The organism is Arthrobacter sp. Y3221157, assembly GCF_059089865.1.
Window position 1 is genome coordinate 1 of the sequence record NZ_JBNHFD010000022.1, and the last position, 47,019, is coordinate 47,019.

Genomic DNA, 47,019 nt, shown 5'->3' on the forward strand with positions numbered 1-47,019 from the left:
GGGTTCCCCGCGGGGCGCTGGAGCAGGACGGCCAGGACGACGGCGACGAGCACCAAGGCGGCCGCGATCCCGATGGCGGCCGCCCGCCGTCGTCCAGTGCTTGGCTGCGGACCTGCCGGCGGTCCGCCGATATCCGGCCCGCTCATTCGGTTTCTCCCTCAGTGCCCGCCCTGGTCTGCCTCAGGCGTGTGGACCACCAGCACCGGGCAATGGGCATGGGACACGAGGGCCGAACTGACGGATCCGAGCAGCATGCCCCCGAAACCTCCATGGCCCCGCCGTCCGACCACCACCATGTCCGCGTCCCTGCTTGCTTCGATCATAGACTCACGGGGGTGCCCCCGGACCAGGCTCACAACGACGTTGGACGGCGTCTCCGGGCCGAAGGCCGTTGTAACCGCCTCGTCAAGGATCTGCCCGGCGCGTTCTTGGAAGCCTTCGATGCCCATCATGACGTAGCTGGCGTACACCTGGGGATAGTCCCAGTAGGCAGTGGCGAGGACCTTGGCGCCCAGGGGCAGCGCCAGGCGCTGGGCCTGCCGGAGCGCCTCGACGGACGGCTCTGACCCGTCGACGCCCACGAGTATCCGGGCAAATGGTGTTTCCGCTGTGCTCATTTCAGCTCCTCAGGTGGCGGCGGTGGTCCCTCGTATCTTGTCTCGGCGGTTGCCGGAGGGGTAGGGCCGAAGGTCCGCCTGGTTTCCCCGGGTCCCGGGTCGAGCCGGAAGGGAGGGTATTCATCACGCATCAGGGCCGTGTAGGCCATGGCGCGGTAGATCCAGCGGTTGATGCCGAGAATCAGGTCGAACAGCGGGCGCTGGTAGCGGCCGGTGAAGAGCAAGGCCACCACTGCCACCAGGACCAGGATTCCCAGCAGGGACAAGCCGGTACCCCGTTCATAGGTGGTTCCGAGGTCTTCGCTTTCTGCCTGCCAGGTCCAGGTGGTGCCGGCGAGGGCGGCAACGATCAGCAGGTGCGGAATGGACCGGAGCCACCACTTAGCGAGCACGAGGACGCGGGAGAGCCTTTCGGGGTAGTCCACCTCGAAGTCCGCCGGGTAGGCGGTGCGTGCCAGGGTAAAGGGCGGGTAGAGGTCGGTGCCTGCTGCGGCGTAGGCGTAGAACGCCACCCTCCAGTTCCAGCGCATGACCCCGACGTTGAAGTCGAACAGGGCCCGCGGGTAGCGGACAGTGAACAGGATGGCGAACCCTGCCACGATGGTTAAGTGCGGAATGGCCAGGAACCACTTCACCAGCCACATGGCCCCCGCCTGCACGCGGGCATCGATGCCCGGGCCGGCGTCGGCATTCATGATGACTATCGCCCAGCTCCCGGCAGCCAAGTTCCAGGTCAGCTCCTGTTCGCCGGCACCCGTAACGGACGCGTTCCAGAACTGTTGCCCTGCCGGAGGTGCCGGCGTGCCCGTGCCGGGAATGTCCCGGTACTCAACCCGGAAAGGCCTGCTGTCCACCTCGAGCAGCTCCGAGTGGTGCACGCCTGACAGGTAGCGCTCTACATCTGCCTGGGGAGCAATCCCAATGAAGATCTCCTTGCCTGGATCAACGGATGTTGCGCGCAGCCTAAGCGTGCCGACGTCGAAAGGCAGCCTGGGCGAGGTGAGGGCATGGGAACCGACGGAGAGCCGTGCGGTGCCGGACGTCAAGTATCCGTCGCCTTGGACGGACCCCACCACCGAGGCCACTGCTCCTGCGGCCAAATGGTGGCGCCGACGATCGAGACAAGTATGCCGAAACGAGAAGGACGACTGCGCCGGTCTTCTTCATGGTTCTGTCCCCGCCACGGCAACCGGAACTTTTGCAGTAGCCGCAACCTGGAGTGCCCTGTCGGCCAGGACGCAACGAAGGTGTGTACTTCCCGATCCCGTAACCATCATGGATGCCTTGCCCGAATACTTGGCGAGCGCGGCCGCCGGGCGGTCCTCAACGACGGGGAGGACCGCCAGCGGGACATCCGCCGCTTGGGCACGTCGGGCTGCCCACAGGACGGCTGCCTGGCTTGCACCGAGTCGTTGGTGCCGACGGCGATTGATTTGTGGATTGTCATGGCCGTGCTTCCTCGTTTTTTGCCGCGCTGGATACGGTCAACCCTCCCGCCCGGTGGCGGCGTTTTATAGGGCCAAAGGTCACAGGGGGCAGAGGCTGCCAGTCGGGGGCATGGAAGGGACCCGGTGGGTACTTCCACCCCGGGAGGCCGCCGGGTACTCTGGGATGACCGTTAGGAAGTATGCGGCCCGGATGCATTGGGTGAATTACCCCAGCCCCTCGGAGGGATGCCTGGCAGGCGCTCGAACCCGCACCACCTCTCGGATCCACATTCACGCTTAGGGCGCTGTAAGTGCCCGGGACCGGCAGTTCCGGCCCCAGGAATCAAGGTGCACCCTTCCCGTCCGGCGTCTCCCCGTCCCAACGGCTCGCGCCTCCCTCAATTTTTCGACAACCCAAGAGGAGTCCCCATGGACCCTGGGGCAGTTATGGCGCTTGTGGGCGGCTATATCGCTGCCGCAATCGGCGTATTCCTGCTGTACTCGCCGGTCCTCGTCCTGGTGGTAGGCCTGCTGTTGGTCGCAGGGCTGCTGCAGCTGCTGGCGTGGCCTTTCCTTGTCCTGTTCCGCAAATTGCGCAGAAAGCCGGAACCGCCCTCGGACGGATCCTGGCTGCTGCACTGATCCAGCAGAAGGAGCATCATGACGGCCGCCCATCCGGAAGTTGAAGCTTTCTTCGACCGGTATGCCGCGTCACTGGTGGCCCGTGACGAAACCGCGATGTCCCGGCTTTACGCCGTTCCCTCGCTCATCGTCTTCCCCGGCCAGCTGCTCGCCGTTACCGACGCGCGCCAGACTGAGCAGTTCTTCGCCTCTGCCTGGCCGCAGTACGAAGGCGTCAACCACATCGAGAAGCATGTGGCAGTGCTGGCCCAGGCGCCAGGGAGTGTCTGGGCCGATGTCACATGGTTCTCCGGCGGCAGGGCCCGCGAGCGGTTCTGCTACCAGCTCGTGGAGGGGGCCGGCGGCTACCAAGTGGCTGTGCTGACGCCCATGGCGGTGGACGACGGCGAGGCGGAACCTGCAGCTCCGAAAGCATAGGCCGGCAGCACAAGTGGCGGGAGCGGGCAGTGCGTGGTTCACATCCCGGCCTTTTCATCAGTATGCTTACTATTGTTCGCCGGAGTTCAAGAGAAAGGCATCACCATGACTGAACAGAACCTCCCCGATGACAACCTTGAGGTGGTCGAGGAGAACGATGTGCTCCTTGATGAGACTCCCGGCGCCGGCGCGTCCCTCGAACTGGATCCCGTCAAGGGTCCGGACAGCTACCCTGGTGCGGCGGAGGACAACCCGGACCGCTGGCAGGAGGATCCGCTTCTCCAGGGAGAGGCTGTTTCGGGTGAAGAGGAGGATTTCCTGAGTGATCAGACGCTGCGCGACGAGACGGCGGAAGCCAGGTACAACGCGGGCGATGAGCAGGTGCCGCCGGATGCGCCCACCCTCGGTGAAGCCGTGGCGGACGTGGACTTCGGTGAGAACCCGACGGGGCTCGAAGCTGAAGCAAGTGACGACACCGAGAACTTCGGCGGGTCGCCGCTCAGCGAATTCGACCCCGAGGACCTGGAGCGCTGACATCAAGGATGGGGCATTGCACCCTAGCCGAAAACGGGATCACGACTAGACTAATAAGTAGGCTGATGAATATCAGTTGGTAGATCAGGACTAAGGGAGTTTCACATGAACTTGGGAAGCATGATCAGGAATGCCGCTGGACGATTCTCAGGCAGGACCGGAACCAGCGGAACAGTCCGCGGTACCGGGATGAATGCCGCCAGGCGGACGCCCCATGCAACGGGCGGCAGGACCGGCGGCATGGCCCAGAAGATTATGGGAATGCTCAGGCGGCACTAAAACCACCAAACCAGGAAGCAGGTCCCGGATACGTCCGGAACCTGCTTTTTGGTCCTTTCAGACATGCGTGAACTCGTCATCCTCGGCACCGCATCCCAGGTCCCCACCCGCACCAGGAACCACAATGGATACCTGCTGCGCTGGGACGGCGAGGGACTGCTCTTCGATCCGGGCGAAGGAACGCAGCGGCAAATGATCCACGCGGGTGTCCCGGCTACCCAGATCACCAGGATCTGCCTCACTCACGTCCATGGCGACCACTGCTACGGTCTTCCCGGCGTACTGTCCAGGATGGCCCTCGACGGCCTGGGGCATCCCGTTCACCTTCACTATCCGCTTGCCGGCGAGGACGTGGTCCGTGCCCTGGTCTCCGTGAGTTCGCCCGGCATCGACCTGCGCCTGCACCCCCATGGGGGAGCGGGGATCATCGCTGACGGACTGGAGATCCGGCCGCTGAAGCACCGCATCGATACCTACGGTTACAGGCTGGCGGAACCGGACGGCAGGACCCTGCTGCCAGACCGCCTGGTGGCAGCGGGCATCGCGGGCCCCGACGTCGGGCGCCTCCAGCGTGAAGGAACCCTCAACGGCGTCAGTCTGGAGGCCGTCAGCATCCATCGGCCCGGCCAACGCTTCGCCTTCGTCATGGACACCGCGCCCTGCGAAGGTGCTGAGGAACTGGCCGACGGCGCCGACCTCCTGGTTGCCGAGTCCACCTTCAGCGATGACGACGCCGGCCTGGCGCAGCAATACCGCCACCTCACCGCCGGGCAGGCAGGGGAGCTGGCGTCACGCGCCGGTGTCCGCACTCTGGTACTGACGCATTTCTCGTCCCGCTACGGCGACGACGCCACCGTGCTTGCCGCGCAGGCATCCGCACGCGCGGGCACGGCTGCCGTCACGGCCGCCTCGGACCTGCAGCGGATTCCCTTTCCGCAGCGGCGCAGCCCCGTGTCAACGTGGCACGCATCTTCCAGTCCCACCACCTGATCCGGCAAGGAGGCCGACAGTGAGCGCCACATCCGAGGAAGTCCAGGGCGTTACTCCGCAGGGCAGGGAGCCCGAGCTGAAACGGGTCCTGGGCCCCAAGCTCCTCCTGCTCTTCATCGTGGGGGATATCCTTGGCGCCGGCGTCTACGCCGTGACGGGCACCATGGCCGGGACGGTGGGCGGGATTGTCTGGCTGCCGTTCCTCCTGGCCTTCGTGGTGGCGACGCTGACGGCCTTTTCCTACCTGGAGCTGGTCACCCAGTATCCCCAGGCGGCAGGCGCCGCCTTGTACACGCACAAGGCGTTCGGCATCCACTTCGTCACGTTCCTGGTGGCATTCGCGGTGGTCTGCTCGGGCATCACCAGCGCCTCAACCTCGGCCAATGTGCTGGCGCAGAATTTCTTCGGCGGGCTGGAGGTCAACGGGGCCATGGGTGATCCCGGCCAGGGCGTGATCACCGCCGTCGCCCTGGCATTCATGCTCCTGCTGGCCGCCATCAACCTGCGGGGCGTGGGGGAGAGCGTCAAGTTCAACGTGGTGCTCACCGTGGTGGAAATGGTGGCGCTGTGCATCGTGATCGGCGTCGGGTTCTTCGTCATGGCCCAGGGCACAGGCAACCCCGGTGAGATCTTCGTCTTCAGCGACTACCAGGACAAGGGCCTGTTCCTCGCCGTCACCGCCGCCACCTCCATCGCCTTCTTCGCCATGGTGGGCTTTGAGGACTCGGTAAACATGGTGGAGGAAACGCGCAATCCCGAGAAGATCTTCCCCCGGACCATGCTGACCGGCCTCGGCATCGCCGTGCTCCTTTACATGCTGGTTGCAGTGTCCGTAGTCAGCGTGCTCACACCCACAGAACTGGAGGGAATCCGCGAAGCCGAAGGCGCGGCACTGCTCGAAGTGGTGCATAAGGGCTCGCCGGACTTTCCCATCGATAGGGTCTTCCCGTTCCTTGCCGTCTTCGCCGTGGCCAATACTGCGTTGATCAATATGCTCATGGCCAGCCGGCTGATCTACGGTATGGCCCGGCAGCAGGTCCTGCCGCGCCCCCTGGGCAAGGTCCTGCCGGTCCGCCGCACCCCGTGGGCGGGCATCGCCTTCTCCACGGTCCTGGCGCTGGGGCTCATCCTCTATGTGGCCAGCGATCCGGAAAGCAACATCGTCGCCAACCTTTCCGGCACAACGGCATTCCTGCTGCTGTGCGTCTTCACCGTCGTAAACGTGGCATGCCTGGTGCTGCGCCGGAAGCGGGATCCGAACCGCAAGGTCTTTTTCACCTCGCCCGGCCCCCTGCCCCTGGTGGCAGCCATCCTGTGTGCTTTCCTTGCCGGCCCATGGGTGGGACGCAACGTGATCCAGTACCAGATAGCCGGCGGGCTCATGGCGATCGGCGTGATCCTGTGGTTTGTCACCTGGCTGATCAACCGACGGACCAACCGCGGGGATAGGGTTAACCCATGACTACCGCTGCAGAATCAACGGTCATCCTCGAAAGCCGTTTCGCCAGCGAACTGGCAGACATGGCTGTTCCCTGGCAGGCGGAGGAAGCTCCGGAGCCCCGGCTCCTGGTCTTCAACGACGCCCTCGCGGAAGAGCTCGGGCTTGATGCCCGCTACCTGCGCAGCGCGGAGGGTGTGCGGTTGCTGCTGGGCAACCACGTGCCGGAGGGGGCGGCGCCGGTGGCCCAGGCCTACGCCGGGCACCAGTTCGGCGGATACTCACCCCTCCTGGGGGACGGGCGGGCCCTCCTGCTTGGCGAGATCCTTGACGCCAACGGCCGCCTGCGCGATATCCACCTCAAAGGCTCGGGCCGCACACCATTTGCGCGGGCAGGTGACGGGCGTGCCGTCGTCGGGCCCATGCTCCGGGAATACCTCGTCAGTGAGGCAATGCACGCGCTGGGGATTCCCACCACCAGGTCTCTCGCCGTCGTCGGCACCGGACGCCTGGTGCGCCGGGACGAGATGCTGCCCGGGGCAGTCCTGGCCCGGGTGGCCAGCAGCCACCTGCGGGTGGGGAGTTTCCAGTATGCGCGGGCCACGGACAACCTCGAGCTGCTGCGCCGCCTGGCGGACCACGCCATCAGCCGGCATTACCCAGCCGCCGCGGAAGCTGAGAATCCGTACCTTGCGCTTTTCCGGGCGGTGGTGTCGGCCCAGGCCGCGCTGGTGGCGCAATGGATGCTGGTGGGCTTCGTCCACGGCGTGATGAACACGGACAACATGACCATTTCCGGCGAGACCATCGACTATGGGCCCTGTGCGTTCATGGACGACTTCAACCCCGCCGCCGTTTACAGTTCCATCGATGTGGGCGGGCGGTACGCCTACGCCAACCAGCCTGTTATTGCCGAATGGAACCTGGCGCGCCTCGCCGAGTCGATCCTTCCGCTGATCAACGAGGACCAGGAGCAGGCCGTCGGTCCCGCCGTGGAGGCGCTGGGCGAATTCCGCAGGCAGTACAGCGATGCTTGGTTCGACGGGATGAGGATCAAGCTGGGCCTGCCCGCCAGCCCCGCCGGAAGCCCTGAGGCCGAAGCGGCATCCGAACTGGTGGACGGGGTGGTTGCGATTTTGAAGGACGGCCCGGTGGACTACACGCGGTTCTTCCGCAACCTGGGCGAAGCAGCGCGCGGAAATGAAAGACCTGTCCGGGGCATGGTCATGGACCTGGCAGCATTCGACGCCTGGGCCGGGCGCTGGCGGTCCATGAAGCCGGATGCGGACCGAATGGACCGGGTGAATCCCGTGTACATTCCGCGCAACCATCTGGTGGAAGAGGCGCTCGCTGCGGCCACCGGCGGCGACCTGGAGCCGTTTACCAGGCTCCTTGAAGCAGTGGGCGCCCCTTACGAAGAGCGACCAGGGCTGGAACGCTACGCCGAAGGCGCGCCGGAAGACTTCGGCAAGTACATGACGTTCTGCGGCACCTGACAGGCTGAGCCGCAAAATGGCGGCGGGCCCCGGTGGCAACACGTGAAGACGGCAAGGGCGGCAGCCGGGGTCTTCCCGGCTGCCGCCCTTATGTGCGCAGCTCTTGGTGCGGCTGCTTCAGTTGCGCGGGATAACTACGCTACCCGGACGAAGGAAGCTCCGCCGAGCCAGCTGATGGAGTGGACTTCGGTCTTGTAGCCGTCCACGCCGCCGCTGACAACCTGGCCGTCGCCGGCGTAGACGCCCACGTGGCCTGCAGTGATCACCAGGTCGCCGGGGGCGGGGGTGCCCACGGTGGTGCCGTACTGGTAGAACTGGCCGGGAGCCAGGTCACCGACGGACTTGCCGACGGAGCGGAGGGCCTTCTCCACCATGGCGGTGCAGTCCTGCTGCACGCCCAACTGGCTGTAGGCGGAAGCCAGGATGGCTGCACCCGTGCCGGTGCCGGTCGCGGCAGGTGCGGGGGCCGGGGCCGGAGCCGGGGCAACGGCCGCGGAGGCATAGTTCATGGTGGAGCCGGTGTTCGCCAGGGCAGGTGCGGCCGGGGCAGGAGCAGCCGCAGGTGCCACGTAGCCGGCGCCCGGAATGGTGATCTGGTCACCGGGGAAGATGATGGTGGAGATGTCCAGGCCGTTGGCGGCCAGCACATCGTTCAGGCTGACGCCGTGAGCGGCCGAGATGGCGCCCAGGGTGTCTCCGGAAACCACGGTGTAGACGTTGCCGGCGGCAGGGGCTGCGGCGGCGGGGGCAGCCACTGCGGCTGCCGGAGCGCCGTACGCCTGGACGCTAGCGGTCTCGGTGGTATCCGGGCCGGTTACGCCTGCATGGGCGGGAGCTCCAACACCGAACGCAATGCCGGACGCAGCGGCAACTGCGAGCACCGGACGGCTGAGCGTCCGTGCCTGGGACTTTGCGGAAGCAGCCAAGCCCTGGAGCGCGATTGAGCGGGCCGGAGTTGCGCGGTGACGGGCGGTAGGGAAATTTTTTGACACGTGTGATCGCCTCTCCCATGCCTGCGGGGTGAGCTGTCGGGTTCGGGTTGGAGATACCCGGCCGAAGGCCACCGCCCACAATGGACGGAGGCGCTATCGACTTAACCCCAAGGCCGTAACGGCCGTGGAAACTTGGTTCCCCCGTCCCTGCCAGCTGGAAAGCGATTGAATCCCGGGTCAGTGGCAGGGCTCGGCATACTGATGGGAATGTCCCGTTTGGGAGGGACACCTGAAGACCATAACCCGACCGCGCAGCGATTGTCACGTTTGGGTAACATACGAGGCGCTTCTATCATATTAAGCAAACGTTTGGAAGTACTAGCACACCTTTCTGACCTCGCGTGATATTTGGCAGCTGGCGTGGCCTGTTATTTATGTCACAAACTTATAAAGGTAGCGGGGGAGGCCGCCCAAACCCTCAACCTTGTGTTGAACCCGCTAAGCTTCTGAGCTATGCGCCTGGTCGGAAGCATGTTCAAGCCCCCGCTGTTGGGAGGGCTGCTGGCACTTGCCCTGGCCGGCCCCGTTGCCCTGCTTCCGGCGGCCGCGGATGAGGCTCCGCCGGGCGGGTACCCATCGTGGGAAGACGTTCAGAAGGCGCAGCAGTCTGAAGCCGGGAAGGCGGCCGAGATCGAGAACATCACAGGCCTGCTTCAAGGCCTGCGGTCCGAGTCCGAAGCGCTCGGGACGGCCGCCGTGGCATCCGCAGCCGACTATGCACTGGCGGACGCCGCCCTGCAGTCCGCAACGGCCAGGGTGGATGCCCTTGCAGGCCAGGCTGCCCAGGCGGACGCGGAGTTGCAGCGGCATCAACAGGCCGTTGGTGCGCTGGCCGCCAGATCGTACAAGACCGGCGGAACCACCATGGGATTCTTTGTGGCACTGGAAGCTTTGGAGAACAACAGCATCCACGGGCTCAACGTCGTTGAGGTGGTGGGAGCCAAGACGGCGGATTTGGTTAGCCGGGCGGAGGCCGCCGGCAAAGCCACCGCTGCGCTGGCGGAGCAGGAAAAGACCGCCAGGGCGGAGCGCGAACGACTGTCCGGAGAGGCGAAGGCCAAGCTGGACGCTGCCCGTTCCGCCCAGGACGCGGTGGCCCGCCAGGTCGCCGAAGAGCAGCGGCGCAGCGGAGAGCTGACCGCGCAGCTGGCGTCCCTCAAGGGCACGACGGCTGCGCTCGAGGGCGAATACCGGCAAGGCCAGGCGGCGCTCGCAGCCTATGAGGCGGCCCAGGCTGCCAAGCGAGCGGCTGCCGAGGAGCAGGCGCGCCGGCAGACAGCTGCAGATGCTGCCCTTGCCGGTGCTCAAAGACCTCCCGCTCCGGCAAACCCGGTCCCGGCAGCGCCGGTGCCAGCGAATCCCGCGCCGCTAAATCCGGCCCCGGTAAATCCTGCTCCCGTGAACCCGGCGCCGGCGAACCCCGCCCCTCTTGCCCCGGCGCCTGCGACCCCCGGCCCGCCCGCCGTCGTCGTGCCCTCCGTTCCAGGCGGGGCCGTCAACGATCCCGCTGCGGCCAAGAGCTACGCCTCCGGCCGCCTTGCAGCCTACGGCTGGGGCCAGGACCAGTTCCTGTGCCTCGCCCAGCTCTGGACCAAGGAATCCAACTGGCTGACCACCGCCACCAACCCCTACTCCGGGGCCTATGGGATTCCGCAGGCCCTGCCGCCCGGCAAGCTGGGAAGCGCCGGCAGCGACTGGCTTACCAGCTACCGTACGCAGATCGAGTGGGGGCTCGGGTATATCCGGGACCGCTACCGTACACCCTGCGCGGCCTGGGACCACTCCGTAGCCAGGAACTGGTACTGAGAAGCGCGCTAGGCTTTCTCCATGCCAGATTTTGAGCGGTTCCGGGTGCTGCTCGAGGAGGAGCGGAAGCGGAAGGCTGCGCTGCTTCCGGACCTTCGCGCGGACATCGCCTCGGCCAGTTCGGCCCGGCTCAATTCAAACGTCGACGACGAACACGATCCCGAGGGCGCCACGATCGCTTTCGAGCTGTCCCAGGCGGCCGCACTCCTGAAACAGAGCGCCGCCGGCCTGGACCAGGTGGAGGCCGCTCTCGCCCGGCTGGACGCCGGAACCTATGGCACCTGCGCCGTCTGCGGCGAAGCCATTGCCGAGGGCAGGCTGGAAGCCCGGCCATGGACCGCGTTCTGCATCAACCACGCCGCGGCAGGCCGGCAGTGACGGCGGGGCCGGAGGTTGTTGCCGCGGCGGCGGAATTCATCGACCGTACACTGCAGAACGAGGGCTCCTGGTACCGCGCGGACGACGTCGCCACCCGGCTGGGCGGGGTCCTCGCCTCCTACGGATCTTCCATAGGCGCTGTCCGGGGAACCGTCAGTGATGCGCTGCGGAAATTTAAAGCCCTGGACCACGATGCCGCCGTCCAGCTGGCCTCAGTCCTCTGGGGCCGGCCTAAACCTGGCCAACGGCCGGTCTTCGAGCGGCGGCTGGCTGCCGTGGTGCTGCTCCAAGCCAAGGCCGGATGGCTGCGCCACTCGGACCTGACCCGGATCGAAGGGTTCCTCCGCTCCGCCTCCACGGCGGAACTGGAAGGACCCCTGGTGGCCGATGTGGTGGCGCCGCTGCTAGCCGGGCTGCCGGAGCGCGACAGGCAGCGCGCCGATGTGGTGCTGGCGCGGTGGGCCCAGGACCCGCATGCCAGCCTGCGCCAGGCTGCAGCAGTACTTGGGCGGCCGCCCGGCGCCGGCTTCCCGCCCGGTCCCAACACCCCCCGACAAGGAGACATCCATGAACGATCCCTATGACCTTGAACGCTTCGTCGCTGCACAGGACAGCGGCGGGACATATGAGCAGGCCTTGTCCGAACTGCAGCTGGGCAGCAAGAGCGGCCACTGGATGTGGTTCGTCTTTCCGCAGATCGCCGGGCTGGGGCAGAGCGCCACCTCGCGGAAGTATGCCATCAGGTCACTGGACGAAGCCCGGGGATACCTTGAGCACGACGTGCTGGGTCCGCGCCTGCTGGAGTGCGCACAGGCCTTGACCAACCACGCCGGGCGCACGGCCGAGGATATTCTGGGTGGCATTGACGCCCGCAAGCTGCAGTCGTCCATGACGCTGTTCCTCCGCGCGGCGCCCGGCGAAACGGTGTTCAAGACCGTTCTTGCACAGTTCTTCGACGGCCAGCCCGACGAAACCACCGATGAACTGCTCGCCGGGCAGGACCAGGCATAAGAACTATGGGGTGGGGCTGCCGCCGTTGACGTTCAGCGTCTCGCCCAGCACGAAACTGGACTCGGGCGAGGCCAGGAAAACGTAGGCCGGCGCGAGTTCTGCGGGCTGGCCGGCGCGGCCCAGGGGAGTGGACTGCCCGAACTCCGGCAGGTCCTCCTTTGGCTGGCCGCTGCTGACCTGCAACGGAGTCCAGATGGGTCCCGGCGCCACGGCGTTGACACGGATCCCCTTGGGAGCGAGCTGCTGGGCCAGGCCCTTGGTGAAGTTGTTGATGCTGGCCTTGGTGGTGGCGTAGTCCACCAGCGTCGGGGAGGGATTGTAGGCCTGCACCGAGGTGGTGTTGATGATGGTGGACCCCGCGGGCATGTGCGGGAGGGCTGCCTTGGTCAGCCAGAACATGGCGTAGACATTGGTCTTCAGGGTGTGGTCGAACTGCTCGTCCGTGATGTCCGCGAGGTCCTCCTGGGCCACCTGCTTTCCGGCGTTGTTGACCAGGATGTCCACACCGCCCAGGACGGCCACGGCGGTATCCACCACGTCCCGGCACACAGACGGGTCCTTTAGGTCCCCGGGAACCTTCACGGCTTTGCGTCCCGCGGCTTCGATAATGCCCGCAATCCTGGCAGCGTCCTCCTCCTCCTGCGGCAGGTAGGACATGACGACGTCGGCGCCCTCCCTGGCGAACGCGATGGCCGCGGCGGCCCCGATGCCCGAATCCGCACCGGTGACGATGGCCTTCCGGCCTTCCAGCCGCCCCGTTCCGCGGTAGGTTTCCTCACCCAGGTCCGCCTTGGGCATCAGCTCCGCGTCCAGCCCGGGCTCTGGCTGGTGCTGCTCTGGCGGGGAAATGTGCTCGTAGGCGGTGACCGGATTCCGGAAAGTGTACTGGTCTGTCATGGCGGTCCTCCTGCTGGGTGGATTCCAAGAAGCTAAGTATGCTTACCGTCCCAGCCTAGGCAACCGGCGGCCACCTGCCAACCCGGAACTACTCCCGCGCCACCTCCACCAGGCGCACCTCCGCCAGCCGGCCGCCGTCGACCTTTGCCGTCATGTACGTGCAGGCGGGCTGGCGCCGGCGGTCCGTGGGGGAGCCGGGGTTGAGCAGCCGCAGGCCTGCCGGGGACGTGGTGTCCCAGGGGATGTGGCTGTGCCCGAAGACCAGGACGTCCGTGTCCGGATAGAGCGCCTCGCACCGCAGCTCCCGGCCCTTGGCTTGCCCGGTCTCATGGACCATGGCAAAACGGATGCCGTCCAGGGTGATGTGCGCGGTTTCAGGGAGGCGGGCGCGCAGGTCCGGCCCGTCATTGTTCCCGTAGACGCCCACCAGGGACCGGCTGCGTTCCTGGAATTTATCCAGGACCCCGGCCTGCACCCAGTCACCGGCGTGGAAGACCACGTCTGCGCTTTCGACGGCGGTCCACACCGGGGCGGGCAGGTCTCTGGCCCGCTTGGGGATGTGGGTATCGGCAACCAGGACGATGTTCAGCGGCATAGGGAAATCCTGCCACGCTGGGCCTGTTTCGGTTCCCGCGAGAGTCGTAATCTGGGGGCTGGGAGGTGATTGCCATGGAGGCAGCGCAGGGCGACCGCATTATCGTCCACGGCCGGCATGTTGGATCCACGGACCGCCACGGGGTGATCCTGGAAGTGCGGGGACAAGACGGAACCCCGCCTTACCTGGTCCGCTTTGATGACGGGCACGAAACCATCATGTATCCCGGCGGTGATTTCGCCGTCGAACGCCCGCACGGCAACTGAGGCCCGGCCTGTGCTGGGCCCGGGCGTGATGTACCTGTCAGACTGGGCTGATGGATCATTCTCCGGCTTCCGCAGCGTCCGCCACCCCGCCCCTCCGCACCGGTCCCCGGGATCCGGGCGACGCCTGGGTGGAGGGGGACCGCGGACGCTTTTGGGGGCGTTTCGGCGCGGCCGGCGTTCTGGCGTTCGATCCGCCCAGGGGGGTGCTGCTGCAGCACCGCGCGGTGTGGAGCCATAACGGCGGAACGTGGGGGTTGCCCGGTGGAGCGCTCCACCAGGGCGAGGCGCCCGTGACCGGCGCGCTGCGGGAAGCCCAGGAGGAGGCAGCGGTTCCGCCAGAGGGTGTGGACGTGCTGTTCACTTCCCTCCTGGACCTGGGCTACTGGTCCTACACAACGGTGGTGGTGCTGGTACGAGAGCCGTTCGACCCGGTCATCAGCGATCCCGAGAGCATCGAACTGCTGTGGGTCCCCCTTGATGAGGTGGAGCGGAAGGAACTGCACCCCGGCTTCGCTGCCGCCTGGCCGGACCTGAGGCGGCGGCTTGCTGCCGCCGGCCCGTATCCCGGCGGGGCTTCCTAGTAGTCCGGACCGTATTCCGCCGTGACCAGGATGGGCAGGTGGTCGGAGTTGCCGCGCGGCAGCGTCTCTACGCTCTGGATGTCCAGGCCCAGGGACGTGGCAAAGTCGAAGTGGCCCTTGAATACCTTGTACCTGGTGTAAGTGCGCCGGTTGCTGAGGGAGAGGGCGTACCCGGAGTTCTTCATGTGGATGTCCAGGTTCTTGGTGAAGAACGGGTAGTTGAAATCGCCCACCATCAGCGTCATCAGGCCTTTTCCCATGCTGAGCAGTTCGGCATGGGCAGCGTGGATCTGCTTGCGCCGGAGCGAATTGGAGGCGGTCAGCGGCGCCGCGTGGAACGAGCCGATCACCAGTTCATGCTGGGTGTCGTTGTCCATCACCCGCACCCCAATCAGCCGTTCGTGCGCCGGAGCCAGGACCCTGTCATGCATCGACTTCTTCAGGGCGAAGGACTGGGTGTCCAGTGCGGTGAAGCGGCTGGTGCGGTAGTAGACGGCGAGGCCCAGGCGGTTTCCCTTCGTGACATGCGCCAGATGCAGCGGCCCCAGGGCTTCGGGGAGGTCGGTCGCATCCACCTCCTGGAGGCAGAGGGCATCGACGTCATGGTTCCTGGCCAGGGCAAGAAGCTCGCCGCTGGCCTTGTGTTTGCGGAGGTTGTAACTGATGACGCGCATGGATTACCTCGTTTCGAGGTCGCTGACAGGACCAGTTCTTGAGTCTAGTCCGCTGGCTTCACCCAGACTCAAACATTTCGCTGGCCCAGCATTTCGCGCCGGACCGCTGCTGGCGTTCCGGCGCGAGCCGTTAGAGTTAGTGGCAATTCACTGAAGTTCTCTGCGAAAGGCCAGCGTTGACTGAAGAGTTCCAAAAGCTTGCTGAAGGCAACGCCTACTACCAGGTCCTCGGCAGCGGCCGCTTCCGCTCCACCATCCATGCGCAGGGGGCCTGGAACGCCCACGAACAGCACATGGCGCCGGCCTCCGGTCTCCTGGCCGAAGCCCTTGAACGCCACCAGCCGCGGGGGGACATGCGGATGGCCCGGCTCAGCTACGAGATCCTGGGACTGATCCCGGGCGGGGAATTCCAGATCGAGACCTCCACGCTGAGGCCAGGGAAGACCATCGAACTCCTGCAGGCAGAGCTGGTGGCTGCGGGCCGGACAGCAATCCGGGCAACCGCCTGGCGGATGATCACCAGCGACACTGGTGCCGTCGCCGCCGTCGAGGATTCCGCCATTCCGGGCCCGGACGACTGCAAGCCCTACGACGGTTCGGCTGTCTGGCCCGGCGGCTACATCCGGTCCCTCGAGATGCGGGTTGCGGAAGGGCACCGGCCGGGCGCCGGCAAGGTGTGGCTCCGCACCGACCACCCGCTGACGGACCGGGAGGACAGCACCGATCTGGCCCGCCTGATGGGCCTGGTGGACACCGCCAACGGGATCGCCGCCCGGGTGCCGCCCGGCAAGGACAGCTACGCCTTCCCCAACCTGGACCTGCAGATCCACATGTACCGGCGGCCCGAAGGGGAGTGGCTGGGGCTGGACAACGCGGTGTCCTTCGGCGGGGACGGGATCGGCCTGACGTCCACGGTCCTGCATGACCGGCAGGGCCCCTTCGGGCGCGCCGAACAGATTCTGACGCTGCGCCGGACCTGACCGGCTGCTGATCAGTGGGACTTGGTGGTGGCCGGATTGCTGCACGGATTGCTGTCGGGCCTGTGGGCCGGACGCCGTGGCCTTCAAACGTCGTGGGTGGGCGACGGCGTAACCTAGGGTTGGCCCGTCCGCCGGCAGTTCAACCAGGAACTGCGAGATGACCATAAGGGAGCCCGGCACCATGCATCACCCCGTTCAGGAAACGCGCACGCTGACAGTGGTGCGGCAGGAAGTTTCGCTGGGAGCGGGGCGGGACCTGGAATTCGGGTTGGAGCTCCTGGCAAAGGCCAGGTCGGGGCAGATCGGCCCCACTCTTCGGCTCTACCGTCCCGCCCCCACCGTGGCGTTCGGACAGCGGGACACCCGCCTGCCGGGGTTTGAAGCAGCGGCCCGCGCCTGCCGTGACAACGGCTTTGAACCGCTGGTCCGCAGGGCCGGCGGACGCGCCGCTGCCTATCACCAGGGGACCCTGGTGGTGGACCACATCGAGCCGGACGCGGATGCGATCGCCGGCTCCAAAACCCGCTTCGGGTACTTCGGGGAGTTGTTCGCCCAGGCACTGCAGTCGGTCGGCGTCCACGCCGCCGTGGGGGAAATACCGGGGGAGTACTGCCCGGGCGAGTTCAGCGTCCACGGAACACATCCGGACGATTCCTCACACCGGATCAAGCTCGTGGGCACGGCCCAGCGGGTCGTGGCGGGCGGCTGGCTGTTCAGCTCCGTGATCGTGGTGGAAAACTCCGCCCCGATCCGGAAAGTCCTGACGGACAGCTACGCCGCCCTGGGGCTTGAATGGAAGCCTGCCACTGCGGGCGCCGTCGAAGACCTGGTGCCCGGTGCCACCGTCCAGGCCGTTGAGGACGCGCTGCTGCAAACGTATGCGGGCCATGCCGCCCTGGAGTCTGCTTCTTTCAGCAGCCTGGGGGCATGACCCGCATGGCGAAGTGTGTGCGGCTGGCGGTGCTTATGCCGCCAGGCGCGCCTTAACCTCGGCTGCTGACGGGTTGGTCGCGGCCGAACCGTCCGAGAACAGGACGGTGGGAACGGTGCGGTTGCCGCCGTTCAGCTGCTCCACGAGTTCGGCGGTGCCATCCGCTTCCTCGATGTTGATCTCCGTGTAGCCGATGCCCTGCGCATCCAGCTGCTTCTTCAGCCGGTTGCAGTAGCCGCACCAGGTGGTGGAGAACATGGTGATTGTGCCGGATTCGGGAGTGAAATCCACAGGGGTCTCCTCTGTGTCGATGTAGGGTTCCGTTCCTGTCAACGGTAGCGTGCCTCCCCCTATTCCCGTGCGCCCGCGGCTTCCCGGACGGCCCGGATGACAGCAGATGTCGCCGATGGCATGCTGGAGCCATGTGTGGACGCTATGTGATGGCACGTGCTGTGGGGGACCTCCTGGCGGAATTCGACGCCGAGCTGGAGGACGAGGTGAGCATTCCGCCGTCGTGGAATGTGGCGCCCACTGACGACGTCCCCATCGTCCTGGAACGGCTGGTGGATGACGGGCCGGAGCGCAGGCAGGTCCGGCAGCTGCATGTTGCCCGTTGGGGGCTCGTCCCTTCCTGGGCGAAGGATCCGGGCATCGGTTCCCGCATGATCAATGCCAGAAGCGAATCCGTGCTGGAGAAGCCGGCGTTCCGTAAGGCTGTCCAGTCGCGGCGCTGTGCAGTCCCGGCGGACGGTTACTACGAATGGAAGCAGGGCCCGGGAAAGACCAAGCAGCCCTACTACGTGCATCCCGGGGAAGACGGGGGCCTGGTCTTTGCCGGCCTCTACGAATGGTGGAGGGACCCCTCCGTGCCGGCCGGCGAGCCCGGGCAGTGGATGCTTTCCACCTCCATCCTGACAACGGACACACCGCCTCCGGGATCAGAATCGACAGTGTTCGGGAAGCTCACTGCCCTGCATGACCGGGTTCCGCTGCCCATGGACAAGGCCACCATGCAGGCCTGGCTGGACCCGGAAGCTGATGATGCCGCCGGCCTGGTGGACCTCGTGCGGTCCGGCGTCAAGGACGTTGCTGCGGACTGGCGCGTGGAGTCGGTGGGCAAGGAAGTCGGGAACGTGCGCAACAACGGTCCGGAACTGATCACGCCCGTGGAGGCGCTGTTCTAGGAGTCCCCGCCCCGGCGGCGTTGACTTAGACGGTGACTGAACCGTCGTCGTCCACAGCCCAGGTGGGGTTGTACGCCACTTCCCAGCGGAAACCGTCCGGGTCCGCGAAGTACCCTGTATAGCCGCCCCACGGCTGGGTGACCGGCTCGGCAACAATGGCGGCACCCGCGGCCGCCGCCTCCGCCATTACCTGGTCCACCTCCTCAACGCTCGCCAGGTTTTGGCTGAGGGTGATGGAGGGGACCGGCCCCGGGGCGCTGACGCCTGCTTCCGCCTGCATCTGCCCCGCGTCCCAGAGTGAAAGCACCAGGCCATGGTTGACCTGGATGAACACCACGTCCCCGGCAACCTCCTTGTGGATCGGCCAGCCCAGGCCATCCACGTAGAACGCCCTGGACGCTGGAACGCTGCGGACGCCCAGTGAAATGAAGTCGACTCTTGGCTGCATGCTTCGATACTGTCAGACGATGGCAACTATTCAAGGAAACGATCGGGACGCTTTGGCGGACAAGGAACAGCTCGCTGCCGTCCGGGTTGCTGTGGATGAGGTGGATGAACAGATCGTCACCCTCATCGCCCGCCGCGAACGGCTGATCCGCATCGCCGGCACCCTGAAGGGCGACGACGCGGAGGTCCGTGCGCCTGACCGCGTGGAACGGATCATCGAACACGTCCGTTCGGCCGCTGAGAAGAAGGACATTGACCCGGACATCGTGGAATCCACGTACCGGGCCATGATCTCGGGCTTCATTGAACTCGAGATGCGGGTCCACAAAGAATCCAGCTGAACCTCGCCCCAGGGCAAGAAAAAAGAGGAAGCCTTACAGGGCTTCCTCTACCGGGACGCCGGACTGGAATTCCCGGCCGTCCGCCTCACTGAAGGCGGAGATGACATGCCCCTGCCCCAGCCCATTGATGGCTGCCTTGGGAAACTGCCCGGTAATGGTGTTTTCGGAGTGCGATACACCTGACAGGTCGTAGTTCTCCTCAATGCCCTGTTCGCGGTTGAACGAGTAGAAGGCAATGGCCTCCCCGTTCATGAACTCAATGCACAGCCGCCGTTGGGACGAATAATCCGGGGTGGCCCCGACCAGTCCCACGACATATGCGCCGGACCCTGGAATTGTGCCGTCGATGTCGAAGGTGGCCACGAGGGTGGAGTCCTGTGCTTTGAGGCTTGCCTGCTTGAGGAGTGCGTCTTGGGTTTCCATGGCTCCATCCTGCTCCCTGCTTTCCGCTCCGTCCACCCCCTTGTCCGGCAACGGCGGGGAAGCCCCGCGGCCACTTTCTATGCATTGGGCTGAACCGGGCGTAGACTTGAACTGTTCGAACACATATTCGAATAGGGTCAGGTATTCCGGGAGGCGACATGGGCATGTTCAGCGAATCCGTTGATGTCCTGTGCTCTCCTGAGGGCCAGCCTGTAAGCCTTGGTTGGGCCGGCAGGTCCTACGATGTCTGTGCCGAACCAATGCGCTGGTATGAGCGCCGCCAGTGGTGGGCGGAAGACAGCAGGGCGCCTTTGGGGAGCGGTCCCGGGGTGGTGGACCATGAAATCTGGCGGGTGCAGGTATTGCCGTCCCCGGAGGGAGCCGCCGGAAGCACGGCGCACAGTGAACCACTGACCCTTGACCTTTCCCGCCATATCCGCAGTGGCCGCTGGCGGCTCGTGCGGATCCATGATGCCCTCCGGCCCAGAACAGCATGAGCTTCACGCACCTTCACGTCTCCAGCGCATTCAGCGCCCACTATGGGGTTTCCTGGCCGGATGAACTGGCACAGGCTGCCGCCGCGGACGGCGCCACCGCCCTTGCCTGCACGGACCGCGACGGCCTGTATGGAACCATCAAGCACCTTAAGGCCTGCATGGCTGCCCGTTTGGATCCCATCGTGGGAGTTGACCTTGCGGTCCTTGACGACGACGGCGACCACCGTACCCAGGTGGCAAGCAGGGTGGTTGTCCTTGCCCGCGGGCACAACAACGGTGCCGGCTATCGGGCCTTGTGCCGCCTGATCTCCGATGCCCACGCACGGACAACGGGAAAAGCCGGGGGAGCGGTACCGGTTGCCGTGACACGTGCCGAACTTGCCTCCAGGACGCTTGATCCCCAGACCCTCAAGCCGGTACTGACTGTCCTGATCGGCCCGGACTCGGATGTTGGCCGGGCAATGGGAGGCCGGCGCTATCTACGCCCGCGTACCCTTTTTAAGCAATGGCTGGATGCCATGCCAGCCGGGACGGTGGTGGCAGAGGTTGTCTCCCAGCTCAGCGCCCCGGGGTCACCATTGAGCACTGCCCACGCAGTCCGCATGCTCCGGCTTGCCGAGGAACACCACGTACCGGCGATTCTGACCAACGCAGTCCGGTACTGTGCTGCGGACGGCGCACCCACGGCTGATGTTCTTGATTCGGCAAGGACCCTGAAATCGCTTCCGGAACTCGCCACCGAACCGCTGCTGCAACCCACCGGCCAGGGCTGGCTAAAGTCTGCTGACCAGATGCTCCTGCTCGGCAAGGAAATCATCGCTGCCGCAGGTTACGGTGCCGCTGACCTGAAGCAGCTGATGACGCAGACCGAGGCGCTCGCCGACCTGTGCCGGATTGATCCCGCTGCCGACATGGGGTGGAAGCAGCCTGTTGTGCCGGAGACTGCCGTGCTGGGGATCAGCCAGGACCCGCATCAGGAGCTGGTGGAGCGTTGCAATGCAGGGATCGGCAGGCGGTTTCCAGGCATCAGCGGGGCGGCGGAAAGAACCATGGTGTCCCGGCTTGAGCATGAACTGGGCATCATCCGGAACCTCGGTTTTTCCTCCTACTTCCTGACAGTGGCAGAGGTGTCCAGGATGATCCAGGACATGGGTGTCCGGGCTGCGGCCCGCGGATCCGGCGCTTCCAGCCTTGTGAACTACCTCATCGACGTCAGCCACGTGAACCCCCTCCAGCATGACCTGATCTTCGAGCGTTTCCTCTCCCAGGACCGGGCAACCCTGCCGGACATCGACATCGACGTCGAAAGTGCCGAGCGCCACAACGTCTACCGGCGGATTTTCGAGCGGTTCGGTGCGGAGCGGGTCACGTTGATGAGCATGCAGAACGGCTACCGGGCCAGGGGAGCGGTACGCGATGCCGGTATGGCGCTCGGCATGGATGACGGCGAAGTGGGGGAGATCGCCAAGCAGCTGTGGCGCTTCTCAGCCCGCAAGTTCCGTGAAGCGCTGCAGGAAAAGCCCGAACTCAAGGAGTTTGCCGGAAGGGTTGAGCAGCGCGATGCCGACGGCAACCAGCAGCTCGATCTGCTGGTGGACCTGACCGAACGCCTTGACCGGCTGCCACGCCACATCTCCATGCATCCCTGCGGGGTGATCCTCGGCGACGCCACGCTCCTGGACCGCACCCCGGTACAGCCCAGCGGACTGGGGCTGCCCATGAGCCAGTTCGACAAGCACGACATGGACCCCATGGGCATGCTGAAGCTCGATGTCCTAGGTGTGCGGATGCAAAGCGCCATGGCATTCGCGGTCCGGGAAATCATCCGGATTCATCCTTCAAAGAAAGAGGTTGTTACTGCCGGCCGGCACCCTGCCGGGGCGGATGGTTCGGGACCGGCCTATATTGCTGACAACGGCCACATAGACCTCAACGCCGTGCCGCTCGATGACGAGCCCACCTACGAACTGATCCGCAGCACGCACACTTTAGGCTGCTTCCAGATCGAATCACCGGGCCAGCGCGAGCTGATCGGCAAGATGGCCCCGCGTGAATTCAACGACCTCATCATCGATATTTCGCTGTTCCGGCCCGGGCCCATGAAGTCGGATATGGTGAGGCCCTTCCTTGAACACCGGCACGGGTTTGCCCCGGAGGTCTACCCCCACCCCGACCTGAAACCGGTGCTGGCGGAAACACACGGCGTGACCGTGTTCCACGAGCAGATCTTGAGGACGTTCGACGTCATGACCGGGTGCGGCCTGGCCAAAGCGGACGAGTTCCGCAGGGCCCTGAGCAGCGAAGAGGGCGAAGCCGGCGTCGAAGACTATTTCCGAAGGAAGGCAAAAATAAAGGGGTATTCAGCGGACGTCGTTGACAAGGTCTGGGACACCCTCAAGACCTTTGCCAGTTTCGGTTTCTGCAAAGCCCACGGTGCGGCCTTCGCTGTGCCCACCTACCAGTCAGCCTGGCTGAAAACCCACCACCCGGAGGCATTCCTTGCCGGGCTGTGGGAGCACGATCCGGGCATGTACCCCAAACGGCTGCTGGTTGCCGAGGCGAGAAGGCTGGGCATCCCGATCCTTCCTCTGGATATCAACCTCAGCAAGGCAGAGTACCGGGTGGAGCGGGCCCAGTCCGGCCCTGACGCCGGAAAACTCGGTATCAGGCTGAGCCTCAACGGTATTTACGGGCTCTCCAGGACAGAGTTGAAGAGAATCGTTGCCGGACAGCCCTACGAATCGCTGGCCGACCTCCGGGCAAGGTCGAAAATCAGCAAGCCAAACATTAAAAGGCTCGCGCAACTGGGTGCCTTCGATTCGCTGCACCGGGAGACGGGAGGTACTGCCAACCGGGCGGACCTGGTGCAGCATCTGCAGAAGCTCCAGGCGTCCGGCAGCAGCAGGAAAGGCGTCGAGGTCCTGGAGGGACAGTTGTCGCTGCCCCTTGGGGATGTTGAACTGCGGAATGTCGCCCCGGGACTGCCGGAACCAACCCTGGTGGAAAACGTCCGGGTAGAACTTGACCTGATGGCGGTGGACGTCAGTACCCACCTGATGGACAGCCACCGGCCCCTGCTGGACAGGCTGGGCGTCACCACCGCAGACAAACTGCTGGGCCTGCGCAACGGTACGGAGGTCCTGGTGGCCGGGGTGCGTGTGGCCACCCAGACGCCTCCCATGCGGGGCGGCAGGCGGGTGGTGTTCATCAGCATCGACGACGGCACCGGCTGTGTTGACTCTGTATTCTTCCACGAGGCCCAGGAAAAAGCTGGGATGCTCCTGTTCGGCACCCGGCTGCTCCTGATCAGGGGTACCACCCGGCGGACCGGTCCCCGGGGAATCAGTTTGAGTGCCAGCATGGCCTGGGACCTGAGCCGGACCGAAACCCTGCCGTTCCCGGATCCCGCCGCCCAGGCGCCGGACGTGCCACATTCGCTGGACGGGATCAGCAGAAGCCTCGCCATTACCGGATTCAACGGCTGACACTGCCGTGCGCCGCGTTGGTCGGCCTATCACCGAACAGATAGCATTGACGATGGCTGGCTGTGGTCCCCGTACGCCACAAGCTATGAAGCCTGAACTTTGAATAGGAGACACCCGTGTCAGATGCCCAGCAGATCACCCTCGTCGTCGATGGCGAAGAGACCAAGGTGACTACCGGGACAACCGGTGCGGAACTCTTCTTTGAGCGCCGCGATGTAGTTGTGGCCCGCGTCAACGGCGAACTGAAGGACCTGGACCACGAACTTCCCGAGGGCGCCGACGTCGAAGGCGTCACCATCGATTCCCCTGACGGGCTGAACGTGCTCCGCCACTCCACCGCCCACGTCATGGCCCAGGCAGTCCAGCAGTTGCGGCCGGATGCCAAGCTGGGAATCGGCCCCTACATCACCGACGGCTTCTACTTCGACTTCGATGTCGCAGAGCCGTTCACCCCCGAGGACCTCAAGACCCTCGAGAAGATGATGCAGAAGATCATCAACCAGAACCAGAAGTTCGTCCGCCGCGTGGTCAACGAGGACGAAGCCCGTGAGGCCATGAAGAACGAGCCTTACAAGCTGGAGCTGCTGGGCAAGAAGAACGACGCCGCCGAGGCCGGTGAAGGCGTGAACGTCGAGGTGGGTGCCGGTGACATCACCATCTACGACAACGTGGAGCGCAAGGACGGCACCACCGTCTGGTGCGACCTCTGCCGCGGGCCGCACCTGCCCAACACCAAGCTCATCTCCAACGCCTTTGCCCTGACCCGGTCATCCTCCGCCTACTGGCTGGGCAACCAGAAGAACCAGCAGTTGCAGCGCATCTATGGCACCGCCTGGCCCACCAAGGACGCGCTCAAGGCGTACCAGGAGCGGCTCGCCGAGGCAGAACGCCGCGACCACCGGAAGCTCGGCTCGGAACTGGACCTCTTCTCCTTCCCGGACGAGCTGGGCTCCGGCCTGCCCGTCTTCCACCCCAAGGGCGGTATCATCCGCAAGGAGATGGAGGACTACTCACGCCAGCGCCACGTCGAGGCGGGCTACGAGTTCGTCTACACGCCGCACATCACAAAAGGCCACCTCTACGAGGTTTCCGGCCACCTCGACTGGTACAAGGACGGCATGTTCCCGGCCATGCAGGTGGACGCCGAACTGAACGAGGACGGCACCGTGCGCAAGCCGGCACAGGACTACTACCTGAAGCCGATGAACTGCCCCATGCACAACCTGATCTTCAGGTCCCGCGGCCGGTCCTACCGGGAACTGCCCCTGCGCCTGTTCGAATTCGGATCCGTTTACCGGTATGAGAAGTCCGGCGTCGTCCACGGCCTCACCCGGGTCCGCGGCATGACACAGGACGACGCCCACATCTACTGCACCCGCGAGCAGATGAAGGACGAGCTCACCAAGACCCTGACGTTCGTCCTGGACCTGCTCAAGGACTACGGCTTGAACGACTTTTACCTGGAGCTCTCCACCAAGGACCCGGAAAAGTATGTCGGCGAAGACGCCGCCTGGGAAGAGGCCACCAGGACCCTCGCCGAGGTTGCGCAAGAGTCGGGGCTGGAACTTGTTCCGGACCCGGGCGGAGCAGCCTTCTACGGACCCAAGATCTCCGTGCAGGCGAAGGACGCCCTGGGCCGCACCTGGCAGATGTCCACCATGCAGCTGGACTTCAACCTGCCCGAGCGCTTCGAACTGGAGTTCCAGGCAGCGGACGGCAGCCGGCAGCGGCCGGTGATGATCCACCGCGCGCTCTTCGGCTCCGTGGAGCGGTTCATGGGCGTGCTGACCGAACACTACGCCGGCGCGTTCCCGGCCTGGCTGGCGCCCGTCCAGGTGGTGGGTATCCCCGTTGCGGAAGCCTTCAACGAGTACATGTTCGACGTCGTCGACCAGCTTAAGGCGGCAGGCATCCGCGCCGAGGTGGATACGTCGTCCGACCGCTTCCCGAAGAAGATCCGCACGGCCAGCAAGGACAAGATCCCGTTCGTGCTGATTGCCGGCGGGGACGACGCCGAGGCAGGTGCCGTGTCCTTCCGCTTCCGTGACGGAAGCCAGGACAACGGTGTTCCGGTGGCCGAGGCAATCAAGCGGATCACGGAAGCCGTCCGTAACCGGACCAGCTAGCGGAACGGAACCAGCAGCGTGCAGGAGAACACAGGCGCAGGGTATCCAGGGGATGCCGGCGTTACCGACGACTTTGCCCTCGCCGGTGTCCCCGACGCCTTCCAGCGCCTGTGGACTCCGCACCGCATGGCCTACATCAAGGGCGGCCAGCACCAGTTCAAGAACGAAAACGACTGCCCTTTCTGCCTGGGGCCGGGCCGCACGGACGAGGATGCGCTCATCGTCCACCGCGGCAGGACGTGCTACGTGGTGTTGAACCTCTTTCCCTACAATCCGGGGCACCTGCTGGTGTGCCCCTACCGCCACATTCCTGATTACACGGACCTGACGCTTGAGGAAACCGCTGAGTTTGCCGACCTCACGCAGACTGCCATGCGTGTGCTGCGGAAAGTGGCGAACCCCGGCGGGTTCAACCTGGGGATGAACCAGGGCGTGGTGGGCGGTGCCGGCATCGCCGCCCACCTGCACCAGCACGTGGTTCCACGCTGGGGCGGGGACGGGAACTTCTTCCCGATCATCGCCCAGACCAAGGCCATCACGCAGACCCTCGACGAGGTCCGCCAGCAGGTGGCCGACGCCTGGCCCGGGGAGACGGATGCTGAATAGGCACGCCCGCGGATTCTTCACCGCGCTGTTCACCCCGCTGGCCCGCTGGCTCCTGAGGATGGGCGTCTCGCCGGACGCCGTTACCGTCATTGGCACTGCCGGAGTTGTTGTGGGCGCCCTGGTGTTCTATCCCCTGGGGCAGCTGTTCTGGGGAACACTCTTCATCACAGCATTCATCTTCTCCGACGTCCTGGACGGCATCATGGCCAGGATGCAGGATGTGAAAAGCCGGTGGGGAAACTTCCTCGACTCCACCCTGGACCGCATCGCCGACGGCGCGCTCTTTGCCGGCCTGGCCATCTGGTTCTTCACGGGCGGGGCGGATACCCCCATAGCAGTTGCTGCAATGATCTGCCTGGTCCTTGGCATGGTGGTGTCCTATGCCAGGGCCAAGGCGGAGTCCCTCGGGTTCACCGCGAACGTGGGAATCGCCGAGCGTGCGGAACGCCTGGTTTCAGTGCTGGTGGTTACCGGCCTGACCGGCCTGGGCCTGCCGCCCGTGGTGCTCCTGGCCACCCTCGCGCTGCTCGCCCTGGCCAGCTTCATCACGGTTGTGCAGCGCGTGTTGTCCGTCCGCCGGCAGGCACAGGCGGAACCGACGCCCGCTGATTAAGCATGATTAAGCCGCCCGGCCCCGGTGGGACTAGTATTAGGACTGCCCGGTCAATGGATCCGGCATTATCCGTGCGTGCACAGTCCGGCACTTGCCGCCTGCACGCCCGGCGAAGGTCATCTATCTACCCATAGGGGTTTTTGTGTCTACACCTGATGTAAGCAGCGAGGCCGGTTCCTCCGCGAACAGCGTCACGGGCAGCAGCCGCGTGAAGCGCGGCATGGCCGAGATGCTCAAGGGCGGCGTCATCATGGACGTCGTCAATGTCGAACAGGCCCGCATCGCCGAAGACGCCGGTGCCGTTGCTGTCATGGCGCTCGAACGCGTGCCGGCCGACATCCGCGCCCAGGGCGGCGTGTCCCGCATGTCCGATCCCGACATGATCGACCAGATCATTGACGCCGTGTCCATCCCGGTCATGGCCAAGGCCCGGATCGGCCACTTCGTCGAAGCCCAGGTCCTGCAGTCCCTCGGCGTCGACTACATTGACGAGTCCGAGGTCCTCACCCCGGCCGACTACACCAACCACATCGACAAGTGGAACTTCACCGTTCCCTTCGTCTGCGGAGCCACCAACCTCGGTGAGGCGCTGCGCCGCATCAACGAGGGCGCGGCCATGATCCGCTCCAAGGGCGAAGCCGGCACCGGCGACGTCTCCAACGCCACCACGCACATGCGCCAGATCCGTGCCGAGCTGCTCAAGCTCGCCGCCCTGCCCGAGGACGAGCTCTACGTCGCCGCCAAGGAACTGCAGGCACCGTACGAACTGGTCAAGGAAGTCGCCTCCACCGGCAAGCTTCCCGTGGTGCTGTTCACCGCCGGCGGCATCGCCACCCCGGCTGACGCCGCGATGATGATGCAGCTCGGTGCTGACGGTGTGTTCGTCGGCTCCGGCATCTTCAAGTCCGGCAACCCTGCCCAGCGCGCGGCCGCCGTCGTGAAGGCCACCACCTTCTTCGACGATCCTGACGTCATCGCCAAGGCCTCCCGCGGCCTGGGCGAAGCCATGGTGGGCATCAACGTCGACGAGATCCCCCAGCCGCACCGCCTGGCCGAGCGCGGCTGGTAATACTGGCGTAACAAGGCAAACCGCGACGGCGGGTGGGGGCTGCAAGGCACTCCCACCCGCCGTCGCGCATTTCCGACAGCCTCGGCAACCTTTCCGGCGGTTCCGCCTAGGCAACGGTCAGGCAGGCATTGCCTGTTCGCCGTCGTCCTCTGGAGGCGTGTATGGGCGGAAGGCCCAGGCGGGTCAGGAACACGGCTCCCAAGGCGACTACAACAGCAAGTCCCGCGAGGAATGCTCCGGCGAACGGCAGCGCCCCCACAAGCTGGAGAACCGTTGACACTATGGCCGTGCCCAACGCCGTCCTGTTTGCGGGTCCCCAATTCAGCCAGCCAGTTCTGAGGGCAAGATCCCCTACTGCTCTTCCGAGCCCAATAAGCCCGTAGACACCCAGCGTGCCCATTACCAACAGGAAGAGACCGGCCACGGGGATAAGGAAAAGGGTGAAGACCATTGACGCCAGCAGGGGAATTACAGCGATCAGTACCAAGACTCCTAGGGCACCGCTGACGGTAGGGAATCCGGCGGCCGCCCGGGCGACCCTGTTCACGGGGCGCGGTGCCAGGCGGGCTGTTAGCCAGGCGATAAAGGTCATCCCCATCACCACAACGAAGGCGAAGAGGGTCCGCGCCAGTAAAGAGGGCCGCTCCTGTGAGACCGTAAGGGCGGCGGCTGGATTGGACTCCTCCCTTATTTCGCCCTGCACAACGGCCCCCGGTTCCCGGGTGAGAGAACCCCCAGCTAACGTCATTCCTCCGTCCACTTCGGCGGTCTGGGTCAGGATCATTTCCCCTCCGAAGAGGAAGATCTCCCCGGATACAGCCGCGCCGACCCGGGCTGTCCCTGCCAAAATGTAAATGGGACCTGTTTGTTGGGCGCCTTCGGCAAGAATTATCGTTCCGCCTGCCACAGCAGTCGCCCCGACGAGCACTTCGCCTGCGCTTATCACATGCTCTCCCTGTGTTATGAGGGTTCCGGAGTACCGCCCGCTCCCGGAAGGCGCGGAACATCCTGCCAGCGTCAGCACCAGAAAGAACACCACGAGCCGAAGGAGGGCAGGGCGAAGTGGGGGCTTACCCGCTAAGCCTGGTCCGGGACTCATTCGCTTGCCTTCCGTTGTCCGCCGGGGCGCCGACCGAGGAACAGGAGGATGGTGGCCCCAATGAAGAGGACCAGGCTGACCGAGGCCACCGCCCGCAGGTGTTCGGTGAACGACACCCCGATGCCTTTCCACCAGATGGCCAGGGAAGTGCTCAGAAATGTTGCCAGCCAGCCGGAAAAACCCACACCGATGGCGGTGATCCGCGTAATTGTTTCAGGGGTGGAGAAATCGGCCCACAGGGCGAAGTTCAGAACGGTATAGATACTCACCGGCACTGCATACAGCAGCGGCATCCCGAGCGTGGCTGGCAGGTCCGGAGTAGTCAGGGCGTGCAAAACGTAGCTGAGCTGGGTCAAGGTGAAGAGTCCGAAGATCCAGCCCATCAGGGACCGCTGTGCGAGGGCCGGGTAAAGAATGCCGGCCAGCACGGCACCGAGCACGTGCATCAGGCCTAAGGCCCACAGCGCCACGGGATCGTCCGAGTGCCAAGCCGTGCCGACGTAGGCAGGAGTATCGATGATCCGCAGGAAACCCAGGCTGTCGATGAAGTAGATGCCAAACATCAGGACAACCGCCGTTGGGAAACCGCGGATTGACCAGCCAAGGGCCCCATGCGGGGGGATGAAGCGCCCACGCCCGTAGCCCGCCAATTTGTGCTGCTGCCCGAGAGTGCTGGTCAGTGACCACGGTATGAAGGCGAGAACAGCCAGGGCTGCGGCGCTGGGAGCCATCAGCCACAGCAATTGAGCACTGAATTCCTCGATCCGCCAGTCGGAGGCGAAGACCGCGGCAGGTAGGAATGCGGCCGAGGTTATCGCAGCCGCTACTGCCCCTCGGCGCCGGATGGGCACCAAGTCGCAGGTCAGCCCGAAAAGGCTGGGCACTCCGATACCTAGTGCGACCGAGGCTGCGCCGGCCCAAGCCACGAGGTCTCCTTCAGTTCTGAGATGTGGTGCCAATGCCGACAATGCAGTCTGTACTGCCACTACGAGGGCAAGGAGTCGGAGCTTGGCTTCGAAATTTTCGCTCCATCTGGCCCGGTACATGATTTCACCGGCCGTGACCGCCACGACGAGCGTCAAACCCGCCATGAGCGCCATCACCAAAGCCACCCGGTCCTCCGGCAGGCCAATCACCCGCGTTCCAAGATCGATTAGGCCTAGCTGGATGAAAGTCAGATTGTAGAAGTAGCCGGCCGATCCGGCCGCTATGAACAGACCCATCCCGAACCATGCCGTCAGGGAAGGCCGTACGGCGGCCAGGCCCACCATTTACCTGGCCAGCCTTGCAACGGATGCTGCGTCTCGGGTGAGCGTCGCCGGCCCGTAAAACGCAACCACCAGAACCGCTGCTGAGCACCAACACAAAAGCCGGTATAGGTCCGTACGCTCCGAAAAGACAAAGAGCCCGCCGGTGAAGTTGACCATGAAGTGTAAAAGGACGGCGGCACTCGTGCTTTTCTTCGTATTGTTGAGCACCCAGGCCATGACGATGCTCAGGGGCACAGGTCCCGCCAGGAAGAGCCAGAAGGAAACTGAACCCGCCCCGAGGGCGTACTGGTAGGTGCCCTGGATGAAGAACAGTGGCAGGTGCCATACTGCCCATGCAATGCCCAGGAGCACGCTTGCCGCCAAAGCACTCCGGCGCTCCTGGAGCCTGTCGGCAGCATATCCCCGCCAGCCCAACTCTTCGCGTAATGGGCCCAGCAGCAGAGTAAGGGCAACGGCCGGCACAATCGCCAGTGGCTGCGACAGGAATAGTTCGGCTTCACTCGACGCTGTGATCACGCCACCCGAAAGAATTTCCAGCGACAGGGCTGACAGGGTGACTGTAGGGGCTGCCAACAAGACCACGCCGTACCACCCGGGGCCGATCCGCTTTAGGTCAACCACCCGGTTCCAATATTCATGCCAGCCCTCTTTGTCATTGCTGAGGTAGGCAAGCGCCACTCCGGCTATGCATGGCCCAAGTCCTCCAACAACAAAGAGAACAGCAACCGGAGGGCTTTCCACCGGTGCGGCCATTATGGCCGCGATGACCCAGAAGAACCATGAGAATCCATAGGCGAGTGCGAAGAACAGCAAAACGTGAAAGCGTCTGGACATCTTCCTGTGACGAGGCTTGCCCTAGCGGCCGGGGAGGTACGGCTGATGCGCGGGCAGTTTCGCCCTGCTGGGCAGTCTGCTGGATCCGTCACCGGCGCGAGGCTCACTGGGGTCAGGACAGGAATACGCCACCCGAGCAATCTAGCTATTGGGGATTGCGTTGTGTAGGGAAAAAGGTCCTGCGCAAGGAGTGGGCTAGCCGAGGCCGCGGCGCTTCAGGAGGGGCTCCAGGCTGGCGTCGCGGCCGCGCAGGACCCGGAAGGAGTCCAGGGGGTCGCGGCTGTTGCCGCGCGAGAGGAGCTCCTGGCGGAACCGTTCACCGTTTGCCCGGGTGAGGCCACCGTTCTCGCTGAACCAGTCCACCGTTTCGGCGTCCAGTACTTCACTCCAGATGTAGGAGTAGTAGCCGGCGGCGTACCCCGCACCCGCAAAAATGTGCTGGAAATAGCCCGTCCGGTACCGCGGCGGAATCAGCGGATGGGCGATCCCCGCTGCCGCGAGGGCCTTCGCCTCGAACTCGAGCGCGTCCTCCGGGACGTTGCCCGGCTCCAGCGTGTGCCAGGCCAGGTCCAGCAGCGCCGCGCCGAGGTATTCGGTGGTGGCAAAGCCTTCACCCCAGAGCCGGGATTCTTCCAGGCGGTCCACGATGTCCTGCGGAAGCGGCTCCCCGGTGACATGGTGCCGGGCGTAGTTGGACAGCACCTCCGGCCACATCATCCACATCTCGTTGACCTGCGACGGATACTCCACAAAGTCCCGGGGGACGGACGTGCCGGAGAACCTGGGGTACGTGACGTTGGACAGGAGCCCGTGCAGGGCGTGCCCGAACTCGTGGAACGCCGTGCGGAGCTCGTCCAGGGTCAGCAGCGTGGGTTCGCCCGCCGGCGGCTTGGAAATGTTCAGGTTGTTGATCACCACGGGGCGGGTGCCCAGCAGGCCTGACTGGTCCACGAGGGAATTCATCCACGCGCCGCCGCGCTTGGGCTCCCGGCTGTAGTAGTCGCCCAGGAACAGTCCCAGCCCCCTCCCGTCCTCGTTGCGGACCTCCCAGACCCGGACGTCGGGATGGTAGCCGGCAAGGTCAGTCCGTTCCTGGAAGGTGATGCCGTACAAGGAGGTGGCGGCATGGAACACGCCGTCCACCAGCACCGTGTCCAGCTCGAAATACGGCCGGAGCGCCTGTTCGTCGACGTCGTACCTTTCCTTCCGGACCTTCGCGGAGTAGTAGGCCCAGTCCCAGGCTTCCAGCGGATGGCCCGCGAGGCCGGCCAGTGCTTTTGCCTCGGCGTCGGCGTTCCGGACGGCTGCCGGCGCCAACCGGCCAAGCATGGACTGGACGGCCCCGAAGTCCGGAGCGGTCTGCCGGTCCACCACCAGTTCGGCGTAGTTGGCGTATCCCAGGAGGGACGCCTTCTCGGCCCGCAGGCCGGCCGTCCGACGCGCGAGGTCAAGGACATCCAGTTCCCCGCCGCTGCTGCCGCGCGCAACCGACGCCTCAAACAGGCGGCGCCGCACGCCCCGGTCCGCCAGCGAGGCAAGGGCAGGCTGGTTTCCCGGCTGGACGAGAGTAAGCAGGTACTTGCCATCGTCTCCCGCTTCGCGGGCCGCTTCCGCAGCACTGGCCACATCATCTGCCGGCAGGCCCGCCAGTTCGGCAGGGCTGTCCAGCAGGAGGGCAGCCGACTTCATGCCTTCCTTGACCCGTTGGCCAAACTCCGTGCCAAGGCGGGCCAACTCGGCGTTGATTGCCCGGAGCCGCTCCTGCCCAGGCCCGTCCAGCTGGATGCCGGACTGGCGGAACTCCTTCAGGTACTCCTCCAGCAGGCGGGCCTGCTCGGGATCGCGTCCGGAGGCATCAACGGAAGCGAACCTTTCAAACAGAGCGCGGTTCAGGAAGACCTCGTCCTGGTGCGCGGAAAACCGCGGCGAAAATTCGGTTTCCAGCTCCCGGATCCGTTCGGACGCGTGGGCTGACACCAGGGTGAAGAACGGCGCCGCGGCCCGCTCCAGCAACCGCCCGGACCGTTCCATCGCCACCACCGTGTTTTCGAAATCGGCAGGCTCAGGGTTATCCACGATCACCTGGATCTCGGCGAGGTGTTCGGCCAGTCCGGCTTCGATGGCTTCGGCGTAGTGCGAATCCTCGATCGATCTGAACGGGGGGAGTCCGTAGGGGAGGAGGCTGGGAGCCAGGAGGGGGTTCGTCATGGGGTAAACCTTTCACAGCAAGCCACGCTTCTCAATGTGGCAACAATGCCGTTTGCCGGCGGCAACTATCCCTACAATGACGGGTATGGGGACCATAGCCGCCGGGGCGGCCGGGCGCTGGCGCGCCCGCGTCGTGGCATTGTCGTTGGCCGGAGCGCTGGGCTTGCCGGGTGTGCTGGCGGGCTGCGGCCTGCTCGCTGAACAGAACGGTCCGCCGCCGCAGCCGGCCGAATCTGTCCAGCCTGGTACTGCCCGCCCTGGTACGGCCCAGCAGACCGGGACGCCGCCCCCTGATGCCACACCCACACCGGTTCCCACTCCCGGGAAGGGGCCGGCGTGCCCGGTGCTGCGGTGCACCTCGGTCCTGGTCACCGGCGACATGCTGGTCCATACGGAGCTGTGGCAGCAGGCGCAGCAGGATGCCGCCGCCGCCGGAAAACCCGGCCTGGATTTTGTGCCGCTGCTGGAGGGCCAGCGCCGCTACATCAGCAGGAGCGATCTTGCCATCTGCCACCAGGAAACGCCGGTGGCCGGACCGGAGGGGCCATTCTCCGCGTATCCCTCCTTCAACGTCCCGCCGCAGATCATCTCGGCTTCAAAGGCGGTGGGCTACCAGGCATGTACGACGGCGAGCAACCACACCATCGACCGCGGCACCGACGGGCTGCTGCGCACCCTCGACGCCCTGGACGCGGCGGGCCTCAAGCACACAGGCTCGTATCGCACTGAGAATGAGTCGCAGGGGATCCTGATCCTGGAAACTGCGGCCGCCAAAGTGGCTGTCATCCAGGCCACCTACGGGCTCAACGGACTCACCGCCGAGTACCCGTGGCAGGTGGACATGCTGGACGCGCCGGCCATGATCGCCAAGGCGGAAAAGGCCAGGGCCCTGGGCGCCGACATCGTCCTGGGCGCGATGCACGCCGGCGATGAGTACGCCAGCGCACCGAACGCACAGCAGCAGGAGGTTGCCCACGCGCTGGCTGACAGCGGGCAGTTCAACCTGGTGTACGGGCACCACACGCACTCGGTCCTGCCGATCGAAAATTACAACGGAACCTGGATCGTCTACGGGCTGGGCAATGGGGTCACGGAACTTTCGCCCTGGTACGTGGTGAACAACGAAGGCCTGCTGGTCCGGGCACAGTTCGGCCAGGACGGTTCCGGTAAGTGGACCGTCACCGATCTCGCGTGGGCGCCGTCGGTCATTGTCCGCGATCCCTACCGCTGGTGTTCGGTGGCCTCGGACGCGCCGCAGGGTCCCTGCGCAGGGCCGGAAGCGGACGCCGCCACCCGGCAGCGGACGCAGGCAGTGGTGGAGTCGATGGGGGCAGCGGCTGCCGGAGCCCACGAGCTGCTCATCAGCCGTGAGCCGTAGGCGGTTCAGCGGGGACGCCGGGCTGCGTGTTCCCTTGCCAGCTCGGCAAACCTGTCGTCCGGGTGGCCGGGCTCGAACGTTCCATACCTGCGCTCCGCCGCCGTACGGATCAGGAAATCGGCGATGGCCGGGTTTTTCGGCAGCAGCGAACCGTGCAGGTAGCTTGCAACGATGTTCCGGTAGCGCGCGCCCTCATGCCCGTCACTGCTGTTGTTTCCGGTCCCTTTGGCAGTGGTGCCCAGGGGACGGACACCCTCTCCCAGCGTGGTCTGGCCGCTGTGGTTTTCGTAGCCCAGGACTTCACCGAACTCGGGTGTGGAGACTTTGACGTTGCCGATCAGCCGTTCATCGGTGCCGTGGGTCTCGACGTTTAGGACGCCGATGCCGGGGATGACGGCACCAGTGCGGGTCTTGAAGAACCGTCCGAAGAGCTGGTAGAGGCCGCAGATCAGCAGCATGGGGGCGCCGTCCTCCGCCAGGTCCTTCAGCTCGGGGGCCCGGGTCTGCAGGTCGTCCTGGATGACGAGCTGCCCGCTGTCCTGGCCGCCGCCGCCCACGATGATGTCCACGTCTTCCGGGAAGGGGTCGCCCACGTTGTATTCAAGCAGTTCGGGCGTGTAGCCGTGCCAGCTGATGCGGCGTTGCAGGACCAGCGCGTTGCCCCAGTCACCATAGATGTTCATGTCCCGCGGGTAGAGCTGGACCACGCGGAGGGTGCCTTTGCCCTGACCTTCAACGGGTCCGGTGGCGGGTGTTTCGGAACTCACGAGACAACCTCCACGGTGGTGATTTTGGACAGTTCGCGGCGGATGGCCAGCATTGCGGTGTACGTGCAGAAGATCCGCTTGGGCTTGCCGGAAGCTTCCCGGATGAAGGAGGCCAGCGCCGGTGCGATCTCGGGCTGGACTGATCCGAAAGGAACCTCGTCATACTGCAGCCGCAGGGCCATGTCGTAGGCACGGGATCCGGTGAGCTGGTCCACGCCCTCCGCACGCAGGGAATCGAACTCCACGTCCCACAGCCAGGACATATCCCGGCCGTCGGCATAGTTGTCGTTGATGGCAATCATCGTGGCGTAACCGCCCGCCGGGAACGACTTCAGGCCGAGCCGGAAACCGCTGGGGTTCTTGACCAGCACCAGGTCCAGGGGCTGGCCGTCCACGGTGAGGCTCTCGCCGCGTCCGAAGGCCGGCGCCACCTGGGACAATGCCTCCAGCAGCGTTTCGTGGTCAGCGGTGGCGGCGCCGCCGCCGCAGATGCTCCTGGCCAGGGTCAGGGCGGCCGCTGCGTTGAAGATGTTGTAGACGCCCCGAAGCTTCATCGACGTGGTGACCGTGCCGCCGTCGTACTCGAATTCGGCGGTGTCCGCACCCACCTTGCGGAGTACGACGTCGGCTGCCGGCTTCTCCGGAAGGCCCGCCGGGGCGGGGCTTCCGGGGGCGGCGCGCATGTCGTCGTCGTTGGGGAAGGTGCCCAGCAGCGACTCGTCCAGCCCGAAGTACTTCACGTCCTGCCCGGTAAGGGTGTCGGCGATCCTTGCCACCCGCGGGTCCTCGCGGTTCAGGACCACCGTTCCGGTGGTCTTGGCGGCAATCTGCTGGAGCAGCTGGGCTGTCTTGTCGATTTCTCCGAACCGGTCCAACTGGTCCCGCAGGACATTCAGGAGGAGGCAGTACCGGGGCGGGACGCTGTTGACGAAGTGGACGGCGTGGGCTTCATCGAGTTCCAGGACGGCGATATCGGCGTCGAGCCTGCCGCGCCAGTCCACCTCACCCAGCAGGGCAGCTGCAACGCCGCGCGTGAAATTGCTGCCGGTGCGGTTGGTGAAGACCTTGAGCCCCTGGCTCTCCAGCAGTTCCACCACCATCTTGGTGGTGGTGGTCTTTCCGTTGGTGCCGCTCACCACGGCAACGCCATGGGGGAGTGTGCTGAGCGTCCGCCGCATAAAGCCGGGATCGATTTTTTCGACCACCAGGCCCGGCAGGGCGGAGCCGCCGCCCCGGAGCCGGGTGGCCCGGCGGACCAGCTTGCCGAGCGGAACACTGAGGGAAACCATGTTTCGAATATATCCCAGCAACGGCATGCAACCGCCGCGCCCTGCTCCCGGCGGACCCGGCGGCAGGGCGCGGGCCCGTATGCTGGATGGATGACAAATTCCCTTTCCGCCGCTTCCGCGCGCGTTGGTGCAGGCCTGCGGATCGGCGTGCTGGCGCTCCAGGGTGACTTCCGGGAGCACCTCCGGGCCGCTGAGGCCACCGGCGCCGAAGCCGTGGGCATCCGCCGGCCCAAGGAGCTGGACGGCCTGGACGGGCTTATCATTCCCGGCGGCGAATCAACCGCAATCGACAAGCTGGCGCGGGCCTTCGACCTGGCCGAACCGCTGCGGGAGCGCATTGCCGAAGGACTGCCGGTTTACGGTTCCTGCGCCGGCATGATCCTGCTCGCCTCGGACATCGCCGACCCGGCCACCGACCTCTCCGGCGCCCCGCAGCAGACCTTCGGCGGCCTGGACATGACGGTGCGCCGCAACGCCTTCGGCCGTCAGCGGGACTCGTTCGAAACGGACCTGGACTTCAAGGGCCTGGACTTCAGCGCCACGGATGCGGGCGTCCCGCCCGTCCACGCCGTGTTCATCCGCGGCCCCTGGGTGGAGCGGGTAGGCCCGGACGTTGAGGTGCTGGCGCAGGTAGAACCCGCCGAGCCGGAGCATGCGTCCCACGCCGCCCCCCTGCCGGGGACAGCTAGAATTGTTGCAGTGCGTTCGGGCCAGTTGCTGGCCACCTCCTTCCACCCGGAAGTGACTGGGGAGAAACGCGTACACGAACTCTTTATCCGGATGATCAGAGGAGAAGCGTAAAGCATGTCAGGCCACTCCAAATGGGCGACGACCAAGCACAAGAAGGCGATCATTGACAGCCGCCGCGCAAAGTCGTTCGCCAAGCTGATCAAGAACATCGAAGTTGCAGCCCGTATGGGCGGGCCGGACCTCGCCGGCAACCCCGGCCTGGAACTGGCAGTCACCAAGGCGAAGAAGACCTCGGTCCCCAACGACAACATCGACCGTGCCATCAAGCGCGGTGCCGGCCTCACCGGTGAAGTGGTGGACTACACCGAGATCATGTACGAGGCACGCGGGCCCCAGGGTTCGGCGCTGCTGATCGAGTGCCTCACGGACAACAAGAACCGTGCCGCCTCCGAGGTGCGCCTGGCCATTTCCCGCAACGGCGGCACCATTGCCGATCCCGGCTCCGTCAGCTACCTGTTCACCCGCAAGGGCGTGGTGACGCTGCCCAAGAACGGCCTCTCCGAGGACGACGTCCTGATGGCAGTGCTGGATGCCGGCGCCGAGGAAGTCAAGGACAACGGCGACAGCTTCGAAATCCACACGGAGCCGGGTGACCTGCCCGCGATTCGGGAGGCACTGAAAGAAGCCGGCATCGAATACGACACCGACGAAGTGGAGTTCGTACCTTCCATGCAGGTGGACCTGGACCTGGACGGAGCCCGCAAGTTCCTGAAGCTGTCCGACGCGCTCGAGGACCTCGACGACGTCCAGAACGTCTACACCAACGCCGACCTCAGCGACGAAGTCCAGGCCGCCCTGGAATCAGAGTGACGTCCGGCCTTGCCTGCTGAACAGGGCCCGGCTGCCCGCTTCCCGCACGCGTGACACTGCGTGTGCTGGGGGTGGACCCCGGCCTCACCCGCTGCGGGATCGGCGTGGTGGACGTCGAGCGGAACCGGCGGGCAACGATGGTGGCCGTCGGCGTGGTCGGGACCTCCCCGGAGGAGACCCTGGACCAGCGGCTGCTGGTGATCGCCACGGCAATCGACGAATGGCTTGACCGCTACGAGCCCCAGGTCCTCGCCGTCGAACGTGTTTTTTCGCAACTGAACGTCAGTACCGTGATGGGCGTGGCGCAGGCGTCCGGGGTGGTGATCGCCGCAGCAGCCCGCCGGGGGATCCCGGTGGCCCTGCATACGCCGTCGGAAGTCAAAGCCGCGGTGACGGGCAGCGGCTCGTCCAATAAGGACGCCGTGACCAAGCTGGTCACCAAGATCCTTCGCCTGGAAGCGCCGCCGCGTCCGGCCGACGCCGCCGACGCCCTTGCCCTCGCCATTACCCACGCATGGCGGGCCGGGAGCGGCGCGGCGGCCGCCACCACCGGTCCCGGCAGCTCCGCGTTGACACCTGCGCAGCAGGCCTGGGCAGCCGCCGAGGCGAAGGCGCGGCGTGCCCGCTGAATGTCCCGGCCCCTTGCTAGGGTATTCGTAGATATGTTCGGATAGCCGGTCCCACGCGGGATCCGGCCTACACCAGGAGCCCCGGCCTTGATCAGTTTCCTCCGCGGAACCGTAGCGCACGTAGGCCTGTCCACGGCCGTCATCGACCTCAACGGTGCCGGAATGAGCGTGTTCGCCACGCCGCAGACCCTCAGCGGACTACGCACCGGCGAGGAAGGCAAGCTGTTCACGTCGCTGATTGTCCGGGAGGACTCCCTGACTCTCTTCGGATTCGCCACTGATGACGAGCGGGAAGTGTTCGACGTGCTGCTCAGCGTCAGTGGCGTGGGGCCGCGGCTTGCCCTTGCCGTCCTGGCGGTCCACGATCCCGAAGCTATCCGGGTTGCCGCGCACACCGGGGACAGCAAGACCTTCACGAAGGTGCCCGGCATCGGACCCAAGGTGGCGGGCCGGATCGTGCTGGAGCTGGCCGGGAAACTGGTTCCGCACGGCACCGCCGGTTCCGCAGCCGCCCCCACGGCCGCCGAGGCAGCATGGAAGCCCCAGGTGGTGGCGGCGATGACCAGCCTCGGCTGGTCCGAAAAAGACGCCTCATCCAGCATTGACAAAGCCCTGGCGGATGAGCCGGAGGTATCCTTCCGCGGCAACGTCCCCGAAATCCTCCGGACCACGCTGCGCTGGCTGGGCCAGGACGGCGCCAGGGCGGGCAACCGCGTAGGCAGCCGTGGCTGAAGCGTCATTGGTGGCGGCAGGGGAGGAGCCGGAAGAGCGTGCCATCGAAGCCGCCCTTCGCCCCAAGAACCTGGACGACTTCGTGGGCCAGCACCGGGTGCGCAAGCAGCTGTCCCTGGTGCTGAAGGCCTCGCGGATGCGCGGCCGCAGCGCGGACCATGTGCTCTTCTCCGGCCCGCCCGGCCTGGGCAAGACCACCCTCGCCATGATTGTCGCGTCCGAAATGAACGCCCCGCTGCGCATCAGCAGCGGCCCGGCCATCCAGCACGCCGGCGACCTTGCCGCCATCCTCTCCTCGCTGTCCGAGGGCGAGGTGCTGTTCCTCGACGAAATCCACCGCATGTCCCGGCCGGCCGAAGAAATGCTCTACATGGCCATGGAGGACTTCCGGGTGGACATCGTGGTGGGCAAGGGGGCCGGGGCCACGGCGATTCCGCTGGAACTGCCGCCCTTCACCCTGGTGGGTGCCACCACCCGGGCCGGCCTGCTTCCCGGACCACTGCGCGACCGCTTCGGCTTCACCGGGCATCTGGAGTTCTACTCCGTCCAGGAGCTGGAACTGGTCCTCCGCCGTTCAGCGGGCCTGCTGGACCTCAAGGTGAACTCGGCCGGGTTCACGGAAATTGCCGGGCGGTCGCGCGGCACCCCCCGAATCGCCAACCGCCTGCTGCGGCGGGTGCGGGACTGGGCCCTGGTCCATGACATCGAGCAGATCGATGCCCGTGCAGCGTCCGCCGCACTGGACATGTACGAGGTGGACAAGAAGGGCCTGGACCGCCTGGACCGGTCAGTCCTTGAGGCGCTCATCACCAAGTTCGGCGGCGGGCCGGTGGGGCTGTCCACCCTGGCCATCGCCGTTGGCGAGGAAACGGAGACCGTGGAAACGGTGGCGGAGCCTTTCCTGGTCAGGGAAGGCCTGCTGGGCCGTACGCCACGCGGCCGGATCGCGATGGCACCGGCGTGGACTCACCTGGGCTACGCCATCCCCACCGGGGTCTTTGCGCAGGAGCAGTTGGAGCTCTTCGATCCCGACTCCGATGCCGCCGCAGCATCCGAAGACTGGGCCCCGGAAAGCCAATAACAGGCTCCCTTCAGTTTTTCCCCTTAGACTGGTATGACGCTCGGCACGTCCGGGCCCGTGTTTCGCCGGCGCCATTCAACTGGCCGCCTTGGTGGGAAGGGATTCCGTCAGGCTTGTGCCTGTCAGTCCGGCTCCTGGCGGAACGGGGCGGACGTTGCCGGAAAATCGGTTCGGCAATTAAGGAACGGAATTCCCCTTGGATCCAATGTCAATTCTCCTGTTCGTCATGCTCGGAGTTTTCATCTTCATGATGTTCCGGCGCAATAAGAAGACGCAGCAGCAGCAGGCGGAGCTCCAGTCGAAGTTCGGCCCCGGCGTCGACGTCATGACCAGCTTCGGCCTTTTCGGCCGGATTGTCGCCGTTGACGACGCCGAAAACAAGGTCACCCTGGAACTTTCCCCCGGCAACCTCGCCACCGTCCACCGCCAGGCTGTCACCAAGATCGTCGAACCCGCGGCCGCCGTTGAGCCGGAGCCCGCTGCGCCGGCCGTTCCGGACGATGCCTCTTCCCTGACCGGCCGTGAGGGCGGCAGCACCGCCACCACACCGGTGGAAACTCCCGACGAAACCCTCAAGCGCCTCAACGACGAGGGCAAGAAGGACAACTAGTCCCGCTGAACGCATAACCCTCTACCGCTGCGGACCGCCGCCGGTGCTGGCCACAGCAGGCACCGGCGGTTCTTCCGTGATCAAGAGAAAGATCGACAATGGCACGAACTGGCCCTAAGAAACCAGGCCTCAGGGTCCTGGTCTGGCTCGGTGTAATCATCGCCGCGCTGACCGCTGTCCTGGCCGGCGGCACCCTCAGCGGGCAGGCAAGCTGGGCACCCAAGCTCGCTCTGGACCTTGAAGGCGGAACCCAGATGATCCTGGCGCCGAAGGTCGAGGGCGGCTCGGACATCAACGAGGAACAGCTCAACCAGGCCGTGGCGATCATCCGCCAGCGGGTTGACGGCTCCGGTGTGGCCGAAGCCGAAATCAGCACCCAGTCCGGGCGGAATGTGGTGGTCAGCCTTCCGGGAACCCCCTCCAGCCAGACCCGCGACCTCATCCAGGCCTCCGCGGACATGAACTTCCGTCCGGTCCTCCTGAACGGTGCCGGTGCACCTGTCCCCGAGGAGTCACGGGCTCCCGAGGACCAGTTGCCCAAGCCCACAGCGGAGCCGGCCAACAGCAGCGATATCAACTGGATCACCCCGGAAATCTACCGGCAGTTCGAGTCCCTGGATTGTGACAACCCCGCCCAGGATGAACAGGAACGCTCGGATCCCGCCAAGCCGCTGGTCACCTGCGAGCCTGCCACGGACACCACGCCGGCCATCAAGTACATCCTCGGTCCGGTGGAGGTCAAGGGCAGCAACATTGTCACCTCGTCCTTCCAGCTGCAGCAGGGCGCCCAGGGCGCCGTGACCAATGACTGGGCCGTGAACATCCAGTTTGACGAGGAGGGCACCGCCAAGTTCAAAGAGGTCACCGAACGCCTGAACCAGTTCTATGTGGCCGCCGGCGGCGAATCAGGCACCGATCCCAAAGCCCAGTTCGCCATCGTCCTGGACGACCAGGTCATTTCGGCACCCCGGTCGCTGGCCGTCATCACCGACGGACGGCCCCAAATCACCGGCGGCTTCACGGAGCAGACGGCCAAGACGCTGTCTGACCAGCTCCGCTTCGGCGCCCTTCCCATCAGCTTCGAAATCCAAAGCGAGCAGCAGATTTCCGCCACCCTCGGTGGCGAGCAGTTGCGCATGGGCCTCCTCGCAGGCCTGATCGGCCTGCTGCTGGTGGTGGTCTACTCGCTCTTCCAGTACCGGGCGCTTGGTTTCGTCACGATCGCCTCGCTGGTGGTCGCGGGTATCCTCACCTACCTTGCCATCGCTATCCTTGGCTGGACGGAAAACTACCGGCTCTCCCTCGCCGGCGTCGCGGGCATCATCGTGGCGATCGGCCAGACGGCCGACTCGTTCATCGTCTACTTCGAGCGCATCCGTGACGAACTCCGTGAGGGCCGCGGCCTGGTGTCCGCCGTCGAGAACGGCTGGAAGCGCGCCAAGCGCACGGTCCTGGCCTCGAAGGCCGTGAACCTGCTGGCCGCCCTGGTCCTGTACTTCGTGGCCGTCGGCAACGTCCGCGGCTTCGCCTTCACCCTGGGCCTCACCGCCATCGCAGACCTCATCGTGGTGTTCATGTTCACGCACCCCACGCTGCAGCTGCTGGCCCGCACCAGGTTCTTCGGCGAGGGCCACCCGCTCTCCGGGCTTGATCCCAAGCGGCTGGGTGCCGTGCCGCTGTACCGCGGTGCCGGACGCCTGCGCACTCCGGAGGACAAGCCGGCGGTGGTCCGCGCCAAGAACGCGGGCGCTGCCGCCGAAGCCGAACGCAGGTTGACCATCGCCGAGCGCCGCCTGGCGGAGAAGCAGGAGCAGCTGGCCGGCTCCTCCAAGACGGCAGCGAAGGAGAACAAGTAATGTCAGGCTTCGCCAATTTTGGTAACGAGCTCTACACGGGGAAGCGTTCCTACGAGTTTGTGGGTTCCAAGAAAATCTGGTTCCTCATCGCTGCCGTGGCGGTGGCCCTTTCCATCGTCATCCCGGCGGTCAAGGGCGGGTTCAACCTGGGTATCGAGTTCCGCGGCGGCTCCGAGTTCACGGTTTCCAACGTGCAGACCACGGACGCCGACCTGGGCGAGAAAGCCGTCACGGATGTCGTCGCGGGCAGTGTCCCCCGCGTTGCCAACGTCGCCGGGACCACCATGAGGATCCAGACGGACAAGCTCACGGACGATGAGACCCTCCGCATCAAGGAGGGCCTGACCGCGGCCTACGGCGTCACGGAAAACGAGGTGACGTCCACGTTCGTGGGTCCCACCTGGGGTGCCGACGTCACCAAGCAGGCGCTGATCGGCCTGGTGATCTTTGTCCTGCTGGCTGCGGTCCTGATGGCGCTGTACTTCCGCACGTGGAAGATGTCGCTCTCAGCCCTCGCGGGCATGGTGGTGACCATGTTCATCACTGCCGGCGTCTACGCGCTCAGCGATTTTGAGGTCACCCCGTCAGCCATCATCGGCTTCCTGACCGTCCTCAGCTACTCGCTGTACGACACCGTGGTGGTGTTCGACAAGATCCGGGAGAATACTGCCGACATCGACGCCTCCACGCGGCGCACCTTTGCTGAGGAGGTCAACCTCGCCGTGAACCAGACCCTGGTCCGTTCCATCAACACCATGATGGTGGCCATCCTTCCCGTAGGCGCCATCCTGTTCATCGGCGCCGGACTGCTGGGTGCGGGTACGCTCCGGGACCTGTCGCTGGCCCTGTTCGTGGGCATCCTCATCGGCACGGCCGCCACCATTTTCGTGGCTGCACCCATGTATGCCTGGCTCCGGCAGAACGAGCCGGATCTGGTCAGGCAGGCCAAGCGCGTGGAGCACCGCCGTGCCGGTGCAGCCGGCCGGACCGCCTCCACCGAGCCGGCCCAGGCCTGACCGGATCATTGCAGTCAACGGCCTGAAAGACGGCCCCGGGCCGGACAGCGGAACCATCGCGCTGTCCGGCCCGGCATATTTAAGGGCCGGTTTTAAAACTGCCGGGCGTGGGGAATAGACTGAAGTAATTAAAGCGGTGGTGAGGAGTGCTTCATTGGAAGAACGTTCGGCGTCAGCGCCAACGGCACAGGGAGACAAGAATCCTGCCGGTGTGCAAACCGGGCTCGCGGCATCAGCGCGCCCTGGTTCATTGGTGCCCGTCGACAACTCCGGGTCCCGTGCCACGTTTCCGGGGCGCCGCGAACGGACCCGTTCCCGGCTTGCCCGCCTGACCGGGCGCGGCACAGCCACCTATTCGCCCATCCTTGAGCCGCTGCTGAGGACTGTCCGGGCCAACAATCCCAAAGAGGATTTCGACCTCATCCAGCGTGCGTTCGACGTGGCGGAGCGAAGCCACCGGGGCCAGAAACGCAAGAGCGGGGACCCGTACATCACGCACCCGGTGGCCGTAGCGACCATCCTGGCCGAGCTTGGGCTGAGCGGCACCACCCTGGCGGCGGCCCTCCTGCACGATACCGTGGAGGACACGCCCTACACGCTCGATGACCTGAGGCGGGACTTCGGCCCGGAAGTGGCGATGCTGGTTGACGGCGTCACCAAACTCGACAAGGTGAGCTTCGGCGAGGCTGCGCAGTCCGAAACGGTCCGCAAGATGGTTGTGGCCATGGCCAAGGACATCCGCGTGCTGATGATCAAACTGGCTGACCGGCTCCACAACGCACGCACCTGGCGCTTCGTGTCCGCCGAGTCCTCCGCCCGCAAGGCGCGTGAGACCCTGGAGATCTTCGCCCCGCTGGCCCACCGCCTGGGCATGAACACCATCAAATGGGAACTCGAAGACCTTTCCTTCGCGGCACTGTATCCCAAGGTGTATGAGGAAATCGTGCGGATGGTGGGGGACCGGACGCCTGAGCGCGAGAAGAGCCTCAGCGTTATCCGCGACCAGATCACCGAGGACCTGCGGACCGCCCGGATCAAGGCCACCATCACGGGCCGGCCCAAGCACTACTACTCGATCTACCAGAAGATGATCGTCAGGGACAAGGACTTCGACGACATCAACGACCTCATGGGTGTCCGGGTCCTGGTGGACTCCGTCCGGGACTGCTACGCAGCTCTTGGCGCCATGCATTCGCGCTGGAACCCGCTGCCCGGCAGGTTCAAGGACTACATCGCGATGCCCAAGTTCAACATGTACCAGTCACTGCACACCACGGTGATTGGCCCGGGCGGCAAGCCCGTGGAAATCCAGATCAGGACCCACGAGATGCACCGCCGCGCGGAATACGGTGTGGCCGCGCACTGGAAGTACAAGGACCAGCCCAACCGCACCGCCGTCGGCCCGGGCAGCCCCCGCGACGGCGACATGGGATGGCTGCGGTCCCTGGTGGACTGGCAGCAGGAGACGTCGGATCCCGGTGAGTTCCTGGATTCGCTCCGGTTCGAAATCAACGCCCGCGAAGTGTTCGTCTTCACCCCCAAGGGTGAGGTCATGGCCCTGCCGGCCGGCTCCACCCCCGTCGACTTCGCGTACGCCGTGCACACCGAGGTGGGGCACCGGACCATCGGTGCCCGCGTCAACGGCAAGCTGGTGCCGCTCAACAGCGAGCTCAACCACGGTGACTGGGTGGAGATCTTCACCTCCAAGGCCGAAGGTGCCGGGCCTAGCCAGGACTGGCAGCACTTCGTTAAGAGCGCCCGGGCCCGGAACAAGATCCGGCAGTGGTTCAGCAAGGAACGCCGCGAAGAGGCGATCGACCGCGGCAAGGAACTGCTGACGCGGGCCATGCGGAAGCAGAACCTTCCGCTGCAGCGCCTGATGACCCACGAGGCATTGGCGGCGGTGGCCGAAGAGTTCAAGTACGTGGACATCTCCGGTCTCTACGCCGGTGTTGGCGACGGCCACACCTCCGCGCAGGCGGTCATGGAGAAACTCGTCGAAAGCCTCGGCGGGAAGGAAAGCGCCGACGACGACATCACCGAAGTCAGCATCCCCACCCAGGTCACCAAGGCACGTTTCTCGGACTCGGGGGTGGTGGTCCGCGGAGTCGGCGACGTCTGGGTGAAGCTGGCGCGCTGCTGCACACCTGTTCCGCCGGATCCCATCCTGGGCTTCGTGACGCGCGGATCCGGGGTATCCGTACACCGCACGGACTGCACCAACATTTCAGACCTCAAGGACCAGCCGGACAGGATTGTGGACGTTGACTGGGCGCCCACCCAGTCCAGCGTCTTCCTCGTGGAGATCCAGGTGGAGGCCTTGGACCGCAAGTCGCTGCTGTCCGACGTGACGCGGGTGTTGTCGGACAACCACGTGAACATCCTGGCAGCCAGCGTCCACACGTCCACGGACCGGGTGGCCATCTCAAAGTTCGCCTTCGAGATGGGCGACCCCAAGTACCTGAGCCATGTGCTGAGTGCCGTCCGCCGGATCGACGGAGTGTTCGACGTCTACCGCACCACCGGAAACAAGCGCAGGAGCTAGGAGGGCGAGCTTCTCCAGCGCCGCCCTCTTGTGCGGAACGCGGGGCGAGGCCTCTATTGCGAGGACCAGCAGCCGCAGCCGCACGTCCTGCTGGGGACGCGCCAGCAGCGCCGCAAGTGCAGGAATGGCGCGTTCCGCGTCCACGTGCAGTGCCACGTCCAACGCCGTCCGGAGCGGGCTGGAGACCATGAGCCCGCCCAGGCTGACGACGTCGAAGGGACCCAGCTTGACTTCATGCAGCGTGCAGCCGCGCGTATTGCGCAGGCTTGAGACACGCCGCTTGGCGTCCACCAGCAATGCAAGCCGGTCCGGCTCCGCCGCGCACCCGTAGATCCAGGCCGCCGTCATCCGGCCTGCCACGACGCGCTGCCTGACTGTCTGGGGGACACCGCCCGCAGCGGC

General features: G+C 65.4%; 47 protein-coding genes, 1 pseudogene and 1 riboswitch. Of the genes and pseudogenes, 32 read left to right on the forward strand and 16 right to left on the reverse strand.

Going from position 1 to position 47,019, the window contains the following annotated elements; genetic code table 11:
• Positions 1-158 precede the first annotated feature (158 nt).
• Positions 159-617 carry a universal stress protein gene (locus tag AC5RTT_RS08300; RefSeq protein WP_494144785.1) on the reverse strand — a complete coding sequence of 153 codons (459 nt, stop codon included), beginning with the start codon at positions 615-617 and terminating at the stop codon, positions 159-161.
• A pseudogene (locus AC5RTT_RS08305) lies at positions 614-1,784 on the reverse strand (DUF4389 domain-containing protein). The gene AC5RTT_RS08300 and the pseudogene AC5RTT_RS08305 overlap by 4 nt, the downstream one beginning before the upstream one ends.
• Before the next feature lie 689 nt (positions 1,785-2,473).
• On the opposite strand from AC5RTT_RS08305, the gene AC5RTT_RS08310 reads away from it, so the two are divergent.
• The 6 genes from AC5RTT_RS08310 to AC5RTT_RS08335 all read left to right on the forward strand — a co-directional run bounded on the left by AC5RTT_RS08310 (position 2,474) and on the right by AC5RTT_RS08335 (position 7,840).
• A complete protein-coding gene (locus AC5RTT_RS08310) occupies positions 2,474-2,686 on the forward strand; it encodes a hypothetical protein (protein ID WP_494009311.1) in 213 nt (70 codons plus the stop codon).
• An 18-nt stretch (positions 2,687-2,704) separates the two neighbouring features.
• Complete coding sequence (locus tag AC5RTT_RS08315; protein ID WP_494144786.1) at positions 2,705-3,103, forward strand: DUF6841 family protein; 399 nt, start codon at positions 2,705-2,707, stop codon at positions 3,101-3,103.
• A gap of 105 nt (positions 3,104-3,208) precedes the next feature.
• On the forward strand, positions 3,209-3,637 hold the full coding sequence (locus AC5RTT_RS08320; RefSeq protein WP_494009310.1) for a hypothetical protein: 429 nt from the start codon (positions 3,209-3,211) through the stop codon (positions 3,635-3,637).
• A gap of 342 nt (positions 3,638-3,979) precedes the next feature.
• Complete coding sequence (locus AC5RTT_RS08325; RefSeq protein WP_494144787.1) at positions 3,980-4,906, forward strand: ribonuclease Z; 927 nt, start codon at positions 3,980-3,982, stop codon at positions 4,904-4,906.
• A gap of 19 nt (positions 4,907-4,925) precedes the next feature.
• Entirely contained in the window at positions 4,926-6,368 is a 1,443-nt protein-coding gene (locus tag AC5RTT_RS08330; protein ID WP_494144788.1) for an APC family permease, read from the forward strand.
• The gene (locus AC5RTT_RS08335; protein WP_494144789.1) at positions 6,365-7,840 is read left to right on the forward strand and encodes a protein adenylyltransferase SelO; all 1,476 of its coding nucleotides are present in this window, start codon (positions 6,365-6,367) and stop codon (positions 7,838-7,840) included. Before AC5RTT_RS08330 ends, AC5RTT_RS08335 begins: the two co-directional genes overlap by 4 nt.
• Positions 7,841-7,974: 134 nt before the next feature.
• Here AC5RTT_RS08335 and AC5RTT_RS08340 read toward each other — a convergent pair whose 3' ends face one another.
• Entirely contained in the window at positions 7,975-8,832 is an 858-nt protein-coding gene (locus tag AC5RTT_RS08340; RefSeq protein ID WP_494144790.1) for a LysM peptidoglycan-binding domain-containing protein, read from the reverse strand.
• Positions 8,833-8,835: 3 nt separating this feature from the next.
• Positions 8,836-9,006: riboswitch (cyclic di-AMP (ydaO/yuaA leader) on the reverse strand.
• Positions 9,007-9,285: 279 nt separating this feature from the next.
• Here AC5RTT_RS08340 and AC5RTT_RS08345 point away from each other — a divergent pair.
• Genes AC5RTT_RS08345 through AC5RTT_RS08360 form a run of 4 tightly spaced genes read left to right on the forward strand, consistent with a single transcriptional unit; the run spans position 9,286 to position 12,027 of the window.
• On the forward strand, positions 9,286-10,638 hold the full coding sequence (locus AC5RTT_RS08345; protein WP_494144791.1) for an aggregation-promoting factor C-terminal-like domain-containing protein: 1,353 nt from the start codon (positions 9,286-9,288) through the stop codon (positions 10,636-10,638).
• Positions 10,639-10,659: 21 nt separating this feature from the next.
• On the forward strand, positions 10,660-11,016 hold the full coding sequence (locus AC5RTT_RS08350) for a TraR/DksA family transcriptional regulator (protein ID WP_494009304.1): 357 nt from the start codon (positions 10,660-10,662) through the stop codon (positions 11,014-11,016).
• Entirely contained in the window at positions 10,971-11,600 is a 630-nt protein-coding gene (locus AC5RTT_RS08355; RefSeq protein ID WP_494144792.1) for a DNA alkylation repair protein, read from the forward strand. Before AC5RTT_RS08350 ends, AC5RTT_RS08355 begins: the two co-directional genes overlap by 46 nt.
• Positions 11,584-12,027, forward strand: a complete 444-nt coding sequence (locus tag AC5RTT_RS08360) for a DUF1810 domain-containing protein (protein WP_494144793.1) — start codon at positions 11,584-11,586, stop codon at positions 12,025-12,027. The genes AC5RTT_RS08355 and AC5RTT_RS08360 overlap by 17 nt, the downstream gene beginning before the upstream one ends.
• 3 nt (positions 12,028-12,030) lie before the next feature.
• On the opposite strand, the gene AC5RTT_RS08365 is transcribed toward AC5RTT_RS08360, so the two are convergent.
• Together AC5RTT_RS08365 and AC5RTT_RS08370 are read right to left on the reverse strand one after the other, a co-directional pair.
• Positions 12,031-12,924 (reverse strand): glucose 1-dehydrogenase, encoded by an 894-nt coding sequence (locus AC5RTT_RS08365; RefSeq protein WP_494144794.1) that lies wholly within the window; start codon positions 12,922-12,924, stop codon positions 12,031-12,033.
• 88 nt (positions 12,925-13,012) lie between these two features.
• A complete protein-coding gene (locus AC5RTT_RS08370; protein WP_494144795.1) occupies positions 13,013-13,519 on the reverse strand; it encodes a metallophosphoesterase family protein in 507 nt (168 codons plus the stop codon).
• Between the two features lie 74 nt (positions 13,520-13,593).
• On the opposite strand from AC5RTT_RS08370, the gene AC5RTT_RS08375 reads away from it, so the two are divergent.
• Positions 13,594-13,785 carry a DUF1918 domain-containing protein gene (locus tag AC5RTT_RS08375; RefSeq protein WP_494009300.1) on the forward strand — a complete coding sequence of 64 codons (192 nt, stop codon included), beginning with the start codon at positions 13,594-13,596 and terminating at the stop codon, positions 13,783-13,785.
• A 50-nt stretch (positions 13,786-13,835) separates the two neighbouring features.
• The gene (locus AC5RTT_RS08380) at positions 13,836-14,366 is read left to right on the forward strand and encodes an NUDIX domain-containing protein (RefSeq protein ID WP_494144796.1); all 531 of its coding nucleotides are present in this window, start codon (positions 13,836-13,838) and stop codon (positions 14,364-14,366) included.
• On the opposite strand, the gene AC5RTT_RS08385 is transcribed toward AC5RTT_RS08380, so the two are convergent.
• Positions 14,363-15,040: an endonuclease/exonuclease/phosphatase family protein gene (locus tag AC5RTT_RS08385; protein ID WP_494144797.1), complete on the reverse strand. Its 678-nt coding sequence runs from the start codon at positions 15,038-15,040 to the stop codon at positions 14,363-14,365. The two genes, AC5RTT_RS08380 and AC5RTT_RS08385, sit on opposite strands and share 4 nt — an antisense overlap.
• A gap of 176 nt (positions 15,041-15,216) precedes the next feature.
• On the opposite strand from AC5RTT_RS08385, the gene AC5RTT_RS08390 reads away from it, so the two are divergent.
• Together AC5RTT_RS08390 and AC5RTT_RS08395 are read left to right on the forward strand one after the other, a co-directional pair.
• Positions 15,217-16,020, forward strand: a complete 804-nt coding sequence (locus AC5RTT_RS08390; protein ID WP_494144798.1) for a thioesterase family protein — start codon at positions 15,217-15,219, stop codon at positions 16,018-16,020.
• 181 nt (positions 16,021-16,201) lie between these two features.
• A complete protein-coding gene (locus tag AC5RTT_RS08395; RefSeq protein ID WP_494144799.1) occupies positions 16,202-16,951 on the forward strand; it encodes a lipoate--protein ligase family protein in 750 nt (249 codons plus the stop codon).
• 33 nt (positions 16,952-16,984) lie between these two features.
• Here AC5RTT_RS08395 and AC5RTT_RS08400 read toward each other — a convergent pair whose 3' ends face one another.
• Entirely contained in the window at positions 16,985-17,242 is a 258-nt protein-coding gene (locus tag AC5RTT_RS08400; RefSeq protein WP_494144800.1) for a mycoredoxin, read from the reverse strand.
• 131 nt (positions 17,243-17,373) lie between these two features.
• On the opposite strand from AC5RTT_RS08400, the gene AC5RTT_RS08405 reads away from it, so the two are divergent.
• Entirely contained in the window at positions 17,374-18,135 is a 762-nt protein-coding gene (locus tag AC5RTT_RS08405) for an SOS response-associated peptidase (RefSeq protein WP_494144801.1), read from the forward strand.
• 25 nt (positions 18,136-18,160) lie between these two features.
• On the opposite strand, the gene AC5RTT_RS08410 is transcribed toward AC5RTT_RS08405, so the two are convergent.
• Positions 18,161-18,583, reverse strand: coding sequence for a VOC family protein (locus AC5RTT_RS08410; protein WP_494144802.1), 423 nt, complete (start codon positions 18,581-18,583; stop codon positions 18,161-18,163).
• 19 nt (positions 18,584-18,602) lie between these two features.
• Between AC5RTT_RS08410 and AC5RTT_RS08415 the strand changes: the two genes are divergently transcribed.
• Positions 18,603-18,923, forward strand: coding sequence for a chorismate mutase (locus tag AC5RTT_RS08415; RefSeq protein ID WP_494009292.1), 321 nt, complete (start codon positions 18,603-18,605; stop codon positions 18,921-18,923).
• Between the two features lie 33 nt (positions 18,924-18,956).
• Here AC5RTT_RS08415 and AC5RTT_RS08420 read toward each other — a convergent pair whose 3' ends face one another.
• Positions 18,957-19,346 (reverse strand): hypothetical protein, encoded by a 390-nt coding sequence (locus AC5RTT_RS08420; protein WP_494144803.1) that lies wholly within the window; start codon positions 19,344-19,346, stop codon positions 18,957-18,959.
• A gap of 158 nt (positions 19,347-19,504) precedes the next feature.
• On the opposite strand from AC5RTT_RS08420, the gene AC5RTT_RS08425 reads away from it, so the two are divergent.
• The 6 genes from AC5RTT_RS08425 (at position 19,505) to pdxS (ending at position 27,742) form a co-directional block, all read left to right on the forward strand.
• Positions 19,505-19,843, forward strand: a complete 339-nt coding sequence (locus tag AC5RTT_RS08425; RefSeq protein WP_494144804.1) for a DUF6504 family protein — start codon at positions 19,505-19,507, stop codon at positions 19,841-19,843.
• Positions 19,840-23,328 carry a DNA polymerase III subunit alpha gene (locus tag AC5RTT_RS08430; protein ID WP_494144805.1) on the forward strand — a complete coding sequence of 1,163 codons (3,489 nt, stop codon included), beginning with the start codon at positions 19,840-19,842 and terminating at the stop codon, positions 23,326-23,328. The genes AC5RTT_RS08425 and AC5RTT_RS08430 overlap by 4 nt, the downstream gene beginning before the upstream one ends.
• A gap of 116 nt (positions 23,329-23,444) precedes the next feature.
• The gene (thrS, locus tag AC5RTT_RS08435) at positions 23,445-25,454 is read left to right on the forward strand and encodes a threonine--tRNA ligase (RefSeq protein WP_494144806.1); all 2,010 of its coding nucleotides are present in this window, start codon (positions 23,445-23,447) and stop codon (positions 25,452-25,454) included.
• A gap of 18 nt (positions 25,455-25,472) precedes the next feature.
• Positions 25,473-26,060 (forward strand): HIT family protein, encoded by a 588-nt coding sequence (locus AC5RTT_RS08440; protein ID WP_494144807.1) that lies wholly within the window; start codon positions 25,473-25,475, stop codon positions 26,058-26,060.
• On the forward strand, positions 26,050-26,673 hold the full coding sequence (gene pgsA, locus AC5RTT_RS08445; RefSeq protein WP_494009286.1) for a phosphatidylinositol phosphate synthase: 624 nt from the start codon (positions 26,050-26,052) through the stop codon (positions 26,671-26,673). The genes AC5RTT_RS08440 and pgsA overlap by 11 nt, the downstream gene beginning before the upstream one ends.
• Before the next feature lie 142 nt (positions 26,674-26,815).
• Positions 26,816-27,742, forward strand: coding sequence for a pyridoxal 5'-phosphate synthase lyase subunit PdxS (gene pdxS / locus AC5RTT_RS08450; RefSeq protein ID WP_494009285.1), 927 nt, complete (start codon positions 26,816-26,818; stop codon positions 27,740-27,742).
• 106 nt (positions 27,743-27,848) lie between these two features.
• On the opposite strand, the gene AC5RTT_RS08455 is transcribed toward pdxS, so the two are convergent.
• The 4 genes from AC5RTT_RS08455 to AC5RTT_RS08470 form a co-directional block, all read right to left on the reverse strand.
• Positions 27,849-28,781: a bactofilin family protein gene (locus AC5RTT_RS08455; RefSeq protein ID WP_494144808.1), complete on the reverse strand. Its 933-nt coding sequence runs from the start codon at positions 28,779-28,781 to the stop codon at positions 27,849-27,851.
• A gap of 56 nt (positions 28,782-28,837) precedes the next feature.
• On the reverse strand, positions 28,838-30,112 hold the full coding sequence (locus tag AC5RTT_RS08460; protein WP_494144809.1) for a hypothetical protein: 1,275 nt from the start codon (positions 30,110-30,112) through the stop codon (positions 28,838-28,840).
• Entirely contained in the window at positions 30,113-30,790 is a 678-nt protein-coding gene (locus AC5RTT_RS08465; protein WP_494144810.1) for a CPBP family intramembrane glutamic endopeptidase, read from the reverse strand.
• 351 nt (positions 30,791-31,141) lie between these two features.
• Positions 31,142-33,154 (reverse strand): M3 family metallopeptidase, encoded by a 2,013-nt coding sequence (locus tag AC5RTT_RS08470; RefSeq protein ID WP_494144811.1) that lies wholly within the window; start codon positions 33,152-33,154, stop codon positions 31,142-31,144.
• Between the two features lie 85 nt (positions 33,155-33,239).
• On the opposite strand from AC5RTT_RS08470, the gene AC5RTT_RS08475 reads away from it, so the two are divergent.
• The gene (locus AC5RTT_RS08475; RefSeq protein ID WP_494144812.1) at positions 33,240-34,532 is read left to right on the forward strand and encodes a CapA family protein; all 1,293 of its coding nucleotides are present in this window, start codon (positions 33,240-33,242) and stop codon (positions 34,530-34,532) included.
• A 5-nt stretch (positions 34,533-34,537) separates the two neighbouring features.
• On the opposite strand, the gene AC5RTT_RS08480 is transcribed toward AC5RTT_RS08475, so the two are convergent.
• Positions 34,538-35,299, reverse strand: a complete 762-nt coding sequence (locus AC5RTT_RS08480) for a type 1 glutamine amidotransferase (RefSeq protein ID WP_494144813.1) — start codon at positions 35,297-35,299, stop codon at positions 34,538-34,540.
• Positions 35,296-36,588: a MurT ligase domain-containing protein gene (locus AC5RTT_RS08485; RefSeq protein WP_494144814.1), complete on the reverse strand. Its 1,293-nt coding sequence runs from the start codon at positions 36,586-36,588 to the stop codon at positions 35,296-35,298. The genes AC5RTT_RS08480 and AC5RTT_RS08485 overlap by 4 nt, the downstream gene beginning before the upstream one ends.
• 90 nt (positions 36,589-36,678) lie before the next feature.
• Between AC5RTT_RS08485 and pdxT the strand changes: the two genes are divergently transcribed.
• The 9 genes from pdxT to AC5RTT_RS08530 all read left to right on the forward strand — a co-directional run bounded on the left by pdxT (position 36,679) and on the right by AC5RTT_RS08530 (position 46,617).
• Positions 36,679-37,389, forward strand: coding sequence for a pyridoxal 5'-phosphate synthase glutaminase subunit PdxT (gene pdxT / locus AC5RTT_RS08490; protein ID WP_494053150.1), 711 nt, complete (start codon positions 36,679-36,681; stop codon positions 37,387-37,389).
• 3 nt (positions 37,390-37,392) lie between these two features.
• Positions 37,393-38,148: a YebC/PmpR family DNA-binding transcriptional regulator gene (locus AC5RTT_RS08495; protein ID WP_494144815.1), complete on the forward strand. Its 756-nt coding sequence runs from the start codon at positions 37,393-37,395 to the stop codon at positions 38,146-38,148.
• Between the two features lie 50 nt (positions 38,149-38,198).
• Entirely contained in the window at positions 38,199-38,777 is a 579-nt protein-coding gene (gene ruvC, locus AC5RTT_RS08500; protein WP_494009279.1) for a crossover junction endodeoxyribonuclease RuvC, read from the forward strand.
• An 87-nt stretch (positions 38,778-38,864) separates the two neighbouring features.
• A complete protein-coding gene (ruvA, locus tag AC5RTT_RS08505; RefSeq protein ID WP_009357443.1) occupies positions 38,865-39,509 on the forward strand; it encodes a Holliday junction branch migration protein RuvA in 645 nt (214 codons plus the stop codon).
• A complete protein-coding gene (gene ruvB, locus AC5RTT_RS08510) occupies positions 39,502-40,590 on the forward strand; it encodes a Holliday junction branch migration DNA helicase RuvB (protein ID WP_494144816.1) in 1,089 nt (362 codons plus the stop codon). The genes ruvA and ruvB overlap by 8 nt, the downstream gene beginning before the upstream one ends.
• A gap of 205 nt (positions 40,591-40,795) precedes the next feature.
• A complete protein-coding gene (yajC, locus tag AC5RTT_RS08515; protein ID WP_494144817.1) occupies positions 40,796-41,200 on the forward strand; it encodes a preprotein translocase subunit YajC in 405 nt (134 codons plus the stop codon).
• A gap of 98 nt (positions 41,201-41,298) precedes the next feature.
• Positions 41,299-43,056: a protein translocase subunit SecD gene (gene secD, locus AC5RTT_RS08520; protein WP_494144818.1), complete on the forward strand. Its 1,758-nt coding sequence runs from the start codon at positions 41,299-41,301 to the stop codon at positions 43,054-43,056.
• Positions 43,056-44,072 (forward strand): protein translocase subunit SecF, encoded by a 1,017-nt coding sequence (secF, locus tag AC5RTT_RS08525; RefSeq protein ID WP_494144819.1) that lies wholly within the window; start codon positions 43,056-43,058, stop codon positions 44,070-44,072. The genes secD and secF overlap by 1 nt, the downstream gene beginning before the upstream one ends.
• A 154-nt stretch (positions 44,073-44,226) precedes the next feature.
• Complete coding sequence (locus AC5RTT_RS08530; protein ID WP_494144820.1) at positions 44,227-46,617, forward strand: RelA/SpoT family protein; 2,391 nt, start codon at positions 44,227-44,229, stop codon at positions 46,615-46,617.
• Here AC5RTT_RS08530 and AC5RTT_RS08535 read toward each other — a convergent pair.
• Positions 46,498-47,019, reverse strand: a 522-nt coding sequence (locus AC5RTT_RS08535; RefSeq protein ID WP_494144821.1) for a type IV toxin-antitoxin system AbiEi family antitoxin, incomplete at its 5' end; no start/stop codon positions are given. The genes AC5RTT_RS08530 and AC5RTT_RS08535 overlap by 120 nt on opposite strands.

Coding starts and splice junctions, on each gene's coding strand:
- AC5RTT_RS08360 (WP_494144793.1), top strand. CDS start 11,584: ATGAACGATCCCTATGACCTTGAACGCTTCGTCGCTGCACAGGACAGC.
- AC5RTT_RS08325 (WP_494144787.1), top strand. CDS start 3,980: ATGCGTGAACTCGTCATCCTCGGCACCGCATCCCAGGTCCCCACCCGC.
- AC5RTT_RS08300 (WP_494144785.1), bottom strand. CDS start 617: ATGAGCACAGCGGAAACACCATTTGCCCGGATACTCGTGGGCGTCGAC.
- AC5RTT_RS08335 (WP_494144789.1), top strand. CDS start 6,365: ATGACTACCGCTGCAGAATCAACGGTCATCCTCGAAAGCCGTTTCGCC.
- yajC (WP_494144817.1), top strand. CDS start 40,796: ATGTCAATTCTCCTGTTCGTCATGCTCGGAGTTTTCATCTTCATGATG.
- AC5RTT_RS08375 (WP_494009300.1), top strand. CDS start 13,594: ATGGAGGCAGCGCAGGGCGACCGCATTATCGTCCACGGCCGGCATGTT.
- AC5RTT_RS08405 (WP_494144801.1), top strand. CDS start 17,374: ATGTGTGGACGCTATGTGATGGCACGTGCTGTGGGGGACCTCCTGGCG.
- AC5RTT_RS08380 (WP_494144796.1), top strand. CDS start 13,836: ATGGATCATTCTCCGGCTTCCGCAGCGTCCGCCACCCCGCCCCTCCGC.
- AC5RTT_RS08475 (WP_494144812.1), top strand. CDS start 33,240: ATGGGGACCATAGCCGCCGGGGCGGCCGGGCGCTGGCGCGCCCGCGTC.
- pdxT (WP_494053150.1), top strand. CDS start 36,679: ATGACAAATTCCCTTTCCGCCGCTTCCGCGCGCGTTGGTGCAGGCCTG.
- AC5RTT_RS08320 (WP_494009310.1), top strand. CDS start 3,209: ATGACTGAACAGAACCTCCCCGATGACAACCTTGAGGTGGTCGAGGAG.
- AC5RTT_RS08460 (WP_494144809.1), bottom strand. CDS start 30,112: ATGGTGGGCCTGGCCGCCGTACGGCCTTCCCTGACGGCATGGTTCGGG.
- AC5RTT_RS08430 (WP_494144805.1), top strand. CDS start 19,840: ATGAGCTTCACGCACCTTCACGTCTCCAGCGCATTCAGCGCCCACTAT.
- AC5RTT_RS08495 (WP_494144815.1), top strand. CDS start 37,393: ATGTCAGGCCACTCCAAATGGGCGACGACCAAGCACAAGAAGGCGATC.
- AC5RTT_RS08415 (WP_494009292.1), top strand. CDS start 18,603: ATGGCAACTATTCAAGGAAACGATCGGGACGCTTTGGCGGACAAGGAA.
- AC5RTT_RS08310 (WP_494009311.1), top strand. CDS start 2,474: ATGGACCCTGGGGCAGTTATGGCGCTTGTGGGCGGCTATATCGCTGCC.
- AC5RTT_RS08385 (WP_494144797.1), bottom strand. CDS start 15,040: ATGCGCGTCATCAGTTACAACCTCCGCAAACACAAGGCCAGCGGCGAG.
- AC5RTT_RS08365 (WP_494144794.1), bottom strand. CDS start 12,924: ATGACAGACCAGTACACTTTCCGGAATCCGGTCACCGCCTACGAGCAC.
- AC5RTT_RS08425 (WP_494144804.1), top strand. CDS start 19,505: ATGGGCATGTTCAGCGAATCCGTTGATGTCCTGTGCTCTCCTGAGGGC.
- AC5RTT_RS08470 (WP_494144811.1), bottom strand. CDS start 33,154: ATGACGAACCCCCTCCTGGCTCCCAGCCTCCTCCCCTACGGACTCCCC.
- AC5RTT_RS08345 (WP_494144791.1), top strand. CDS start 9,286: ATGCGCCTGGTCGGAAGCATGTTCAAGCCCCCGCTGTTGGGAGGGCTG.
- AC5RTT_RS08315 (WP_494144786.1), top strand. CDS start 2,705: ATGACGGCCGCCCATCCGGAAGTTGAAGCTTTCTTCGACCGGTATGCC.
- AC5RTT_RS08370 (WP_494144795.1), bottom strand. CDS start 13,519: ATGCCGCTGAACATCGTCCTGGTTGCCGATACCCACATCCCCAAGCGG.
- AC5RTT_RS08355 (WP_494144792.1), top strand. CDS start 10,971: ATGGACCGCGTTCTGCATCAACCACGCCGCGGCAGGCCGGCAGTGACG.
- AC5RTT_RS08410 (WP_494144802.1), bottom strand. CDS start 18,583: ATGCAGCCAAGAGTCGACTTCATTTCACTGGGCGTCCGCAGCGTTCCA.
- AC5RTT_RS08420 (WP_494144803.1), bottom strand. CDS start 19,346: ATGGAAACCCAAGACGCACTCCTCAAGCAGGCAAGCCTCAAAGCACAG.
- secF (WP_494144819.1), top strand. CDS start 43,056: ATGTCAGGCTTCGCCAATTTTGGTAACGAGCTCTACACGGGGAAGCGT.
- AC5RTT_RS08485 (WP_494144814.1), bottom strand. CDS start 36,588: ATGGTTTCCCTCAGTGTTCCGCTCGGCAAGCTGGTCCGCCGGGCCACC.
- AC5RTT_RS08395 (WP_494144799.1), top strand. CDS start 16,202: ATGCATCACCCCGTTCAGGAAACGCGCACGCTGACAGTGGTGCGGCAG.
- AC5RTT_RS08350 (WP_494009304.1), top strand. CDS start 10,660: ATGCCAGATTTTGAGCGGTTCCGGGTGCTGCTCGAGGAGGAGCGGAAG.
- secD (WP_494144818.1), top strand. CDS start 41,299: ATGGCACGAACTGGCCCTAAGAAACCAGGCCTCAGGGTCCTGGTCTGG.
- pgsA (WP_494009286.1), top strand. CDS start 26,050: ATGCTGAATAGGCACGCCCGCGGATTCTTCACCGCGCTGTTCACCCCG.